This is a genomic window from Streptomyces sp. NPDC002209, assembly GCF_042890265.1.
Classification (GTDB): Bacteria; Actinomycetota; Actinomycetes; order Streptomycetales; family Streptomycetaceae; genus Streptomyces.
This window is the reverse complement of the sequence record NZ_JBIARX010000020.1, coordinates 56888-113717: the sequence shown is the minus strand read 5'-3', so window position 1 is coordinate 113717 and position 56830 is coordinate 56888. Positions and strand designations below refer to the sequence as shown.

Below are 56830 nucleotides of genomic sequence, written 5' to 3'. Positions count from 1 at the left end.
GGGTCCGGAAAGGGCTTCCTCTGGGCCCTCGATGGGACCGTGCCCTCCCCCTGCCCTGTCACCGGCCTGGCTCGGTGGTCCTGGTGGGCTGGGTGCGGATGGGCAGGGGCTGCCGGTCGGGATCTCTGATGGGCCCTCATCGGAACATGAACCCCCTGACCGTTCCTTCGGGGGCTTCCCGGCAGTCTGTTGTCTTTCCGGGGCGGGTCGGTCGGTCAAGGGTGGAGCGCAGCGACATCGCGTAGCGACGCGACCGCAGGGAGCGCCCTTGAGGGACCGGCACGACACGGAAGGACAGTGGACTGGCGGGACGCCCCCGGACACACTCCGACGCCGAGTCGACAGACCCCGCCCCTCCCTGGCCCCCAGACCCACCCTCCCGACCCCGAGTGCACGGACCCCGCCCCCGGCATCCCGCTCGACCCTCCCGACCCCGAGTGCACGAACCCCGCCCCCGGCCCCCCGCTCGCCTCCCGCTCGCCCCTCCCGGCCCCGAGCGCAAAGACCCCGTCCGGCGCCCCCGGCCAACCCCCCAACTAGCCCACCGGATTCTCCCGCACCGCCGCCAGGTCACCGGACGTCTTCGTCGCGATGAACTCCGTGATGCTGTACGTGCAGACGCCGGCCAGCGTGAAGGGGTCCTCCGCGGCGATCCTTTCGATCTCCGCGCGGGAGACCCCCGCCGCCAGGATGATGCCCCCGTCGCGCGGGACCTTGCGGCCCGAGGCGAGGAAGACGCCCGATGCGTAGTAGCCGTCCAGCCAGGCGATGTGCGCGTCCATCTCCTCTTCGACGGCTTCGACGGGCGCGGTGTAGGTGAGCTCCATGACGAACATGATCGTCAGGCTACTCTCGCACCATCATGACGAGCGTAAAGACCCCCGCCGACGAGGCCGAGGCCCGGGCGATACAAGACGAACTCCGCCGACACGTCGTGCTCGACGAGCCCGGCCCGCCGCCCGGGCGGGGGCTCGTCGCGGGCGTGGACGTCGCCTACGACGACGAGCGCGACCTGGTCGCCGCCGCGGCCGTCGTCCTCGACGCCGCCACCCTCGAGGTCGTCGAGGAGGCGACCGCCGTCGGGCACGTCAGCTTCCCGTACGTGCCCGGGCTCCTCGCCTTCCGGGAGCTGCCGACCGTGCTGGCCGCGCTGGACGCGCTGACCGCCGCCCCCGATCTCGTCGTCTGCGACGGCTACGGGCTGGCCCACCCCCGCGGCTTCGGCCTCGCCTGCCACCTCGGGGTGGTCACGGGCCTGCCGAGCATGGGCGTCGCGAAGAACCCGTTCACCTTCACCTACGAGGAGCCCGGCGCCCGGCGCGGCGACGCCGCGCCGCTGCTCGCGGCCGACGGCGCCGTCGTCGGGCGGGCGCTGCGTACGCAGGACGGGATCAAGCCGGTGTACGTCTCCGTCGGCCACCGGGTCTCGCTCGACAACGCCTGCGCCCACGCCCTCGCACTGAGTCCCCGCTTCCGGATCCCCGAGTCCACCCGGCACGCCGACTCCCTCTGCCGACGGGCCCTGCGCGAGGCCTCCTGACCACCGCCCGCTACTGCTGCGCGGCCACCCGGAAGCGGATGCCGGCCTTCTGGAGCCGGTCCAGCAGGGCGTCGCCCATCGCCACCGCCGTGGTGAGCTGGCCGGCCCGCTCCGGCAGGGCGTCGTACGCGAGGCACAGGGCCGACTCCGCCAGCATCTTGGCGGTCTCGCCGTAGCCCGGGTCGCCGCCCGACACCTCGGTGAACACGCGGCGGCCGCCGCCCTCGCCCACGAAGCGGACCGTGAACCAGCTGCGCGCCCGGCGCTCCGCGTCCGGGCCGCGGCCCGGCTCCCAGCGGCTCATCAGCCACCGCCGTGCCGCCGGGAGCTGCGCCAGGGCCGCCGCCGCGCCGATCGCCGCCGTACCGCCCACGGCGACCGGGAGGTGCTTCACCGAGGCGTACTGCCGGTAGCGGAAGTCCGGCCCGTACCGCTCCAGCGCGGCCGCCGAGCGGGTCACGATCCGGGGGTCCAGGGTCGGCAGCGGCAGCGCCCACGCCCCGGTCTCCCGGCTGAACCGCGGGGCTCCCAGGGGTCCGCGTACGCGCCGTTCCAGCAACCGGGGCTCGTGCAGTCGGCGCTCGCGCGCCGCGGCCAGGGTCTGCGGCCCGCGGCCCATGATGGTGAGGGCCGAGGCCAGGGTCCCGCCGGAGAAGACCGCATGGGACCGCATGAACCCGTCCACCCGCAGCGGCACGCCCTGAGGCAGCTGTCCCACCGTGAAGTACGCCCCGAGGTCGGCCGGGATCGAGTCGAAGCCGCAGGCGTGCACCAGCCGCGCGCCGGTCTCCCGGGCCCTGGCGTCGTGCTCGACGTAGGTCCGGTCCACGAACTCCGGCTCGCCGGTGAGGTCCACGTAGTCCGTGCCCGCCGCGGCGCAGGCGGCGACCAGCTCCGCCCCGTACAGGACGTACGGTCCGACGGTCGTGGCCAGGACCCGCGTGGAGGCGGCCAGTTCCCGTACGGCCCGTGCGTCCCCGGAGTCCGCGCGGAGCAGCGGCAGCGACGCGCACCCGGGGTCGAGCGCGGTCAGCCGCTCGCGCAGCCGCTCCAGTTTGCCGAGGTCGCGGCCCGCGAGGGCCCACCGGCAGTCGGCTGGGGCGTGTGCGGCGAGGTACTCGGCGGTCAGGGCCCCGACGAACCCGGTCGCGCCGAAGAGCACCACGTCATAGGCCCGGTCACGATCGCTCTCACGCCCTGCGGCCCCGTCGGTCTGGCGAACCTCTTCGTTCATCACGGCTCCTCCCGGCTGCTGTCGGTGGCTGAGGCTAGCGCGTGGCCACGCTACGACGAACAGCGCCCCGGGGGCGGCCTGGACGGCCGTTCCCGGGGCGCTGTTTCCGGCCTTCGAGCGGCGGGTCAGTTGTCCTGGTACATGCCGAAGACGTCGACGATGAGGTCGATGTTGCCGTCGCTCTGGTTCCAGAAGTCGATGACTCCGGTGCCGCCGGTGCTCGCCTGGACCAGGTTCGGGACCGTCTTGCCGGTCGTCCAGTTCAGGGTGGAGGAGGTGGGCGGCGACGGCGGGCCCGCCGCGTTGTTCTCGTACTCGTCCAGCGTGTTGGGGTCCGGGGAGACGGCGAGGAAGCCGCTGTCCCTGGTGTTGGTCACGGTGGTGTTCAGCACGAAGCCCGTGACGCCGGAACCGGGTGCGCCCAGTCCGGCGTAGACGTAGTCGCGTCCGGCCACGGGGCCGTAGACCTGGTCCGCGGGGTTGCGGGTGTCGATGAACCGCTCCGGCGTGAACGGGAGGTAGGCACCCTTGCTCTGCGGGCTGTAGTAGCCGACGACGTCGACGATGACGTCGGCCGGGTTCCAGCCGCCGTTGCGTACGCTGATCTTGCCGTCGGGGCCCACCGGGACGATCACCGAGTTGGCGATGGTCTGGCCCGTGGTGAAGTTCACGTTGGACGCGGTCGGGGCCTGCTGGCCGCCCGGGTAGACGGTCAGGTGGCCGTCGCTCTTCGGGTTGGTGACCGTCACGTTGAGCGCCACGGCGGTGACCCCGGAGGCCGGGACCTGGCCGAGGCCGGTGATCTGGGTGCTGAAGGAGCCGTAGCCGGCGAGCTGGCCCTTGGCGGTGCCCGCGCCGGTGCGGGTGTCGACGAAGCGCTGCGGCGCCAGCGGGGTGTAGCCACTGGAGGACGTCTGGGTGAAGTAGCCGGTGACGTCGGCGATGAGGTCGACCGACTCCCAGCCGCCGTTGTACAGGTTGACGTAGCCGTTCTCGCCGACCGGCACGATGACCAGGTTCGGGACCGTCTGGCCGGGGACGAAGTTGACGTTCGACGTGGTCGGCTTCTCGTCGCCGTCGGCGAAGGCGGTGACGTGGCCGCCGCTGGTGGTGCCGGTGACGGTGACGTTGAGGACCACTGCGGTCACACCCGCGGGGATGCCGCCGTTGCCGCCGACCTTCAGGTGCGCGGAGGTGTAGGGGGCGACCTTGGCCTTCGCGGCGCCGGTTCCGTTGCGGGTGTCCAGCAGACGGGTCGGGCCGTACGGGGTGTAGTCCGAGCCCGCGGTCGTGACGGCCAGCTCGTTGGTGACGGAGGTGTTGGCGGCCTTGTCCGTCACGGTGACCTTGACGGTGTAGGTGCCGAGCTCCGCGTAGGTGTGCTCCGAGTACACGCTCTCGGTGCCGCCTGCCGAGGCGGTGGTCGTGGCCCCGTCGCCCCAGCTGATGCTGATGTCGAGCGGGGTGGTCGCGCTGGTGACGTCGCTGGTCAGCTCGACCGTGTGCGCGGACAGGGCGCCTGCCGTCAGGCCGACCGCGAGGGTCGGGTTGGCGACGGCGGTCTGCGCCTCTGCGGCAGCGGCGGCCGTCTGCCTGTTCTTGGCGGTCGGTGCGGTCGGTGCGGTCGGTGCGGTCTGCGCGGTCGGCGCGCTGTGCCGGACCGACCGGTCGGCAGGGCTGGTGAACTTGGGTGCGTTCTTCACGCCGGCCTGGGCCAGGTCGGGCGTGGTGACGCCGCGGGCACCGCCGGTGGCCGGGTCGGCCGCGTGGGCCATGCCCGGTATGAGAGAAATGCCGGCCGCGAAGACGGCGGCAGATGCTGCGAGTCGGCGGTAGGACACCGAGCCCCCTATGATCCGTGAGCCCTTGGCCAGGGCTGAAAGCTCGCTCAGATTACATAGCTCATGAGCTTCCGGTTAAGGTCCCCCTCGCTGACTCCGCTCGTCTGCCGGGAGCGCCCCGAAAGCAGCCTGGAAACCACCTTCGGTCTGCTGTGATCAGCGGTTTCATGTTCTCGTATCAGTTATCCGTGCAGGCCCCGAAAAGAGCGAGGGTGGGCTTGATGTCGCCATCGATGCGGTTCCGGTAGTGGATGGCGACGGCGTGAAAGGCCGCGGCGGTCCGGTTGCCCGGACGGTGTCGGGGGTCGGCGCTAGCGTGAGGGGCGACTGTCCGTGCGGGCAGGTGTGACCTGTGCTGAGTGGAGGCGTCCATGAAGGCTGCGGTGCGCAAATGGGAGGCGGTGCGGGAGTTCGCCCGAGGGCTGCCGGAGGCCGTGGAGGAGTTCCCATGGGGTCCGGAGGACTGCGTGGTGAAGGTCAACAAGAAGATCTTCGTCTTCCTGGGCAATGCCGACGGCTCGCAGCCGCCCGGGCTCTCCGTGAAGCTCAAGGACGAGGCGCTGCACGGCCACGCCATGACCGCGCCCGGGGCGGAGCCGACCGGGTACGGGCTGGGGAAGGCCGGCTGGGTCTCCCTGCCGCTGGGGGAGAAGGGGGCGCCGTCCCTCGAGGTGCTGTGCGAATGGGTGGAGGAGAGCTACCGGACGGTCGCCCTCAAACGGCACCTGAAGGAGCTCGACGGGCGAAACGAGTCAACCGGCTAAGCGCTTGCTCTTGTGCTGAGTGGAACACGTTCCTAGCATCGCTGGTGTTACATCAGTTGTGTCACACAGTGGCGGCGGTGGCGGCAGTGGCGCCAGGGATGCTGGGGGCTCGATGGCAGTGACAGGGAACGTGCCCGGCAGCGGCCCGCTCGCGGGCGTGCGCGTCGTCGAACTGGCGGGCATCGGCCCGGGCCCGTTCGCCGCCATGCTCCTCGCCGATCTCGGGGCGGACGTCGTACGGGTGGACCGTCCCGGCGGCGGCGGGCTCGCGGTCGATCCCGCGTACGACATCACCAACCGCGGCAAGCGGTCCGTCCTGGTCGACCTGAAGTCCGCCGACGGCCCCGCCCGCGTGCTGGACCTGGTCGAGCGGGCCGACGTGCTCATCGAGGGCTTCCGCCCCGGGGTCGCCGAGCGGCTCGGCGTCGGCCCGGCCGAGTGCCACGCCCGCAATCCGCGGCTCGTCTACGGCCGGATGACCGGCTGGGGCCAGGACGGCCCGCTCGCGCACACCGCCGGGCACGACATCGCGTACATCGCCGTCACCGGCGCCCTCGGCATGATCGGGAATCCGGGCGAGCCCCCGGCCGTCCCCGCCAACCTCGTCGGGGACTACGCGGGCGGTTCCCTCTACCTGGTCATCGGGGTCCTCGCGGCCCTGCAGCACGCCCGCACCCCGGGCGGCACCGGCCAGGTCGTGGACGCGGCCATCGTCGACGGCACCGCCCACCTCACCGCCATGATCCACGGGATGATGGCGGCCGGCGGCTGGCAGGACCGGCGCGGGGCCAACCTCCTCGACGGCGGCTGTCCCTTCTACGGCACGTACGAGACCTCCGACGGCGGATACATGGCGGTCGGCGCGCTGGAGCAGCAGTTCTACGACACCTTCGTCGAACTGCTCGGCATCGAGGACGGGGCCCCGGCCCGCAAGGACACCGCCCGCTGGGGCGAGCTCCGCGAGACCGTCGCCGCCCGCTTCAAGTCCCGTACGCGCCGGGAATGGACGGCGGTGTTCGAGGGCTCCGACGCCTGCGTGGCGCCCGTACTTTCCCTGCGCGAGGCGCCGCAGCACCCGCACCTCGCCGCCCGCGCCACCTTCACCGACTTCGGCGGGATCACCCAGCCCGCCCCCGCGCCCCGGTTCTCGGCCACGCCGGTCGCGGTGGCCTCGGGCCCGGCGCAGCCGGGGGCCGACACCGAATCCGTGGCCCGCGACTGGGACGTGCCGGGCCTGAGCGCGAAGGGCGAGGGCGCCTGATGGAACTCTCCATGATGCTCGACTACTCCGGGGACCCGCGCCGGGCCGCCGACGAGGCGGCGGCGCTGGAGGCGGCCGGGCTGGACGCCGTATGGGTCGCCGAGGCCTGGGGCTTCGACTCCCCGACGATCATGGGCTATCTGGCCGCCCGCACCGAGCGGATGAAGATCGGCTCGGCCATCCTCAACGTCTACTCCCGCACCCCGGCCCTCGTCGCCCAGACGGCGGCCGGGCTCGACGCCATGTCGGGCGGGCGGGCGCTGCTGGGCCTCGGCGCCTCCGGCCCGCAGGTCGTCGAGGGCTGGCACGGGAAGCCGTACGACAAGCCGCTCGGCCGGACCCGCGAGACCGTCGAGCTGTGCCGGCGGATCTGGCGCCGCGAGACGATCGACCACCACGGCATCACCGACATGCCGCTGCCGCCCGAGAAGGGCGGCCGGCACGGCAAGCCGCTGAAGATCCTCACCCGGCCGGTCCGCGACGCGATCCCCGTGTACATCGCCTCGCTCGGTCCCGCGAACGTACGGATGACCGCCGAGATCGCCGACGGCTGGCTGCCCACCCTGTTCATCCCGGAGAAGGCCCACGCGGTGTGGGGCAGCGCCCTCGCCGAGGGCGCTGCCCTGCGCGCCCCGGAGCTCGGCCCGCTGCAGACCGTGGCGGGCGGGCTGCTCGCGATCGGCGAGGACGCGGCCGCCGTACGGGACCTGGCGCGCCCCCAGATCGCGCTGTACGTCGGCGGGATGGGCGCGGTCGGCAAGAACTTCTACAACGACCTCGCCGTCGCCTACGGCTACGAGGAGGAGGCCCGCACGATCCAGGAGCTCTACCTCTCCGGCCGCAAGCGCGATGCGGCGGCCGCCGTCCCGGACGAGTTCTGCGAGCTCATGACGTTGTGCGGGCCGCAGAGTTACGTACGCGAGCGGGTCGAGGCCTTCCGGGAGGCGGGCGTCACCATGCTCAACGTCACACCCGTCGGGGCCGAGCCGGCCCGGCTGATCGAAACCGTCAAGAGCTGGCTCTAGGGGGCCCCGATGCAACGCCGCATCTTCGACGCCGACCACGAGGCGTTCCGCGAAACGGTCCGCACCTTCCTCGCCAAGGAGGTGCTGCCGCACTACGAGCAGTGGGAGAAGGACGGGATCGTCAGCCGCGAGGCCTGGCGGGCCGCCGGCCGGCAGGGCCTGCTGGGCCTGGCCGTGCCGGAGGAGTACGGGGGCGGCGGGAACACCGACTTCCGCTACGCGGCCGTGATCGCCGAGGAGTTCACCCGGGCCGGGGCGGCCGGGCTCGCGATCGGCCTGCACAACGACATCATCGGCCCGTACCTGACCTCGCTCGCCACCGAGGAGCAGAAGCGGCGCTGGCTGCCCGGCTTCTGCTCCGGCGAGACGATCACGGCGATCGCGATGACCGAGCCGGGCGCGGGCTCCGACCTCCAGGGGATCCGGACCAGCGCCGAGGACCGGGGCGACCACTGGGTGCTCAACGGCTCCAAGACGTTCATCTCCAACGGCATCCTGGCCGACCTGGTGGTCGTGGTCGCCAAGACCACCCCGGAGGGCGGTGCGCACGGCCTGTCGCTGCTGGTGGTCGAGCGCGGCACGGAGGGCTTCGAGCGCGGCCGCAACCTCGACAAGATCGGCCAGAAGGCGCAGGACACCGCCGAGCTGTTCTTCCACGACGTACGCGTCCCCAAGGAGAACCTGCTCGGCGAGCTGAACGGCGCCTTCGTCCACCTGATGACCAACCTCGCGCAGGAGCGGATGGGCATCGCGATGGCCGGCATCGCCGCCGCCGAGCACCTGCTGGAGATCACCACCGCGTACGTGAAGGAGCGCGAGGCCTTCGGGCGGCCGCTCTCCAAGCTCCAGCACATCCGCTTCGAGATAGCGGAGATGGCCACCGAGTGCGCCGTCACCCGCACCTTCCTGGACCGCTGCATCGTCGACCACTCCAACGGCGAGCTGGACCACGTCCACGCCTCGATGGCCAAGTGGTGGGCGACCGAGCTCCAGAAGCGGGTCGCCGACCGGTGCCTGCAACTGCACGGCGGGTACGGCTACATGAGCGAATACCGGGTCGCGCGGGCCTTCACCGACGGCCGCATCCAGACCATCTACGGCGGCACGACCGAGATCATGAAAGAGATCATCGGCCGTTCGCTGCTCGGCTGACCTCCCCCATCGACGACCTCCCCCCGGGAATCCTCCGAAAGGCTTGACCAGTGAGCACCGAAGCTTACGTATACGACGCGATCCGCACGCCGCGCGGCCGCGGCAAGGCCAACGGCGCCCTGCACGGCACCAAGCCGATCGACCTGGTGGTCGGCCTCATCCACGCCCTGCGCGAGCGCAACCCCGGCCTGGACCCGGCCACCATCGACGACATCGTCCTCGGCGTCGTCGGCCCGGTCGGCGACCAGGGCTCCGACATCGCCCGGATCGCGGCCATCGCCGCGGGACTCCCGGACACGGTGGCCGGCGTACAGGAGAACCGCTTCTGTGCCTCCGGCCTGGAGGCCGTCAACATGGCCGCCGCCAAGGTCCGCTCCGGCTGGGAGGACCTGGTCCTGGCCGGCGGCGTGGAGTCCATGTCCCGCGTGCCGATGGCCTCCGACGGCGGAGCATGGTTCAACGACCCGATGACCAACTGGGACACCGGCTTCGTCCCGCAGGGCATCGGCGCCGACCTGATCGCCACCATCGAGGGCTTCTCCCGCCGCGACGTGGACGAGTACGCCGCCCTCTCCCAGGAGCGCGCGGCCACCGCCATCAAGGAGGGCCGCTTCGCGAAGTCGGTCGTCCCGGTCACCGACCGCAACGGCCTGGTCGTCCTGGACCAGGAGGAGTTCGTCCGCCCCGGCACCACGGCCGACACCCTCGCGAAGCTCAAGCCGTCCTTCGCGGACATCGGCGACCTCGGCGGCTTCGACGCCGTCGCCCTGCAGAAGTACCACTGGATCGAGAAGATCGACCACGTCCACCACGCGGGCAACTCCTCCGGCATCGTCGACGGCGCCTCGCTCGTCGCGATCGGCACCCGCGAGGCGGGCGAGCGCAACGGCCTGGCGCCCCGGGCCCGGATCGTCTCGGCGGCCGTCTCCGGCTCCGAGCCCACCATCATGCTCACCGGCCCCGCCCCGGCCACCCGCAAGGCCCTCGCCAAGGCGGGCCTGACCATCGACGACATCGACCTCATTGAGATGAACGAGGCCTTCGCCGGCGTCGTGCTCCGTTTCGTCAAGGACATGGGCGTCTCCCTCGACAAGGTCAACGTCAACGGCGGCGCCATCGCGCTCGGCCACCCGCTCGGCGCCACCGGCGCCATGCTGCTCGGCACCGTCATCGACGAACTGGAGCGCCAGGACAAGCGCTACGGGCTCGTCACCCTCTGCGTCGGCGGCGGCATGGGCGTCGCGACCGTCGTCGAGCGGCTCTGAACAACGTCCTGTAACCCCCAGACCTCCTCTCTGACACGGAAGTAGCGAGAAAATGAGCGAGTCCACCACGATCCGCTGGGAACAGGACGAGACCGGCGTCGTCACCCTGACCCTCGACGACCCGAACCAGTCCGCCAACACGATGAACCAGGCCTTCAAGGACTCCATCGCGGCGATCGCCGACCGCGCCGAGGCCGAGAAGGACTCCATCCGCGGCATCATCTACACCTCCGCCAAGAAGACCTTCTTCGCGGGCGGCGACCTCAAGGACATGATCGGGCTGCGCCCCGAGCACGCGCAGATCGCCTTCGACACCGGCACCGAGATCAAGCGCTCGCTGCGCCGCATCGAGACCCTCGGCAAGCCGGTGGTCGCCGCCATCAACGGCGCGGCCCTCGGCGGCGGTTACGAGATCTGCCTGGCCTCCCACCACCGCGTGGCCCTCGACGCCCCCGGCTCCAAGATCGGCCTGCCCGAGGTCACCCTCGGCCTGCTCCCGGCCGGCGGCGGCGTCACCCGTACCGTGCGCCTGATGGGCATCGCCGACGCGCTGCTCAAGGTCCTGCTCCAGGGCACCCAGTACAACCCGCAGCGCGCCCTGGACAACGGCCTCGTCCACGAACTGGCCGCCACGCCCGAGGAGATGCTGGCCAAGGCCCGCGCCTTCATCGACGCCAACCCCGAGTCCAAGCAGCCGTGGGACGTCCCCGGCTACAAGATCCCCGGCGGTACGCCGTCCAACCCGCGCTTCGCCGCCAACCTCCCGGCGTTCCCCGCGAACCTGAAGAAGCAGCTGAACGGGGCCCCGTACCCGGCGCCGCGCAACATCCTGGCCTGTGCCGTCGAGGGCGCCCAGGTGGACTTCGAGACCGCGCTGACCATCGAGGCCCGCTACTTCACCGAGCTGGTCACCGGACAGACCGCCAAGAACATGATCCAGGCGTTCTTCTTCGACCTCCAGGCCGTCAACGCCGGCCGCAGCCGCCCGCAGGGCGTCGCGCCCCGCAAGGTCACCAAGGTCGCCGTCCTCGGCGCCGGCATGATGGGCGCGGGCATCGCCTACTCCTGCGCCCGCGCGGGCATCGAGGTGGTGCTGAAGGACGTCACCGCCGAGGCCGCCGCGAAGGGCAAGGCGTACTCCGAGAAGCTGCTCGACAAGGCGCTCTCCCGCGGCCGTACGACCGAGGCCCAGCGCGCCGAGCTCCTCGCCCGGATCACCCCGACCGCCGAGGCCGCCGACCTGGCCGGCTGCGACGCCGTCATCGAGGCCGTCTTCGAGGACACCTCCCTCAAGCACAAGGTGTTCCAGGAGATCCAGGACGTCATCGCCCCCGACGCGCTGCTCTGCTCCAACACCTCCACGCTGCCCATCACGGGCCTCGCGGAAGGGGTTTCGCGCCCCGAGGACTTCATCGGACTGCACTTCTTCTCGCCCGTCGACAAGATGCCGCTGGTGGAGATCATCAAGGGCGAGCGCACCGGCGACGAGGCCATCGCCCGCGCCTTCGACCTCGTACGGCAGATCAACAAGACCCCGATCGTGGTCAACGACTCGCGCGGCTTCTTCACCTCGCGCGTCATCGGGCAGTTCATCAACGAGGGCGTGGCGATGGTCGGCGAGGGCGTGGAGCCCGCCTCCGTCGAGCAGGCCGCGGCCCAGGCCGGCTACCCGGCCAAGGTGCTCTCCCTGATGGACGAGCTGACCCTGACCCTGCCCCGCAAGATCCGCAACGAGACCCGCAAGGCCGTCGAGGCCGAGGGCCGCGCCTGGACAGCCCACCCCGCGGACACGGTCATCGACCGCATGGTCGACGAGTTCGGCCGCCCCGGCCGCAGCGGCGGCGCCGGCTTCTACGAGTACGACGAGAGCGGCAAGCGCGCCGGCATCTGGCCGGGCCTGCGCGAGCACTTCGCCAAGCCGGACGCGGACATCCCCTTCGAGGACATGAAGGAGCGGATGCTCTTCTCCGAGGCCCTGGACACCGTCCGCTGCCTCGACGAGGGCGTGCTCACCTCGATCGCCGACGCCAACATCGGCTCCATCATGGGGATCGGCTTCCCGGCCTGGACCGGCGGCGTGATCCAGTACATCAACGGCTACGAGGGCGGCCTGCCGGGCTTCGTCGCCCGCTCCCGCGAGCTGGCCGACCAGTACGGCGAGCGCTTCACCCCGCCGGCCTCCCTGGTGGCCAAGGCCGAGCGCGGCGAGACGTACTCCGACTGAGCCCGCCCCCCGGGCCCGCCCGCGAGCGGGCCCGGGGCGTGTGCTCCGGCTGCCGTCAGGCGGCCGGCGGGGTCCAGTCGGCGGGCAGTCCGGACTGGCGCAGGACCGCGGCCAGGCTGTAGTGGTCCCGGTCGGAGGCGATCCGGCAGTGGTTCGCGTCGAGGTCGAGCACGGTGGTCATCGGCACGGCGAACGGCTCGGGTGCGCCCTTGAGGTGGCCGGAGTAGACGGCCCGGACGGTGATGCGGTCGCCGTCGCGGTGGGCGGCGCGGACGGTGACGTGGACGTGGTCGATGAGGCTGTCGGCGCGGGCCTTCCACCCCGCGATCTGCGTTCGGCCACGGAAGGTGACGGCCACGGCTTCATCGGTGTACGTGCCGTCGGAGGTGAACAGGGCGCCGAGCGCCTGGGGTTCGGTGCCGTTCCAGGCACGGGCCCAGGCGGTGACGATCCCCGGCGTGCGCCGGGCATCGTCCTGCGCGGCGTGGGCGGTGGGGGCGGTGGCGCAGAGGGCCGCGGCGGCGGTCAGTACCGTCATCGTGCCGAGTGCGCGGGACGTCGTGGTCGTACGTGCAGGGTTCATGGCAAACAGACTTGCGTCGGGCGCTGTCCACTTTCCAGGCCCTGCAGGGCCGGTGACCGTCCAACACCGCCCGCTCCTGTCCACCGCTGCGAGGTACGGATCAGTCGCTCCTCCCCGCCTCCGGTTCCGAGACGAACGCCGCCCGTAGTTCTTCCTTCAGCGAGCGCTGGAACGCGGTCACCAGGGCCTGGACCACCATCGGCTGCATGTGCGCCGACAGCGCCTTCATCGACTCCACCCGCTCCGGATCGCTCTCGCCCTGCGTGAACGGCCCCCACACCTCGTCCCGGAACAGCGCCGTCAGCTGGTGTGCCGCCGTCCGCGCGTGCTCCAGCAGCACCTTGCGCGCCGCCAGGATCGTCTCGTGGGCGATCGGCACGTCGAGCAGCGCGACCCCCAGCCGCAGCAGCCCCACGTCCACCCGGAAGCCCTCCGGGGCCGGCGCCACCACGTTCATCGCCGTCAGCCGCCGGATGTCCGTGTCCGTCAGGGTGCGCCCGGCCCGCTTCTCCAGTTCCTCCCGCGAGGACTCCAGCGCCGAGTCCGGGGCCCAGGTGGCCACCAGCGCCCGGTGGATCGCCAGGTCGTGCGGGCTGAGGTCCTCCGGCAGGGCGTCCAGGTAGCGCTCGATCGCCGACAGGGTCATGCCCTGGTGCTGCAACTCCTCGATCAGGGCCAGCCGTGAGAGGTGCTCCGGGCCGTAGTGGCCCACCCGACGGGGGCCGATCACGGGAGGGGGCAAAAGCCCGCGCGTGCTGTAGAACCGTACGGTGCGGACGGTCACACCCGCCCGGGCGGCCAGCTCGTCGACGGTGAGCGTGGGTTCGGGTGCCCGGGTGGTCATGGTCTCCGCCTCGCTCTCTGTTCCGCGCGTGCCCGTTCGTAAGTACAGCTTCAACAGTATTGCTGTCGCACCAACGATGTGAAACGGCCAGGAGCTGCCCATGACCACGAAACTGCGACTGCCCGGACGACCCGAAGAGCTCACCCTCCCCGCGCTGCTGGCGCGCAACGCCGCCGAGTACGGGGACCTCCCCGCCCTCTCGTGGCGCGAGGGCGACGGCTGGACGACCCTCAGCTGGACCGAGGTCCGCCGCAAGGTCGCCGTCCTCGCCTCCGGATACGCCGCCCTCGGCGTCGAACGCGGCGAGCACGTCCTGATCATGATGGGCAACCGCCCCGAGCACTGGCTCAGCGACCTCGCCCTCGTCCACCTCGGCGCCGTCCCCGTCACCGTCTACGGCACCTCCGCGCCCGAGCAGATCGCCCACATCGCCCGCCACAGCCGGGCCCGGGTCGCCCTCCTCGAGGGCGCCCGCGAGCTGGCCCGGTGGGAGCCGCTGCTCGACGACGGGCAGGTGCCCCTGGAACGGCTGGTCGTGGCCGAGGCCGCCGATGCGGGTACGCACCGTACCTACGGCTCCCTGCACGCGAGCGGCGCCCGCACGCACCGCCCCGACGCCTTCGAGAAGGCCTGGCGGGAGACCCGCCCCGAGGACCCGCTGACCGTCGTCTACACCTCCGGCACCACCGGCGACCCCAAGGGCGTCCGGCTGACCCACCGCAACATCATGCTCCAGTCCGTCCGCCTCGACCGGCGCGTGGACCTGCCCGAGCACGCCGAGCACATCTGCTACCTGCCCTTCGCGCACATCGCCGAGCGGATCCTCGGCATATACCTGCCACTGCTGCGGGCGGCCCACGTCCGGCTCGTGGCCGACCCCGCCGCCGTGGCACTGTCCGTCCGCGAGCTGCACCCGGTGCAGTTCTTCGGCGTGCCCCGGGTGTGGGAGAAGCTCGCCGCGTCGGTCCGGGCCGTGCTCGCGCAGCTTCCGGCCGCGCAGCGGGAGGCCATCGAGGCCGCGAACGACCTCGCCCGCGCCCGGGCCGGCCACCGGGAGCGCGGCGAGGAGGTCCCGGCCGCGCTCGAAGCCTCGTACACCCGGGCCAAGGAGCAGGTGCTGGACCCGCTGCTGGGCCTGGCCGGGCTGGACCGGCTCCGGTGGACGGCCAGCGCCACCGCGCCGATGCCGATCGACGTCGTGCGGTTCTGGGCGGGCTGGGGGATCACGATCATGGACGCCTGGGGGCTCACCGAGACCTCGGGCGTGTGCACGGTCAACAGCCCGGACGGGTTCCGGCTGGGCTCGGTGGGGCGGGCGATCGAGGGGCTGGAGCTGCGGCTCGCCGAGGACGGGGAGATCCTCACCCGCGGCGGGACCGTATTCGGCGGCTACCTGCAGCCCGACGGGTCGGTGGAGAGCGCGCACGACGCCGAGGGCTGGTTCCCGACCGGGGACATCGGCCGCCTCGACGAGGACGGGTTCCTCTGGCTGACCGACCGCAAGAAGGAACTCATCATCACCTCGAACGGCAAGAACGTCTCGCCGGCCCTGGTGGAGAACACCGTCAAGGAGCATCCGCTGATCGGCCAGGCCCTGGTGCACGGCGACGGCCGCTCCTACCTCGTCGCCCTGCTGGTGCTGGACGGGGAGCTGGCCCCGGCGTGGGCGGCGGCCCGCGGCATCGAGGCCGGCTCGCTCGCCGGTCTCGCGGCGCACCCGGCCGTCCGGGAGGAGGTCGCCCGCGCGGTCGCGGCGGCCAACGCCCGGCTCAACCGGACCGAGCAGATCAAGCGCTACCGGCTGCTGACGCAGGAGTGGGGCCCGGACACCGGGGAGCTCACCCCGTCGCTGAAGCTGCGCCGCCGGGTGGTCCGGGAGAAGTACGGAGCCCTGATCGACGGGCTGTACGAGGAGCCGTACGAGGAGCCGTACGAGGACGTGCACGAGGGCCCGCCCCGGGCGGTGTAGCCCGGATGGCCCTGTCCGGTGGGCGCGGCGCCGCCCGCCGGACGAGCTGGACGAGGGCCAGGAGTACGAGGAGCGCATCCGCTGGATCGTGCAGCGGCGGCGCGCAGACGAAGGTCTCCGGCGACGACGGGCGGGCCGGCTACTACGTCGAACTCGACCTGCCGGCCGAGGCGGAACGCGTCCACGGCAAGGACTTCGCGGACTTCCCGGAGAAGAACCACGAGCCGGTCGACCCCCCTGTTCCGCGCGCAGCCCGACGGCCGAGCGGCGTGCGGCGGCGGCCCCGCGGGTGCCCGTCGCGCGAAGGCACCCGCGGGAGCGCGCGGACTAGCGGCCGATCAGCGGGTAGTGGTCGGAGAGGTTGGTGTACGTGTACGAGGTGCCCCAGCTGGAGACCGTCCAGGGCGCCGACTGCTCCTTGACCACGTTGTTCTCCCAGCCCGCCGGGCGGGCGTTGCCCTTGCGGTAGAGGACGTAGTCCAGGTCCTCGCGCGGGTCGGTCGGGTAGCGGTAGTTCGCGATGGAGTTCAGCGCGGTGTCGAAGGAGTACGGGTGACCCGTGCGCGAGTCGGAGTTCGCCAGGTCGGCGTTGGCGAGCATCGACGCGAACTCGGGGGAGCGGGAGTCGACGTTCATGTCGCCCGCGACGATGACCTGCTCGTTCGCCGGGATGTTCTTGCCGTCCAGGAAGGCGTCTATCGCTTTGAACTGGCGGGCGCGCATGTCCGCCGCCTCGCCCGCGCCGCAGCCCGGGTCCGTGGACTGCGCGTGGGTGCCGACCACGTGGACCTTGGTGCCGTTCACGTCCAGTACGACGTAGGCGAAGCCCTTGTTGGACCACCAGTCGGCGCCGCAGGCGTCCTTGTAGACGACCTGCTCCTTGCGGATGATCGGCCACTTGCTCAGGACCGTGACGCCGCCGTCCTCGGGGGTGGTGGAGGAGTACGCCCCGCCCGTGGCGTCCCAGCCGCTCTTGCTGCGGCCGACGACCGGGGTCTGGTACGGGTACTGCGCCGAGGCGTTGGACTTCAGGGCGTCCGAGGCGCCGTTGTCGAAGGCCTCCTGGAGCACGACCACGTCGTGGCCCTGGAAGAAGGACGCCTTGGGGATCTCCGAAGCGCGGTGGTCCTGGCCCCAGTTGGGGTAGAGGTTCTTGCTCATCAGGAACACGTTGTACGTCAGGACGCTGAGCCGCGGGGCCGCGGCGCTCTCCGCGGCCGAGGCGGCCGGCGCGCTGGTGGCGGCCAGCGCGCCGGCGGCGATCATCGCAACGGCCGTGGCGGCGGCACGGTTGCGACCGAGCTTGGTGTGCAGCATGAGGTCTCCATCATTCCTGCAGGGGGGAGATCGACTCCGTCATCCAAGCAGCCGCGGTTACCTCTGGGTAACACCCGTGACAAGACTTTCTGTCCGGGAGCGGACGTCTGGCACTCGCATACTGGAACCATGAGAGAAACAGGGCTTCCCGCACCCGGACCGACGGCCGCGAGCCGCCCCGATCCCGAGCCGCCGGCGCCCGGCGGGGTGCTGTGGACCATCTCCGGAGACATCCGGGCCCTGCTGATGCTGCCCGCCGCCTTTACGATGCAGGTCGCCCACCCCGCGATCGGGGCCGGGGTCGACGAGCACTCGGTCTTCCGCACCGACCCCTGGGGGCGCGGCGAGCGCTCGCTGCGCTCCGTCCAGCTGTGGGTGTACGGCGGGGAGGAGGCCGCCGAAGAGGGCCGCCGCGTGCGCCGCCTGCACAAGGAGATCCAGGGCATCGACACCCGGGGCCGGCGCTACCACTCCCTCGACCCCGCCTGCTACTCCTGGGTCCACGCCACCGGTTTCCCGATCTACCTGTACGCCGGGCGCTACCTGCTGCGCCGCTTCACCCCCGCCCAGGAGCGGCAGCTGTACCGGGAGTGGCTCCAGGTGGGCAGGATCCTCGGCGTCCGTGACCGGGACATGCCGCAGAGCATCGAGGAGTACTGGGTCTACTACCGCCGGATGCTGGCCGAGGAGATCGAGCCCACCAAGGTGGCCCGCGAGCTGGTCGCCACGGACGTTCCGCTGCCGAGGCCCGAGGGCGGCTCGCTGCCGGTGCGGCTGCTGCTGCGGCTCGCCTGGCCGGTGCTCCGGGCGGCGTTCCTGCACTTCCGGGCCTTCGTCACCGTCGGCTACATGCCGCCCGACGCCCGCGCCGCCATCGGGCTGGAGTGGAGCGCGGCCCAGGAGCGCAGGCTCCGGCGGTTCAGCACGGCCGTGCGGCTCCTCGTACCGCTGCTCCCGCAGCGGCTGCGGTACCTGCCGATCGCGCGGGCGGCGCGGGAGCGGTGGCGCGCCGGCACCCCCTGAGGGGCGCCAGCGCGCGGGTACGGGTACGAGCGGGAATCAGTGCTCGTGGATCGTGTTCGTCTCGGCGATCTTCTTCCAGGACTTCGGCTCCACGGGCTGTGCGGCGGGCGCCTCGAGCGACCGGGCGCCCGGCGAGGCGGCACCCTTGGCCGCGGCGGCCGGCGGGGCGAACGCCGGCTTGCCCGGGGTGTACAGCCAGGTCTCGAACAGCTGGGCCAGCGGCTTGTTCGACACCTTCTCCGCGTACCGGACGAAGTCCCCGACCTTGGCGTTGCCGTACGCCCGCTCGGTCGGCCAGCCCTTGAGGATCTGGAAGAACTTCTCGTCGCCGATCTCGTTGCGCAGCGCCTGCAGGGCGATCGCGCCGCGGTCGTAGACGGCCCCGTGGAACTGGTTGTCCGGACCCGGGTCGCCCGGCTTGACCTGCCAGAACGGGTCGTCCGCCGCGCGCAGCCCGTACGCCCAGTCGGCGAGCTCCTGCGCGGTGCCCTCGCCCTCCTTCTCCGACCACAGCCACTGGCTGTAGCGGGCGAAGCCCTCGTTGATCCAGATGTCCTTCCAGCCGTCGACGGACACGCTGTCGCCGTACCACTGGTGGGCCAGCTCGTGCACGACCACCGAGACGTTGGCCCCGTTCGAGAACTGCTTCGGGCTGTAGAACGGCCGGGTCTGCGTCTCCAGCGCGAAGCTGGAGGGCACGTTCGGCACGTAGCCGCCCAGGGCGTTGAAGGGGTACGGCCCGAAGACACCCTCCAGCCACTCGGCGACCTCACCGGTCCGCTCCACGCTCGCGCGCGCCGCGCCCGCGTTGTCGCCGAGGTCCTTGCTGTACGCGTTGAGGATGGGCAGCCCGCTCGCCGTCTTGTCGGTGGTGACGTCGAACTTGCCGATGGCGAGGGTGGCGAGGTAGGTGGCCTGCGGCTTGTTCGAGCGCCAGTTGTACCGGGTCCAGCCGAGCCGGGAACTCTGCGACTGGAGCACGCCGTTGCTGATGGCCTGCGTGCCGTCGGGGACGTTGACCGAGATGTCGAAGGTGGCCTTGTCGAGCGGGTGGTCGTTGCTCGGGAACCACCAGACGGCCGAGTCGGGCTCCTGCGCCGCGATGCCGCCGTCCGGGGTGCGCTGCCAGGCCGACCAGCCGTCGATCTTGAACTCCGAGGGCTTTCCTGCGTACTTGACGACGACCGACGCGGGCGTGTCCTTCTTCAGCGGCTGGGCGGGGGTCACCTCCAGCTCGTGGTCCCCGGACGTGGCGAACTTCGCCTTGGCGCCGTTGACCCGGATCTCGCTGACCTTCAGTCCGAAGTCCAGGTTGAAGCGGGAGAGGTCCTGCTTGGCGGTGGTCAGCAGGGTGGCGGTGCCCTCCAGCAGGTCCGTCTTCGGCTGGTACTGCAGGCGCAGGTCGTAGTGGGACACGTCGTATCCGCTGTTGCCGCTGGCCGGGTAGTAGGGATCGCCGATACCCGGGGCCCCTTGGACCGAACTCGCCGCCGACGCCGGGATCACCAGCAGGAGGGAAGCGGCGAGCACGCTCGGGGCGATGACTTTGCGGTGCACGAAGAGCTCCAATGATTGGGGAGTCAGTTCCGATCAAGGCCTTGTCGTTCGACCGTATTCACGCCTGACCCCCCACGTCATGTCCATGGCCCCTGCTGTCACACGATCGCCATTCGGCCGTCACGGGCCGGCGGCTCCACCGGGTCCGGGCTGCGCTGCGGGCGGGTGCTCACCGTCTCCGAAGAGCCGCATCCGGGTGCGCACGGTGCCGGTTCCCGGGGCGGGGAACTGCCGAAGAAAGGCCAGAAAGTGCGTGCGGCGGCGGGGTTGCGCCGGCCGGCCTGCGTCCCTGCCCGGAGCCGGCGACGGCCCGCAGGGCAGCTTCCCTGCGGGCCGCAACGAGCCGTGGCGGGCCGTGGCGGGCCGTCTGTTGCCGTTCGGCTAGTGGCCGTTCGGCGAGATGCCGTGCAGCTTCGACGGCGTCGTCAGGAACTGGCTGCCGATGCCGTTGTCGTTGTTCGCGAACATGCCCGAGGCGCCGCGCAGTGCGGTCTTCTCCGAAGCCAGACGGCCCATCAGGCTCTTCACCTGCTGGTCCCAGGTGTCCGCCACCTTCTTCAGGCCAGCGGCCGTCTCCCAGCCCTCGAAACCCTTCTGGGCGGTGCCGGTGTCCGCGTCCGCATACTCGGTCGCCTTCTTGGTGTCCGGCTCCAGCTCGGTCTCGATCGTGTTCGCCGCGGCCTTCTTCTGGGCCGGCGTCGAAGCGAAGTCCCCGGACCCGCCCGGAACGAAGGGCCCCATCGGCTTGGCCGGTCCGGTCGGCCCCGTCGGCCCGCTCGGGTCGACCGGCACGTGGTTCAGCTGCATGGCCACCTGCAGGTCCGACACCTGACCGCTATCTCCTGACATGTGCACGCCTCCCCGTTGGCATCGGTTCGATCTTATGCGCGGCAACGGCGCACCGGCCAAGCACCCCTTGCCAATCTCACGTTTCCTTCACGGTCCTGTGAGGGGTGCGGACTACCCGGCATACTGAGCGGTCGGTAACCTGGGCGGCATGACGATTCCTGTGCGCGCCGCCCGCAACTGTTGGCATGCAGCGATCAACCCGCTGCACGCGACCATCTACTTCTCGCCCGACCTGGGCAAGGAGTTCGCCGCCCTCGGTGTCACCGAGCGGCCCGCCGTGAACCTCGCCTCGCGCTCCGCCGCCATGGGCGCCGTCGGAGCCGGGACGGTCACCGCCACCTTCTACAACTACCGCCACGACTTCGTCGCCCGGCACCTGCCCGCCGTCTGGGACACGATCACCCCCGGGCAGGCCCTCGACGCCCGGCTGCGCGCCGCCGACAGCACCCTGCGCCGGCTGCTCGGCGACGAGACCGTCGAGTCCCCCGAACTCGCCGAGGCCGCCGACCTCGCCCTGCGCGCCACCGAGGGCTGCAGCCGCCACGCCCGGACCCTCTACGCCGCCCACGCCGACCTCCCCGTGCCCGAGGAGCCGCACCTGCGCCTGTGGCACGCCACCACCCTGCTGCGCGAGCACCGCGGCGACGGCCACCTCGCCGCCCTGCTCCTCGCCGGGCTGGACCCGCTGGAGGCCCTGGTCAGCCACACCGCCACCGGCCGCGGCATGACCCCGAAGTGGATCAAGGCCATCCGCGGCTGGGAGCAGTCCGACCTCGACGCCGCCGCCGGCCGGCTGCGCGAGCGCGGGATCCTCGACGCCGACGGCGAGCTCACCGAGGAGGGCAAGGCCGTGCGCGAGCGCCTCGAGACCGACACCGACCGCCTCGACGCAGCCCCGTACGAGCACCTCGGCGCGGACGGCCTGGCCCGCCTCGCCGAACTCGGCGGCGGATTCGTCATGAAGGCCCTCGCCGCCGGCGCCTTCCCCGCCGACGCCTTCGGCAAGGCCTGAGGAAGCACGCCGCGGGCCCGGGCGCGGGGCTCCCGGACCCTGTCACCGCCACCTGCCACAATTGGCAGCCTTCCAGTGCAAACGAAGGCAGGCGGGACCCGATCGTGACGATGTCCATCGAAGGCAGGATCGCCGAGGAGCTCGGCGTACGGGAACGGCAGGTCAAGGCCGCCGTCGAGCTGCTCGACGGCGGCTCCACCGTGCCGTTCATCGCGCGCTACCGCAAGGAAGCGACCGAGATGCTCGACGACGCCCAGCTGCGCACCCTCGAGGAGCGGCTGCGGTACCTGCGCGAGCTCGAAGACCGCCGCGCGGCGATCCTGGACTCCGTACGGGAGCAGGGCAAGCTCGACGCCGAGCTGGAGGCCCGGATCAACGCGGCCGACACCAAGGCCCGGCTGGAGGACATCTACCTCCCCTTCAAGCCCAAGCGGCGCACCAAGGCGCAGATCGCCCGCGAGGCCGGCTTGGAGCCGCTCGCCGAAGGCCTGCTGGCCGACCCGTCGGTGGATCCGGCCGCCGCCGCGGCCGCGTTCGTCGACGCCGACAAGGGCGTCGCGGACCCGGCCGCGGCCCTGGAGGGCGCCCGCGCCATCCTCACGGAGCGGTTCGCCGAGGACGCCGACCTGATCGGCGAGCTGCGCGAGCGCATGTGGGGCCGCGGCCGGCTCGCCGCGAAGGTCCGCGAGGGCAAGGAGGAGGCGGGCGCCAAGTTCGCCGACTACTTCGAATTCGCCGAGCCCTTCACCGCGCTGCCCTCGCACCGCGTCCTCGCCATGCTGCGCGGCGAGAAGGAGGACGTCCTCGACCTCACCCTGGAGCCGGAGGAGCCGAGCGAGACGCCCGGCCCGTCCACGTACGAGGGCATGGTCGCGCGCCGCTTCGGCGTCGCGGCCCCCAGCGAACACGGCCGCCCCGGCGACAAGTGGCTGGCCGACACCGTCCGCTGGGCCTGGCGTACGAAGATCCAGGTGCACCTCGGCATCGACCTGCGGATGCGGCTGCGCGCCGCCGCCGAGGACGAGGCCGTCCGGGTCTTCGCCGCCAACCTGCGCGATCTGCTGCTCGCGGCCCCCGCCGGCACCCGGGCCACGCTCGGCCTCGACCCGGGCTTCCGCACCGGCGTGAAGGTCGCCGTCGTGGACGCCACCGGCAAGGTCGTGGCCACGGACGTGATCTACCCGCACGTCCCCGCCAACAAGTGGGACGAGTCCCTCGCCAAGCTGGCCCGCCTCGCGAAGGAGCACGCTGTCGAGCTGGTCGCCATCGGCAACGGCACCGCCTCGCGCGAGACGGACAAGCTCGCCGGGGACCTGATCACCCGCCACCCCGAGCTGAAGCTCACCAAGGTGATGGTGTCCGAGGCGGGCGCCTCCGTGTACTCGGCCTCCGCCTTCGCCTCGCAGGAACTCCCGGACATGGACGTGTCGCTGCGCGGCGCGGTCTCCATCGCCCGCCGCCTCCAGGACCCGCTCGCCGAGCTCGTCAAGATCGACCCCAAGTCGATCGGCGTCGGCCAGTACCAGCACGACCTCTCCGAGGTGAAGCTCTCGCGCTCGCTCGACGCGGTGGTCGAGGACTGTGTGAACGGCGTCGGCGTGGACGTCAACACCGCCTCCGCGCCCCTGCTCTCGCGGGTGTCGGGCATCAGCGGCGGACTCGCCGAGAACATCGTGGCCCACCGCGACGCCAACGGCCCTTTCCGCAGCCGCAAGGCGCTCAAGGACGTGGCCCGGCTCGGCCCGAAGGCGTACGAGCAGTGCGCGGGCTTCCTGCGGATCCGCGGCGGGGACGACCCGCTGGACTTCTCCAGCGTGCACCCCGAGGCCTACCCGGTGGTCCGCGGCATGGCCAAGACGGCGGGCAGCGAGGTGGCGGCGCTGATCGGCAACGGCGACGTGCTGCGCTCGCTGCGGCCGGAGCAGTTCGTCACGGAGGCCTTCGGCCTGCCGACCGTCACGGACATCCTGCGCGAGCTGGAGAAGCCGGGGCGCGACCCGCGGCCGGCCTTCAAGACGGCCACCTTCAAGGAGGGCGTCGAGAAGATCGGCGACCTGGCGCCCGGGATGATCCTGGAGGGAGTGGTCACCAATGTGGCCGCGTTCGGCGCGTTCATCGACATCGGCGTCCACCAGGACGGGCTGGCCCACGTCTCGGCGCTGTCGAAGAACTTCGTCAAGGACCCGCGGGACGTGGTCAAGCCGGGCGACATCGTCCGCGTGAAGGTCATGGACGTGGACATCCCGCGCAAGCGGATCTCGCTGACCCTGCGGCTGGAGGACGAGGCCGACCGCTCGGCGGGCGCACCCCGCCAGCGCGAGGACCGCCAGGGGCAGGACCGGCGCGGCGGCGGCCGTCCCCCGCAGCAGCGCGGAGGCGGCCAGGGCGGAGGCGGCCAGCGCCAGGGCGGCGGCCAGCGCCAGGGCGGCGGCCAGGGCGGCCAGCGCCAGGGCGGCCAGGGCGGCAGCGGCTCCCCGGCCCCGGCCAACAGCGCGATGGCGGACGCCCTCCGCCGCGCCGGCCTCACCGGCGCCCCCGAGGACCGCCGCAAGCGCTAGCGCGCGTGGTTCCCCGGCATCCGGCCGGGGGACCCGGGCGGCGGGGGAGCGCCGGGGGTGCGGTTGTGGCCACCGGCGGGCGGTGGGGCGGGTTGCGGGGTGGCCGAATAGGCACCCCACCTGGGCAGCTGCCTTGCGAACTCCCGTACAAGATCTGTAGGCATGGTGGAACGCCCGTTCGCCGACTGGTGAACGGGCTTCCGTTTCTCCCCTCAGGACCCCCACTCCCCGAGGCCGCCTTGAAGGCACAGGACGCCATGCCCACGCCCACGCACGCCTACCGACGCTGCCCGCGAAAGGGTCCGAAGAGGGATCACATGCCCCACTCGCAACCCAGCCTCCGGAAACGGTGCGAGAAGATTCTCGGCCATCTGGATCTGACGCATCCCTTCTCCCTCGAAGGGTTGTGCAACCGGATCGCCGAGCAGCGCGGGCGCCCCATCCGGCTGCACCCGCTCCCCAAGGAAGCGGCGGAATCCGGGGTCTGCGGGCTGTGGGTGGGCACGGCCACCGTCGACTACGTCTTCTACGAGGCCCAGACCACCCCGCTCCACCGCGAGCACATCGTGCTCCACGAGCTCGGGCACATCCTGTTCGGCCACCACTCCCTGGAGGCGCAGGACACCGACGGGCAGGCTCCGGTCGTCCTCGGCCGCACCAACTACACCACCAGCCAGGAGCGGGAGGCGGAGATGCTCGCCAGCATGATCCGCATCCGTACGACGGGCCCCTGCCCGCAGTCCGCCGCCGCACCCCGTGGCACCCTGGCCTGGCTGGAATCCGCCATGGGCTACGGGCGGGGGAACCATGGGCGCCGCTGAGCTCACCGCCGCCGGCGACTGGCTCGCCGTGCCGAGCGTGGTCTGCCTCTGGACCGCGGTCCTGCTGCGTGCCCCGGCCGCCCTGCGCTCCCCGCAGCAGCGCGGCCTGTGGCTCGCCGTCGCCACCGCCGCCGCCGCGATGACCCTGAACCTCCCTGACGTCGTCACGTACGCGATGCGCGACCCGCACTACGCGCACACCGTCGGGCTCGTGCGCAACCTCATCGGCGTGCTCTCCGCGGGCACCGTGCTCTACTTCGTCGCCGCCGCCACCCGCGGCCGGGTCCTCCAACTCGCCGCCTGGACGGGCACGGTGGCCTGGCTGACCGTCCTCGTGGTGCTGGACACCGCCGCTCCCGCGCACGGCACGCACACCATCCCGCCGCAGGGCGATCCGGTGCCCTCCCTGGCGTACTGGCTGTTCCTGATCTCCGCGCACCTCCTCGCCAACACCACCTGTGTCTCCCTCTGCTGGCGCTACAGCCGGCGCAGCGAGAGCAGGGGCCTCGCCGCCGGGCTGCGCCTCTTCGGCCTCGGCACCGCACTCGCCGGCCTGTTCTGGTTCGTGTACCTCCTCAAGGCCCTGTTCGGCAGCACCTGGGCGATGCCCGCCCTGCCGCTGATGATGAACCTGCACGGGCTGCTGCGCGCCGCCGCGATCCTCGTGCCGACGCTGTTCGTGCTGCGCCGCACGAGCGCCGACATCGCCACCGCCTGGCGGCTGTGGCCGCTGTGGCACGACCTGGTCCAGGCCGTCCCGCACGTCGCCCTCACCAAGCCGCGGGCCGGCCGGGTCGTGGAGCTGCTGTGGCCGCCGGTCCCGCGCAACCTGCTGGTGTACCGCAAGGTGATCGAGACCCGCGACGCGATCCTGATCCTCGGCGAGTACGTCGCCCCGGGCGCCTGGGAACTCGCCCGCAGCCATGTCACGGGGCACGGGATCCCCGAGCAGCGGCGCACCGCGGCCGCGCTGGCCTGCGTACTGAAGGAGGCGCGGGAGGCGAAGCTCGCCGGACGGCCCGGACAGCCGGGGGAGGACGCGGCCTGGGAGCTGCCGGCCGCGATGCAGACCTCCGCCGAGGGCGGCGACCTGGACGACGAGGCCCGGTTCCTGGTCGACGTGGCGCAGGCCTACGGCTCCCCGGCGACCACGGACTTCACCCCGGAACGCCCGAACGCAGTGCAGCCCCCGGGGATCTGAGCACCTGAGGGCCTGAACCCTGAACGACCGTAGGAAGTGACGTTCTCTTGACCACCGTTCTGATCACCGGGGCCAGTGCCGGACTCGGCGCCGCCTTCGCCCGCGGCTTCGCGGCCAAGGGCTGCGACCTCGTCCTGGTCGCCCGCGACAAGGACCGCCTCGAGGCCGTGGCCCGCGAGCTCGGCCGGGAGTTCGGCACGGCGAGCGAGGTGCTGCCCGCCGATCTGCTGGACGATGCGGACTGCACGGCCGTCGCCGAGCGCCTCGCCGACCGGGACCGGCCCGTGGACATCCTGGTCAACAACGCCGGCTTCGGGCTCCCCGCGCCGTTCCCGTACAGCCCGGTCGAGGACGAGGAGCGGATGCTCGACCTGCTGGTGAAGGTCCCGCTGCGGCTCACCCACGCCCTGCTGCCCCGGCTGCGCGAACGCCGCCGGGGCGCGGTGGTGAACGTCTCCTCGGTGGCGGGACTGCTGCCGACCGGGACGTACGGGGCCGCCAAGGCCTGGGTCACGGCGTTCAGCGAGTCCCTGCGGGTGGACATGGCGCCGTACGGGGTCCGGGTGCTCGCGGTGGTCCCGGGGTTCACCCGCACCGAGTTCCAGGCGCGGGCCGGGATGGACGTCAGCGCCCTGCGCGAGGCGGTGTGGCTGGAGCCCGAGGCCGTCGTGGCCAAGGCGCTGCGGGACCTGGCCCTGCGCCGGCCGGTGAGCATCACCGGCCGGCGCTACCAGGCGTACGCACTCGCCGCACGGCACCTGCCACGGGGTTTCGTGGCCGAGAGGCTGCCCCGCAAGCGCCGCCCGCCGCAGCAGCAGTAGGCCTGCGGGCACGGCCTACAGCTCGGTGACCTTGCCGTCCGCGACCTCCAGGCGGCGCGTCACGTGCACCGCGTCCAGCATCCGGCGGTCGTGCGTGACCAGCAGCAGGGTGCCCTCGTAGGCCTCCAGGGCCGACTCCAGCTGTTCGATCGCCGGAAGGTCCAGGTGGTTCGTGGGCTCGTCCAGCACCAGCAGGTTCACCCCGCGGCCCTGGAGCAGCGCCAGGGCCGCCCGGGTGCGCTCGCCGGGGGACAGCGTGGCCGCCGGGCGCAGCACGTGCACGGCCTTCAGGCCGAACTTCGCCAGCAGCGTCCGCACTTCGGCCGGCTCGGTGTCCGGGACCGCCGCGCAGAAGGCCTCCAGCAGCGGCTCGTCCCCGAGGAAGAGCCCGCGCGCCTGGTCCACCTCGCCGATCAGCACGCCCGAACCGAGCGTGGCCGCACCGGAGTCGGGTACCAGCCGGCCGAGGAGCACGGCGAGCAGGGTGGACTTGCCCGCGCCGTTGGCGCCGGTGATCGCGACCCGGTCCGCCCAGTCGATCTGCAGGCTGGCCGGGCCGAACGCGAAGTCCCCGCGCCGCACGGCCGCCTCGTTCAGGGTGGCCACGACCGAGCCGGAGCGCGGCGCCGCCGCGATCTCCATGCGCAGCTCCCACTCCTTGCGGGGCTCGTCGACGACCTCGAGCCGCTCGATGGCGCGCTGCGTCTGGCGGGCCTTGGCGGCCTGCTTCTCGCTGGACTCGCCCCGCAGGTTCTTGCCGATCTTGTCGTTGTCGCTCGCCTTGCGGCGGGCGTTGCGGACGCCCTTGTCCATCCAGTTGCGCTGCATCTGGGCGCGGCCCTCCAGGGCCGCCTTCTTGCCCGCGTACTCGTCGAACTCCTCGCGCGCGTGGGTACGGGCCCGCTCGCGCTCCTCCAGATAGGCGTCGTAGCCGCCGCCGTAGAGGTTGATCTGCTGCTGCGCCAGGTCGAGTTCGAGGACCTTGGTGACCGTCCGGGTCAGGAACTCGCGGTCGTGGCTGATCACGACCGTTCCCGCGCGCAGGCCCTTCACGAACCGCTCCAGGCGCTCCAGACCCTCCAGGTCCAGGTCGTTGGTCGGCTCGTCGAGCAGGAAGACGTCGTAGCGGGAGAGCAGCAGTGAGGCGAGGCCCGCGCGGGCCGCCTGGCCGCCGGACAGTGCGGTCATCGGCAGGTCCAGGCTCACGGCCAGCCCGAGCTCGTCGGCGACCTCCTGGGCCCGCTCGTCGAGGTCGGCGCCGCCGAGGTTCAGCCACTGGTCCAGGGTCGTCGCGTACGCGTCGTCCGCGCCCGGGGTCCCGTCGACCAGGCCCTGGGTCGCCGCGTCCAGCGCCGCCTGGGCGGCGGCGACGCCCGTCCGGCGGGCCAGGAAGTCCCGGACGGACTCTTCGGGGCGCCGCTCGGGCTCCTGGGGGAGGTGGCCGACGGCGGCGGTGGGCGGGGAGAGCCGCAGCTCACCGGTCTCGGGCGTGTCCAGGCCGGCGAGCAGGCGCAGCAGGGTGGACTTCCCGGCGCCGTTGACGCCGACGAGGCCGATGACGTCACCGGGGGCGACGACGAGGTCGAGATCGGCGAAGAGCGTGCGCTCACCGTGCGCGGCGGTGAGGTTCTTGGCGACGAGGGTTGCAGTCATGGTCCGTCGATCCTATCCGCGCCGCGGGGCATGGCCGTAAAGGTGGGATGAGCGTCATTGCGGCCATGGGCACGGCGTCACACCATGGGTTCATGTCGTTGCGAAACGTGCTCGTCGTCCTCTACGACGGCGTGCAGAGCCTGGACGTGACCGGGCCCGTGGAGGTGTTCGCCGCGGTCGGCCGCTTCCCGGGCCGGGCGGCGGGCGGGTACGCGATCCGTACGGTCTCCCCGGGCGGGGCGCCCGTACGGACGAGCAGCGGGCTCGCGCTGGTGCCGGACGGGGACCTGGAGGGCGAACGGCCGGGGGCGGGCACCACCCTGCTGGTGCCGGGCGGGCAGTACCGGGGGGACTTCGAGCCCCGGCTCACCGAGTGGCTCCGCGCGTACGGGGAAGGCGCGCAGCGGCTGGTCTCCGTGTGCACGGGCGGGCTGCTGCTGGCCGAGGCCGGGCTGCTGGACGGGCGGCGGGCCACGACGCACTGGTACGCCTGCGAGCAGATGGCCCGGGACTACCCGAAGGTCACGGTCGAACCGGACCCGATCTACGTACGGGACGGCCGGGTGGCCACCTCGGCCGGGGTCACGGCGGGGATCGACCTCGCGCTGGCGCTGGTGGAGGAGGACCACGGCCGGGAGCTCGCGCTGGACATCGCGCGGCACCTGGTGGTGTTCCTGCGCAGGCCCGGGAACCAGGCGCAGTTCAGCGCGCAGCTGGCGGCGCAGACCGCGCAGCGGGACCCGCTGCGGGAGGTGCAGCAGTGGATCACGGAGCACCCGGGGGCGGACCTGAGCGTGGAGTCCCTGGCGGCGCGGGCGAGGCTCTCGCCCCGGCACTTCGCGCGTGCCTTCCAGGCGGAGACCGGGCTGACGCCGGGGCGCTACGTGGAGCGGGTGCGGGTGGAGCACGCGCGGCGCCTCCTGGAGGACACGGGGGACGGGGTCGCCCAGATCTCCCGGGCCTGCGGGTACGGCACGCCGGAGGCCCTCCGGCGGGCCTTCGTGAAGACCCTGGGCCAGCCCCCGGCCGAATACCGCCGCCGCTTCGGTCCCGACCGCACATGAGCGACGACCCACCCGCCGCGAACGCCGGCGGGGCCGCAACGTTCACCACTCTGGAGGAAACATGCAGATCGCAGTCCTGCTCTACGACCGGTTCACCGCGCTCGACGCCATCGGTCCCTTCGACACCCTCGGGCGGCTCCCCGACGCCGAGGTCGTGTTCGTCTCGGAGCGGCCCGGGCCGGTGCGGACCGACAACGGGGCGCTCGCGCTCGTCGCCGACAAGGGGCTCGACGAGGTGACCCGGCCCGACATCGTCATCGTGCCGGGCGGCCCCCACCCCGAGCTGGAGATGGAGAACCCGGCCGTCGTCGACTGGCTGCGCGCCGTCGACGCCACCACCACCTGGACCACCTCCGTCTGCACCGGCTCGCTCCTCCTGGCCGCCGCCGGGCTGCTCAAGGGGCGGCGGGCCGCGAGCCACTGGCTCTACCTGGACCGGCTGCCCGCCTTCGGCGCCGAACCCACCGCAGAGCGCGTCGTGTACGACGGGAAGTACGTCACCGCCGCCGGGGTGTCCTCCGGCATCGACATGGGCCTCGGCCTCCTCGGCCTCATCGCCGGCGACGAGTACGCCCAGACCGTCCAGCTGATGACCGAGTACGACCCCCAGCCGCCCTACGACTCCGGCTCGCCGGACAAGGCCCCGGCCGGGATCGTGGCGCGGCTGCGCGCGGTCAACCCGCTCGGCCCCCGGTAGTCCAGCCGAACGACGGGGCACGGCGTTCCAGGAACGCGGCGACGCCCTCCGCGGTGTCGCCGCTGCCGGCCGCCTGCTGCGCCCAGTACCCGTCCCGGTCCGTGCGCCCGTCCGCGAACTCCTTGGCCGAGGCCTGCGTCAGCTGCGAGCGGGTGGTCAGGATGCGGGCGAAGTCCGCGATGCGCTTGTCCAGTTGCCCGGCCGGCAGCAGCTCGTTCAGGAAGCCCGCGCGCAACGCGTGCTCCGCGTCGATCAACTCCGCGGAGAACAGCAGGTACTTGGCCACCGCGGGGCCGACCAGCGCGGCCAGCCGGCGGGTCGAGGACGCGGCGTAGACGATGCCCAGCCTCGCCGGGGTCACCCCGAAGGACGCCCCCTCCTCCGCGAAGCGCAGATCGCAGGCCGCGGCCAGCTGGCTGCCGCCGCCCACGCAGAACCCGCGGATCGCGGCGAGCGTCGGCTTGGGGAAGGCGGCCAGGGCCTCTTCCGCCGCCACGGCCAGCGCCTGCGGGTCCTCGTCCCCGGTCAGGGAGGAGATGTCGGCCCCGGCGCAGAAGGTCGGCCCGGCCCCGGTCAGGACGAGCACCCGTACGGCCGGGTCGGCCGCGAGCCCGTCCAGTACCTCCGGCAGGGCCCGCCACATCGCCGCGGTCATGGCGTTGCGCTTGGCGGGATGCGAGATGACGACCGTGGCGACCCCGTCGGCGACCGTGTGCAAGAGCGCTGCGTCCATGCGCCGGATGCTATCCCGGTCGCCCGAACCTATGATCAAGGGGAGTCCGTCCGGGGGGTGCTGAAAGGTGGCACGACCATGGGCGCAGACCGTTCCGGGGCCGGGGCCGGGGCTGGTGCCGGGGACAGGAAGCGGCTCAAGCGGAGTTTCGGGCTGCTGGCCGTGCTCGGGCTGCTCCTGGTGGTGGCCGGACTGGTGGGTCTGTTCTACGCCGCCTTCGCCACGTTGACCACGATGTTCCTGTTCGGCTGGCTGCTGCTGGCCGGCGGACTGGTGGGCCTGGTCCAGGCGTTCCAGTCCCGCAGGAGCAACCACTTCTGGCTCGCCGTCGTCGTCGCCGCGATCAACATCGCCGCCGGTTTCGTGATCCTGCGCCGGCCCGAGGCGAGCGCCGAGGCGCTGACGATGTTCGCCGCGCTGTTCTTCCTCATCGGCGGGCTGTTCCGGCTGGTCGGGGGCCTGGTCGTGCGTGGGTCGCACCTGTGGCTGAACCTGGTCCAGGGAGCCTTCGGCATCCTGCTTGGCTTCCTGATCCTCTCCAACTGGCCGGGCAACAGTCTCTACGTGATCGGAACCTTCTTCTCCCTCGCCCTCTTGTTCGACGGACTGAGCCTGCTGGTGCTGGGCATGAGCGCCCGGCGCATTCTGGGCTTGGTCAGGGAAGACGAGGTTCCGGCGGCCGCGGGCGGGGCGGGTGCCGCGGCCGAGAAGGGTCCCGCAGAAGATCAGGAACAGTCGCACAACTGACGCTGTCATACGCCAACGGTCAGAAAGCGTCCGATTGACGCTGACTTCTGGTCAGGGGTCCGGTCCGGACCAGCCCGTTCCCCACTCTGGACGCGTGGAGACGATCGAGCGTGAAGACGGGGGCCGGAAGATGGATGTCAGCGGGAGCGTCCCGCCAGCCAAGGAGGGTGAGCCGGAGGCGCCGGCCGACCCCCTCGCGTACGAAGGCGTGTGGCGGTTCACCGTGCCCGCTGTAGAAGAATCCGTTCCGCAGGCCCGCCGCGCCGTCCGCGACCTGCTCGGCCGCCAGGGCGTCCCGGCCCACCGGGACCTGGTGTACTCCCTGCTGCTGATCGTCTCCGAACTGGTGACGAACTCGGTCCGGCACGCGGCCCTGCTCTCGCCGCAGGTCGCGGTCGAGGTCGCCATCGGCCGGGAGTGGGTACGGGTGGCCGTCGAGGACAACCACCCGTACCGCCCCAAGGCGCTGGAGGCGGATTTCGGGCAGACCGGCGGCCGGGGCCTGCTCCTGGTGCGCGAGATCACCCTCGAGTCCGGCGGGGTCTGCGACGTCGAGCACACCTCGACGGGCGGCAAGGTCATCTGGGCGGCCCTGCCGCTCGCCGCACCCGCGGTCTGAGAGGGCGTACGGGCTACCAGCCCGCGGCATCACCGGTCAGTTCCCGGATCGCGGGCCGGGCCGCGTCCAGCACGGTCATGAACCAGGCGGAGAACGGCGCCTCGGCGTGCCGCTCGGCCAGTTCCCCGGCGGTGACGAACGCGGTGTCGCCGACCTCCTCCGGATCCGGTCGCAGCTGCGCCTGGGCCAGTCCCACGAACAGGTGGTTGTACTCCTGCTCCACCAGACCCGACGCGGGGTCCGGGTGGTTGTAGCGGACGGTCCCCGCCTCCGCGAGCAGCGAGGGCGACAGGCCCAGCTCCTCGTAGGTCCGCCGGGCCGCCGCCGCGAACGGGGACTCCCCGGGGTAGGGGTGGCCGCAGCAGGTGTTCGACCAGACGCCGGGGGAGTGGTACTTCCCGAGGGCGCGCTGCTGGAGCAGCAGGCGGCCCTGCTCGTCGAAGAGGAACACGGAGAAGGCCCGGTGCAGCAGACCGGGCGCCTGATGGGCGGAGAGCTTCTCCGCCGTGCCGATGGTGTTGCCGGACTCATCGACCAGTTCGAGCATGATCGGTTCCTGAGTGCCGGTGCCGGGGGACGCGGTGTTCGCGGCGGTGGCTGGTGTGGTCGGCATACCCATCCTTCGCTTCGGACTTCGACCTTCAGTCTGCCGTACAAAAGAGGCTTGTCCCCACTTCGGTGATCCGCGCATGTCCGCCCCCGCCGCGTGGTAAGCGGCGAGGGGCAGATCACACGAGCGGTCAGATCCCGAAGGGCGCCGGGTAGGCGATGGTGCCCTGCGCGACGGGCACGGAGGCGTCCAGCACCAGCGCCATCATCGCCTCGTCGGGCACCTCGAACGGCGCCCGGATCCCGAACCGCGAAGCCGGTACGAAGCCGAAGCGCGGATAGTAAGACGGATGCCCGAGGACCAGGACGAGAGCCTCTCCCTGCTCCTCGGCCGCCGCGAGCAGTGCCCGTACGACCGAGCTGCCGGCGCCCGAGCGCTGGTGCGCGGGGTGGGCCGCGACCGGAGCGAGGGCAAGGGCCGGGGCCCCGCCGACCTCGCAGCGGGTCAGCAGGGCGTGCGCCGCCACCGACCCGTCCGGGGCCTCGGCCACGTACGACAGCCCCGGCAGCCAGGAGGCGTCCGCGCGCAGCGCGTCCACGAGGTCTGCCTCCAGCGGGGTCTCGAACGCCGCGAGGTTGACGGCCCGCACGGCGGCCGCGTCGGCCGGGGTCTCGGGCCGGGTGCGCCAGGCGATGCGGGTGTGGTCGGTGTTGTTCTTGTCACCAGTGATGTCGGTCAACGTGAACCCTTGGAGAGAGGGGCTCCGGCCGACGCGGCGGATCGGTGTGATCAGGCCTGGCCGGACGCCCGGAAGGAAGAGGGGATGAACCGGAGTTCGCCGCGCTCGGCAGCGACCACTGCGACGGTCATCGACCCACCTCCTCCCGCTCGGCTGTTCCGAGGGTTCCACAAGACGTTTCACCCTAACATCCAGGCGGTTTGTGGTACCTGGGCGTGATCGTCAATGATGATCGCGCCAGGGCCCGAGGCCCCGGAATATTCGGCTTATCGGGGAGTAAACGGGTGGTGAACCCCGGCTTCCTTTCATCCGATAGCCTCTGCCGACGTGCCGCCGCCCCCACCAGGCGGCCGTCCAGTGTTCGCTGCAAGGAGTGAGTTCGTCTGTCGACCGTCATCCTCACCGGCCTGCCGGTCCCCGGATCACCGCTCACCGACGAGCTGCGTTCCCTCGGCTTCGACGTCCGCCCGGCCGCCTTGCCCGAAGACACCGCCGCGGTGCTGGCCGGCGTACCCGCCGACCGGCGTGTCGCCGTCGTCGACAGCGCCTTCGTCGGGCACGTCCACGCCCTGCGGCTCGCGCTGACCGACCCGCGCTTCGACGCCTGCGCCGTGACCGGCGCGTTCGCCGTCCAGCCGGGCGCCCGCGCGGCCCTGGACAAGGCCGCGGCCCTCCCGGCGCAGGGCGACGGCCCGTACGCGGACCGGCTCGCCCGCGCCGTCGAGGCCGCCGGGACCCCCGTCCAGCGCCCCGAGCTCGGCACCCTGGTCGCCGCCGTCCCCGCCACCGATGCGGAGCGCGCCGCGGCGGACGCCGCCGTCGCCGCCGTCGACGACGAGGCCGTGCGCCTGCGTACGGCCGTCAAGTCCCGCGACGGCTTCTTCACCACCTTCTTCATCAGCCCGTACTCGCGCTACATCGCCCGCTGGTGCGCGCGCCGCGGCCTGACCCCGAACCAGGTCACCACCGCCTCGCTGATCACCGCACTGATCGCGGCCGGCTGCGCCGCCACCGGCGAGCGCGGCGGCTACATCGCGGCCGGCGTGCTGCTCCTCGTCTCCTTCGTCCTGGACTGCACGGACGGGCAGCTCGCCCGCTACTCGCTGCAGTACTCGACGATGGGCGCCTGGCTCGACGCCACCTTCGACCGCGCGAAGGAGTACTCCTTCTACGCGGGCCTCGCGCTCGGCGCCGCCAGGAACGGCGACGACGTGTGGGCCCTCGCGCTCGGCGCGATGATCCTCATGACCTGCCGCCACGTCGTGGACTTCTCGTTCAACGAGGCCAACCACGACGCCACGGCCAATACGAGCCCCACCGCGGCCCTGTCCGACAAGCTCGACAGCGTCGGCTGGACGGTCTGGATCCGGCGGATGATCATCCTGCCGATCGGCGAGCGCTGGGCCATGATCGCGGTGCTCACCGCGGCCACCAGCCCCCGGATCGTCTTCTACGCCCTGCTGATCGGCTGCGCCTTCGGTGCGCTCTACACCACCGCCGGCCGGGTGCTGCGCTCGCTGACCCGCAAGGCCGTCCGTACCGACCGCGCCGCGCAGGCGCTGGCCGACCTCGCCGACTCCGGCCCGCTGGCCTCGATCGGCATCGCGCTGGCCAAGGGACGCCCCGTCGCCCCGCTGCTGATGACCCTCGCCGGCAGCGTGCTGGTCATCGGAGACGCTCTGCGCAGCGGGTACGGCTCGCCCTGGCTCGCCGGGGCCGCGGTGTTCTACGTCATAGCCACCGGCGCGGCCGTCTCCCGCCCCCTCAAGGGGGCACTGGACTGGCTCGTCCCGCCGCTGCTGCGCTGCGCCGAGTACGTGACCGTGCTGGTGCTCGCCGTCAAGGCGGACGTACCCGGAGCCCTTCCGGCCGCATTCGGACTGGTCGCGGCGGTCGCCTACCATCACTACGACACGGTCTACCGCATCCGCGGCGGCTCCGGCGCACCGCCGAGGTGGCTGGTGTGGACGATCGGCGGACATGAGGGCCGGGTCCTGCTGACCGTGGTCCTGGCCGCCGTCCTGCCCCGTGACGCGTTCCCCGTCGCGCTCACGGCCCTGGCCGTGTTCGTGGCACTCGTGGTGCTCGTGGAGAGCATCCGCTTCTGGGTCTCCTCCGGGGCACCCGCCGTACATGACGAAGGAGAACCAGCATGATCGGCCTTGTACTCGCTGCCGGTGCCGGACGCCGCCTGCGTCCCTACACCGACACCCTGCCCAAGGCCCTCGTGCCCGTCGGCCCCGAAGGCGACGAGGAAAGCCTGACCGTGCTGGACCTCACCCTCGGCAACTTCGCCGAGGTCGGCCTCACCGAGGTCGCGATCGTCGTCGGCTACCGCAAGGAAGCCGTCTACGCGCGCCGGGAGGCCCTGGAGGCCAAGTACGGCGTCAAGATCACGCTGATCGACAACGACAAGGCCGAGGAGTGGAACAACGCCTACTCCCTGTGGTGCGCGCGTGACGTCCTGAAGCAGGGTGTGATCCTCGCCAACGGAGACACCGTCCACCCGGTCTCGGTCGAGCGGACCCTGCTCGACGCCCGCGGCAACGGCCAGAAGATCATCCTCGCCCTCGACACGGTCAAGAGCCTGGCCGACGAGGAGATGAAGGTCGTCGTCGACGGCGCCGAGGGCGTTCAGAAGATCACCAAGCTGATGGAGCCCTCCGACGCGACCGGCGAGTACATCGGCGTCACGCTCATCGAGCCGGAGGCCGCCGAGGCCCTCGCCGAGGCGCTGAAGACCACCTTCGAGCGCGACCCCGACCTGTACTACGAGGACGGCTACCAGCAGCTCGTCAACGACGGCTTCGTGATCGACGTGGCCCCCATCGGCGACGTCAAGTGGGTCGAGATCGACAACCACGACGACCTCGCCAAGGGCCGGACGATCGCATGCCAGTACTGACGAGGCTCATCCCCTCCCCGGTCGTCGTCGACATCACCCGCGGCGCCATGGACGACCTGGCCGGCCTCCTGGCCGACCAGCGGATCTCGGCGTCCGGGAAGCTGGCGATCGCGATCAGCGGCGGCTCCGGCCAGGTGCTGCGCGCCAAGCTGGAGCCCGTGCTGCCGCACGCCGACTGGTACCCGGTCGTCGACGGGACCATCGACTCCGCCGTCAAGCTCGCCGACGACATAAAGGGCCGTCGCTACGACGCCGTCGTCGGCCTGGGCGGCGGGAAGATCATCGACGTGGCCAAGTACGCCGCGGCGCGCGTCGGCCTGCCCATGGTGGCCGTCGCCACCAACCTGGCCCACGACGGCATCTGCTCGCCGGTGGCCACGCTCGACAACGACAACGGCCGCGGCTCCTACGGCGTGCCCACGCCGATCGCCATGGTCATCGACCTCGACGTGATCCGCGACGCCCCCGTGCGGTTCGTCCGCTCCGGCATCGGCGACGCGCTCTCCAACATCTCGGCCATCGCCGACTGGGAGCTCTCGCACAAGATCACCGGGGAGCCCGTGGACGGCCTGGCCGCCGCCATGGCCCGTACGGCCGGCGAAGCCGTCCTGCGCCACCCCGGCGGCTGCGGCGACGACGACTTCCTGACGGTCCTCGCCGAGTCCCTGGTCCTCACCGGCATCGCCATGTCGATCAGCGGGGACACCCGGCCGGCGTCCGGCGCCTGCCACGAGATCAGTCACGCCTTCGACCTGCTCTACCCGGGGCGCTCCGCGCTCCACGGCGAGCAGGTGGGCATCGGCGCGGCCTTCGCGATGTACCTGCGCGGCGCCAAGGAACAGTCCGGGCTCTTCGTCGAGTCGATGCGCGGCCACGGGCTGCCCGTGCTGCCCGCCGAGATCGGGTTCAGCGTGGACGAGTTCGTCGCGGCCGTCGAGTACGCCCCCCAGACCCGCCCGGGACGCTTCACGATCCTGGAGCACCTCAATCTGTCCGCAGCCGAGATCAGGGACGCTTACGCCGACTATGCCAAGACCATCCGTAGCTGAACTCCGGCCCGTCGTTCACCCGCCGGGCGTCAAGGACCGGCGCAGTGGCGAGCACTGGGGCGGTCGCCTGTACATGCGCGAGATCTCCCTGCGCATCACCCGCGTCCTGGTGAGCACCAGGGTCACGCCCAACCAGCTGACCTACCTGATGACCCTCGCCGGTGTCCTGGCCTGCCCGGCACTGCTCGTACCGGGCATCTGGGGCGCCGTCCTCGGCGTGGTGGCGGTCCAGATGTACCTGCTGCTCGACTGCGTCGACGGCGAGGTCGCCCGCTGGAAGAAGCAGTACTCGCTGTCCGGGGTGTACCTGGACCGCGTCGGCGCCTACCTGTGCGACGCCGCCGTCCTCGTCGGCTTCGGCCTGCGCGCCAGCGACCTGTGGGGCACCGGCCGCATCGACTGGCTGTGGGCCTTCCTGGGCACCCTCGCGGCCCTCGGCGCCATCCTGATCAAGGCCGAGACCGACCTGGTCGGCGTCGCCCGCCACCAGACCGGCAAGGAGCCCGTCGCCGAGGCCGCCGCGGAGCCGCGCTCCTCCGGCATGGCGCTCGCCCGCCGGGCCGCGTCCGCGCTGAAGTTCCACCGGCTCGTCCTCGGCATCGAGGCCTCGCTGCTCATCCTGCTGCTGGCCGTCCTGGACCAGATGCGGGGCGACCTGTTCTTCTCCCGGCTCGGTGTCGCCGTACTGGCCGGCATCGCCATGCTCCAGACGGTGCTGCACCTGGTGTCGATCCTGGCCTCGAGCAGGCTCAAGTGACGACGGCGATGCGGCTGGGCGCCGTGATCATCACCATGGGCAACCGGCCCGACGAGCTGAAGGCGCTCCTGGACTCGGTGGCCCGCCAGGACGGCGACCCCATCGAGGTCGTCGTCGTGGGCCAGGGCGTCCAGGTCACCGGACTCCCCGCGGGAGTGCGCACCGTCGACCTGCCCGAGAACCTGGGCATCCCCGGCGGCCGCAACGTCGGCATCGAGGCCTTCGGCCCCGGCGGCAGCGAGGTCGACGCCCTGCTCTTCCTCGACGACGACGGACTGCTGGAGCGCACGGACACCGCCGAGCTGTGCCGGCAGGCCTTCGCCGAGGACCCGAAGCTCGGGATCGTCAGCTTCCGGATCGCCGATCCGGAATCCGGCGAGACCCAGCGCCGGCACGTGCCCCGGCTGCGCGCCTCGGACCCGATGCGCTCCTCCCGTGTGACCACCTTCCTGGGCGGCGCCAACGCCGTCCGTACGCAGGTGTTCGAGCAGGTCGGAGCGTTGCCGGGCGAGTTCTTCTACGCGCACGAGGAGACCGATCTGGCCTGGCGGGCCCTCGACGCAGGGTGGCTGATCGACTACCGGGCGGACATGGTGCTCCTGCATCCGAAAACCGCCCCCTCCCGGCACGCGGTCTACCACCGTATGGTGGCTCGTAACCGGGTGTGGCTCGCCCGCCGAAACCTGCCTGCTCCGCTGGTCCCGGTCTACCTGGGCGTCTGGCTCCTGCTGACGCTGCTGCGCAAGCCCTCGGTGCCGGCGCTCAAGGCCTGGTTCGGTGGGTTCAAGGAGGGGTGGACCACCCCCTGCGGTCCCCGGCGCCCCATGAAGTGGCGTACGGTCTGGCGGCTGACCCGGCTGGGCCGACCGCCTGTCATCTGACACGCTCGCGTCTGAGAACATGACGCGGTCACGGAACACACGTGATCACGGAACCTGCATGATCACGGGCCGAGCGCCCCAGGCCCGATGCCACCTTCTGCCGCATCTTGAAGACGGAAAGTTTCAACTTGTGAGTGACACAACCCAGGATGGCGCCCTCGCCACGAGCAAGCCGCCGTCCGAAGACGCAGGGCTGACCCCGGCGGAGCTCGCCAGGAAGTACGGCCTGTCCGTCAGCGGTGCCCGGCCGACCCTGGCCGAGTACGTGCGGCAGCTCTGGGACCGGCGCCACTTCATCATGGCGTTCTCCCGGGCCAAGCTCATGGCCCAGTACAGCGAGGCGAAGCTCGGCCAGATCTGGCAGGTGGCGACCCCCCTGCTCAACGCGCTGGTGTACTACCTGATCTTCGGCCTGATCATGAACGCCGGCCGGGGCATGGAGAAGGGGGTCTACATCCCCTTCCTGGTGACGGGCATCTTCGTCTTCACCTTCACCCAGAGTTCGCTGATGGCGGGAGTCCGGGCCATCCCCGGCAACCTCGGCCTGGTCCGGGCCCTGCACTTCCCGCGCGCCTCCCTGCCGATCTCCTTCTCGATGCAGCAGCTCCAGCAGCTGCTCTACTCGATGATCGTCGTGCTGATCGTCACGGTCTCGTTCGGCAACTACCCGAGGCTGGCCTGGCTGCTGGTCATTCCGACCCTGGCACTCCAGTTCCTCTTCAACACCGGCCTCGCGCTGGTCTTCGGGCGGATGGGTTCCAAGACCCCCGACCTCGCGCAGCTGATGCCGTTCATCACGCGCACGTGGATGTACGCCTCGGGCGTCATGTTCTCCATCAGCGGAGCGCTCGAGGACCGGCACGTGCCCGCGTGGGTCACCGACGTGCTCCAGTGGAACCCGGCCGCGATCTACATGGACCTGGTCCGGTTCGCGCTGATCGACGACTACGGCCGGGAAAACCTGCCGCCGCACGTCTGGGCCTTCGCCGTCGGCTGGGCCGTCGTGATCGGCCTCGGCGGTTTCGTGTACTTCTGGAAGGCTGAGGAGCGTTACGGCCGTGGCTGAGAACAATCGGGGCAACGTCCCCACCGTCATCGCCGACGACGTGCACATCGTCTACCGCGTCAACGCCGGCAGGTCCGGCAAGGGCAGCGCCACCGCTGCGCTGAGCAAGATAATGCGCCGGGGTAAGGGCGATGCCCCGGGCGTCCGCCGGGTCCATGCCGTGCGCGGCGTGTCCTTCACGGCGTACCGCGGCGAGGCCATCGGCGTCATCGGCTCCAACGGCTCCGGCAAGTCCACCCTGCTGCGGGCCATCGCCGGCCTGCTGCCCTGCGAGTCCGGCAAGGTCTACACCGACGGCCAGCCCTCGTTGCTGGGTGTCAACGCCGCACTGATGAACGACCTCACCGGTGAGCGCAACGTGGTCCTCGGCGGTCTCGCGATGGGAATGAGCCGCGAGCAGATCCGGGAGCGATACGACGACATCGTCGACTTCTCGGGCATCAACGACAAGGGCGATTTCATCTCCCTTCCGATGCGCACGTACTCCTCCGGTATGGCCGCGCGCCTGCGCTTTTCCATTGCGGCGGCGAAGGACCACGACGTTCTGATGATCGACGAGGCCCTGGCGACCGGTGACCGCAAGTTCCAGGTGCGTTCCGAGGACCGCATCCGCGAACTGCGCAAGCATGCCGGAACCGTTTTCCTGGTGAGCCACAACAACAAGTCCATCCGCGACACCTGCAGCCGCGTGCTGTGGCTGGAGAAGGGTGAACTGCTGATGGACGGGCCCACCGAGGAAGTCGTCTCGGCCTACGAGAAGGCCACCAGCGCCTGACGCGGCGAGTGTCGGCCCCCGTCGCCTCGAGCGGCGGGGGCTTCGGCATGCCCGGGACGCCCGGCGCCGACATTCGGTAGCGGAGTGAATACCCGAGAGGCTGCCGCGGCGTTGTACAGCGTAAGCTGGAGCAGGCCTCAATCGCGGTCAGAGGGGACGATTCCCCGCAGGTGAACGGCCTGGGGTACCCCGGGGAAAGTCCGGCGGCGTGTCCGAAATAGGATGTATTGGGTCGGCAGTGTAGAACGGGAGATGTGACGGCAATGGCTACGGGAATTCTCCGGCCCCCAGGCATTACGGCCGTCCCCCGCGCGGGCGGCGGGCGGTGACCCCCGGGCACGGTATCCGGCCACGGCGGGACGCGGCCCCCACAGCCCCAGACGCCCACGCGCGCGCCACCCTCGGCAAGGCGCGGACGGAGAACTTCCCCGTCGCCCCGTCCTTCCTCCCGCGCGCCTGGCGCGACGGCCTCATCGCGGTGTACGGGTACGCCCGCCTCGTGGACGACATCGGCGACGGCGACCTCGCCCCCGGCGGCCACGACGCCGTACTCCTCGGCCTCGACCCGGCCGCCGCGGACGAACCGCTCGCCATGCTCGACGCCCTCGAGGCGGACCTGCGTCGCGTCTTCGGCGGCTCCGACGGCCCGCCGCGCCACCCCCTGCTGCAGGCCCTGCGGCCCGTGGTCCGCGCCCACGGCCTGACCCCCGAGCCCTTCCTCGGGCTGATCGAGGCCAACCGCCAGGACCAGCACGTCACGCGCTACGAGACGTACGGCGACCTGCTCGCGTACTGCGAGCTGTCGGCGAACCCGGTCGGCCGCCTCGTGCTGTCCCTCACCGGCACCAGCACCGCCGAGCGCATCCGCCGCTCCGACGCCGTCTGCACGGCCCTGCAGATCGTCGAACACCTACAGGACGTCGCGGAGGACCTCGGCCGGGGCCGCATCTACCTCCCGGCCGAGGACATGCGCCGCTTCCACGTGGCCGAGGCCGACCTCAAGGCCCGCCATGCCGGAGCGTCCGTACGCTCCCTGGTCGCGTTCGAAGCCGAACGCGCCCGCGACCTCCTGAATGAAGGCACCCCGCTCGTGGGTAGCGTGCACGGCAGGCTCCGGCTGTTGCTCGCGGGATTCGTGGGAGGAGGGCGTGCCGCCCTGCGAGCCGTCACCGCCGCCGGCTTCGACGTGCTCCCCGGCCCGCCCAAGCCCACCAGGAGCGGCCTGCTCCGCGAGGTGGCCACCGTCCTGCGCACAGCGCCGAGAAAGGGGTGAGCCCGACCGTGGAGGGTTCCGCACACACGTCCGCACCGTCCGCACCGGTCCTGGCGGCCTACAGCTACTGCGAGGCCGTCACCGGTTCGCAGGCGCGCAACTTCGCGTACGGCATCCGGCTGCTGCCCTCCGACAAGCGGCAGGCGATGTCCGCGCTGTACGCGTTCTCCCGGCGCGTCGACGACATCGGCGACGGCACACTGGCCCCCGGGGCCAAGCTCGCCCGGCTCGAGGAGACCCGCGCCGTCCTCGGCCGGATCCGGGCCGGGGAGATCGACGAGGACGACACCGACCCGGTCGCCGTCGCCCTCGCCCACGCGGCCCGCCGCTTCCCGATCCCGCTCGGCGGCCTCGACGAGCTCATCGACGGCGTCCTGATGGACGTCCGCGGCGAGACCTACGAGACCTGGGACGACCTCAAGGCCTACTGCCGCTGCGTGGCCGGAGCCATCGGACGGCTCTCCCTCGGCGTGTTCGGCACCGTGAACACCGGAGGCCTCGACGCGTCCGACGCGGCCCGCGCCGACGAGTACGCCGACACCCTCGGCCTCGCCCTCCAGCTCACCAACATCCTGCGCGACGTCCGCGAGGACGCCGGCAACGGGCGCACCTACCTGCCCGCCGAGGACCTCGCCAAGTTCGGCTGCTCGGACGGGTTCGGGAGCGACCGGATGCCCGCCGGGGCCGATTTCGCCGGGCTGGTCCACCACGAAGTCCGGCGCGCCCGCGCCCTGTTCGTCGAGGGCTACCGGCTGCTGCCCATGCTCGACCGGCGCAGCGGCGCCTGCGTCGCCGCCATGGCCGGCATCTACCGGCGCCTGCTCGACCGGATCGAGCGGGAGCCCGAGGCCGTGCTCCGCGGCCGCGTCTCGCTGCCCCCGCACGAAAAGGCGTACGTCGCCGTCCGCGGCCTGTCCGGCCTCGACGCCCGGACCATCTCCCGCCAGAGCACGCGGAGGCGGAGCTGATGAGCCCGACGCAGACGCCGCACACCCCGGCGGCGCACCGCACCGGGCCGGCGGCCCCCGCGCAGGCGCACGGCCGGCAGGCAACCCCGGCGCGGGCCGCCGCGTCTCACCGTGCGGGCTCCGCCCGGACGGCCGCCCCGGCGGGCAGTCGGCGTACGACGGGGGAGGCCGCATGAGCGCGACCGAACAGCGTGCCGTCGTCATCGGCGGCGGGCTCGCCGGCGTGACGGCAGCGCTCGAACTCGCCGACGCGGGGCTTGAGGTCACCCTCCTCGAAGGCCGCCCGCGGCTCGGCGGGCTCGCCTTCTCCTTCAAGCGCGGCGACCTCACCGTCGACAACGGCCAGCACGTCTACCTGCGCTGCTGCACCGCCTACCGGTGGTTCCTCGACCGCGTCGAGGGCGCCGACCTCGCACCGATCCAGGACCGGCTCGACGTCCCCGTGCTCGACGTCGCCCACCCCGGCGGACCGCGCCTGGGCCGGCTGCGCCGCACCGCCCTGCCCGTACCCCTGCACCTGGCGGGCTCCCTCGCCCGCTACCCGCACCTCTCGCTCGCCGAGCGCGTGAGCGTCGGCCGCGCAGCCGTCGCGCTGCGCCGGCTCGACCCCGCCGACCCGGCGCTGGACGGCCTGGACTTCGCGACCTGGCTCGGGCGCTACGGCCAGAGCCCGCGCACCATCGAGGCCCTGTGGGACCTCGTCGGCATCGCCACGCTCAACGCCACCGCCGACCAGTCCTCGCTGGGCCTGGCCGCCATGGTCTTCAAGACCGGCCTGCTCTCCGAGAACGGCGCCGCCGACATCGGCTGGGCCTCGGTCCCGCTCGGCGACCTGCACGACACCCTCGCCCGCAAGCAGCTCGACGCCGCCGGCGTACGCACCGGACTGCGCACCCGCGTCACCTCCATCTCCCGTACGCAGGACGGGAACTGGCGGGTCGACACCGAGGGCGGGACCCTCGACGCGGGCACCGTCGTCCTCGCCGTCCCGCAGCGCGAGGCCCACGGACTGCTGCCGCCCGGCGCGCTCGCCGACCCGGACAAGCTCCTCGACATCGGCACCGCGCCCATCCTCAACGTCCACGTGGTCTACGACCGCAAGGTGCTCAAGCAGCCCTTCTTCGCCGCGCTAGGCTCCCCGGTCCAGTGGGTCTTCGACCGCACCGACGCCTCCGGGCTGCCCGACGGCGGCCAGTACCTGGCCCTGTCCCAGTCGGCCGCCCAGGACGACATCGACGAGCCCGTCTCGGTGCTGCGCACGAAGTACCTGCCCGAGCTGGAACGGCTGCTGCCGGCCGCGCGGGGCGCCAAGGTACGGGACTTCTTCGTGACCCGGGAGCGGACGGCCACGTTCGCCCCCACCCCCGGCGTCGGCCGGCTGCGCCCCGGGGCGCGGACCGACACGCCGGGCCTCTACCTCGCCGGTGCGTGGACCGCCACCGGTTGGCCCGCGACCATGGAGGGCGCTGTCCGCAGCGGACTGAGCGCGGCGCACGCCGCACTCGCCGCACTCGGCCGCCACCGGGAGCACCCCCTGCAGGAGGCGGCATGACGATCACCAGCACGACCGCAGCAGCACGTACAGGAAACAGAGGAGAGCCAGTGAACCCGGGGAATCCGGCCGTCGAGAACACGGATGCCGGCAACGGCGCAGCCGGCGAGGGCGTGGAGAAGGCGGACACGATCGCCCTCCTGGAGCGCGGCCGCACGCTGTCGACCCCCGTGCTCCGCGCCGCAGTCGACCGGCTCGCGGCGCCCATGGACACCGTCGCCGCGTACCACTTCGGCTGGATCGACGCCGAGGGCAACGCGGCCGACGGCGACGGCGGCAAGGCCGTGCGCCCCGCCCTCGCGCTGCTCTCCGCCGAGGCCGCGGGAGCCGCGGCCGAGGTCGGCATCCCCGGCGCCGTCGCCGTCGAGCTCGTGCACAACTTCTCGCTGCTGCACGACGACCTGATGGACGGTGACGAGCAGCGCCGCCACCGCGACACGGTGTGGAAGGTGCACGGCCCGGCCCTCGCGATCCTGGTCGGCGACGCGCTCTTCGCCCTCGCCAACGAGGTCCTGCTGGAACTCGGCACCGTCGAGGCCGGCCGCGCCGCGCGCCGGCTGACCACCGCCAGCCGCAAGCTCATCGACGGTCAGGCCCAGGACATCTCCTACGAGCACCGCGAGCGCGTCAGCGTCGAGGAGTGCCTCGAGATGGAGGGCAACAAGACCGGCGCCCTGCTCGCCTGCGCGGTCTCCATCGGCGCCGTCCTCGGCGGCGCGGACGACCGTACGGCCGACAAGCTGGAGGAGTACGGCTACCACCTCGGCCTCGCCTTCCAGGCCGTCGACGACCTCCTCGGCATCTGGGGCGACCCGGAGGCCACCGGCAAGCAGACCTGGAGCGACCTGCGCCAGCGCAAGAAGTCCCTGCCGGTCGTCGCCGCCCTCGCGGCGGGCGGACCCGCCTGCGAGGAGCTCGCGAAGCTGCTCGCCGCCGACGCCAAGAGCAATGACTTCGAGAACTTCTCGGAGGAGGAGTTCGCGGCCCGCGCCGCGCTCATCGAGGCCGCGGGCGGGCGCGAGTGGACCGCCGAGGAGGCGCGCCGCCAGCACGCGATCGCCATCCGCGCGCTGGACGACGTGGACATGCCCCAGCAGGTGCGCGAACAGCTCGTCGCCCTCGCCGACTTCGTCGTCGTGCGCAAGAGGTGATCGCCACCCGAGCAGGGATATGACGCGCGAGTCGCCGGCCGGCGCCACCTGACAGGAGCGCCCGGCCGACGGCATACCCCAGCACAGCAGAGGACCACTGCCACGTAAGGGGAAGCCATGACAGCGACGACCGACGGCGCCGGTACCCCCGGCGCCGCCCCGGATTCCACCGCACCGGACACGGTGCAGGGTGCGCAGGAGGCCGCCGCGCGGGCCACCCGGTACCTGCTGGCGCGCCAGGACGCGGCCGGGTGGTGGAAGGGCGACCTGGAGACCAACGTCACCATGGACGCCGAGGACCTGTTGCTGCGGCAGTTCCTCGGGATCCGGGACGAGGCCACCACGCAGGCCGCCGCCCTCTTCATCCGGGGCGAGCAGCGCGAGGATGGCACCTGGGCCACCTTCCACGGCGGTCCGCCCGAACTCTCCGCCACCATCGAGGCGTACGTCGCCCTGCGGCTCGCCGGCGACGCGCCCGACGCCCCGCACATGGCCCGCGCCTCGGCCTGGGTTCGGGCCCACGGCGGGATCGCAGCCGCCCGCGTCTTCACCCGGATCTGGCTGGCCCTGTTCGGCTGGTGGAGCTGGGACCACCTGCCCGAACTCCCGCCCGAGCTGGTCTTCCTGCCGCCGTGGGTACCGCTGAACATCTACGACTTCGGCTGCTGGGCCCGCCAGACCATCGTGCCGCTGACCGTGGTCTCCGCCAAACGCCCGGTCCGTCCGGCCCCGTTCGCCCTCGACGAGCTGCACACCGACGCACGGCGTCCGTACACGGCCAGGCGCCCGGCCCCGCTGGCCAGTTGGGAGGGCGCCTTCCAGCGGATGGACAAGGTCCTGCACGTCTACCGCCGGTTCGCCCCGCGCCGGCTGCGCAAGGCCGCGATGGACACCGCCGCCCGCTGGATCATCGAGCGCCAGGAGAACGACGGCTGCTGGGGCGGGATCCAGCCGCCCGCCGTGTACTCCGTCATCGCCCTGCACCTGCTCGGGTACGACCTCGCCCACCCGGTGATGCGGGCCGGGCTGGAGTCCCTCGACCGGTTCGCGGTGTGGCGCGAGGACGGCGCCCGGATGGTCGAGGCCTGCCAGTCCCCGGTCTGGGACACCTGCCTCGCCGCCATCGCCCTGGCCGACGCGGGCCTGGCGCCCGACCACCCGGCGCTGGTGAAGGCGGCCGACTGGATGCTCGGCGAGGAGATCGTCCGCACCGGCGACTGGGCGGTCCGCAGGCCCGGACTCGCCCCCGGCGGCTGGGCGTTCGAGTTCCACAACGACACCTACCCCGACATCGACGACACCGCCGAGGTGGTCCTCGCCCTGCGCCGGATCCGGCACCCGGAGCCGGCCAGGGTGGAGGCGGCCATCGCCCGCGGGGTCTCCTGGAACCTCGGCATGCAGTCCGGGAACGGCGCCTGGGGCGCCTTCGACGCCGACAACACCAGCCCCTTCCCGAACCGGCTGCCGTTCTGCGACTTCGGCGAGGTCATCGACCCGCCGTCGGCCGACGTCACCGCCCACGTGGTGGAGATGCTCGCCGTCGAGGGCAAGGCCGCCGACCCGCGGACCCGGCGCGGCACCGCCTGGCTGCTCGCCGAACAGGAGCCCACCGGAGCCTGGTTCGGCCGCTGGGGCACCAACTACGTGTACGGGACCGGTTCGGTGGTCCCGGCCCTGACCGCCGCCGGCATCGCCCCGGCGCATCCCGCGATCCGGCGGGCCGTGCGCTGGCTGGAATCCGTACAGAACGAGGACGGCGGGTGGGGCGAGGACCAGCGCTCCTACAAGGACCCGGAGTGGGCCGGGAAGGGGGCCTCGACCGCCTCGCAGACCGCCTGGGCGCTCATGGCACTGCTCGCGGCGGGGGAGCGGGACGGCAAGGCCGTGGAGCGGGGCATCGGGTACCTGGTGCAGACCCAGCGGGAGGACGGCTCCTGGGACGAGCCGTACTTCACCGGCACCGGCTTCCCCTGGGACTTCTCCATCAACTACCACCTGTACCGGCAGGTGTTCCCGCTCACCGCGCTCGGCCGCTACCTGTACGGGGAACCCTTCGCGCCCGGGGAGGCGCGATGAGCGCCGCCCGGGCCGGCGGTCCCGAGCCGCACGGGCCGCCGCCGACCCCGCCGCCGACCCCGCCGCCGACCCCGCCGCCGGCCCCGCTGCTGGTCGCCTGCGCCCTGCGCATCGAGCAGGCGGCCCTGCGCAGCGGCGGCGGCCGCGGCGCCGCCCGCACCGCACCCGGGTACTGCCTCCTGCGCACCGGGATGGGTCCGCGCGCCGCCGAGCGGGCCGTCGGCCGGGCGCTCGCCGAGCCGGGGATGGGCCGGGCCCCCGTCCTCGCCACCGGGTTCTGCGCCGGGCTGGTCCCCGGCATGAACCCCGGCGACCTCGTCGTCGCCGAGGAGATCCGCGATCCCCGGGGCACCGTCGCGTGCGACGGCACCGCGCTGCTCGCCGAGGCACTGGCCCGGGCCGCCCCGGGCCGGACCGTGCACACCGGCGCACTGACCGGATCCGACCACGTCGTCCGCGGGCAGGAACGTGCCCAGCTGCGCGCCACCGGCGCCATCGCGGTCGACATGGAGTCCGCGGCCACCCTGTGGACGGCCACCCGGGCCGCCGCAGATGGCTGGAACCGTCCGGTTGCGGCCGTCCGGGTGATCGTGGACGCTCCGGAGCATGAGCTCGTCCGCATCGGCACGGTCCGCGGTGGAATATCGGCCTTCCGCGTACTGCGTGCCGTACTGCCCGCGTTTCATGACTGGCACCGTTCTTTGCTGCTCCCCAGGAGGTGAGCCAGATGGCCATGCCACTGCGACAGTCCATCAGGGTCGGGACGTATCTTCTCGAACAGAAGCTCCGCAAGCGTGAGAAGTTCCCGCTGATCGTCGAGCTGGAACCGCTCTACGCCTGCAACCTGGCCTGCGAGGGGTGCGGGAAGATCCAGCACCCGGCCGGCGTGCTCAAGCAGCGCATGCCGGTCGCCCAGGCCGTCGGCGCCGTCCTGGAGTCCGGCGCGCCCATGGTGTCCATCGCGGGCGGCGAGCCCCTGATGCACCCGCAGATCGACGAGATCGTGCGGCAGTTGGTGGCCAAGCGGAAGTACGTTTTCCTCTGCACCAACGCGATGCTGCTGCGCAAGAAGATCGAGAAGTTCACCCCGTCCCCGTACTTCGCCTTCGCCGTGCACATCGACGGCCTGCGCGAACGGCACGACGAGTCGGTCGCCAAGGAAGGCGTCTTCGACGAGGCGGTCGCCGCCATCAGGGAGGCGAAGCGGCGCGGGTTCCGGGTCACCACCAACTCCACCTTCTTCAACACCGACACCCCGCAGACGATCATCGAGGTGCTCAACTACCTCAACGACGACCTCAAGGTCGACGAAATGATGATCTCGCCCGCCTACGCCTACGAAAAGGCCCCTGACCAGGAGCACTTCCTGGGCGTCGAACAGACCAGGGAACTCTTCAAGAAGGCCTTCGCGGGCGGAAACCGCAGGCGCTGGCGGCTCAACCACTCCCCGCTCTTCCTCGACTTCCTGGAAGGCAAGGTGGATTTCCCCTGCACCGCCTGGGCCATTCCCAATTACTCCCTCTTCGGCTGGCAGCGCCCCTGCTATCTGATGAGCGACGGGTACGTGCCGACGTACCGGGAACTGATCGAGGAGACCGACTGGAGCAAGTACGGCCGCGGAAAGGACCCGCGCTGCGCGAATTGCATGGCGCACTGCGGCTACGAGCCCACCGCCGTCCTCGCCACCATGGGCTCCCTCAAGGAGTCCCTGCGCGCGGCCCGGGAGACGGTCTCGGGGAACCGGGAGAAGCCGTGACCGGCTTCGACCTCCGCGCCCTGCTGGACGAGCGGGGCGGGGAACGGTACGAGCTGCACTCCAGGCACCTCAACCACCAGCTGCCCCGGATGCTGCACACGATCGGCTTCGACAAGGTCTACGTGCGGGCCGAAGGCGCACACTTCTGGGACGCCGACGGCAACGACTACCTGGACATGCTGGCCGGGTTCGGCGTGATGGGCCTGGGCCGCCACCACCCGGTGGTCCGCCGGGCACTGCACGACGTCCTGGACGCACAGCTCGCCGATCTGACCCGGTTCGACTGCCAGCCGCTGCCCGGGCTGCTGGCGGAGAAGCTGCTCTCGCACAGCCCGCACCTGGACCGGGTCTTCTTCGGCAACAGCGGCACCGAGGCCGTGGAGACCGCCCTGAAGTTCGCCCGGTGCGCCACCGGGCGGACGCGGGTCCTCTACTGCGACCACGCCTTCCACGGGCTGACCACGGGTTCGCTCTCGGTCAACGGGGAGGCCGGGTTCCGCGACGGCTTCGCACCGCTGCTGCCCGATACGAAGATCGCCCTCGGGGACCTGGCCGCCCTGGAGCGGGAGCTGAAGCGGGGCGACGTCGCCGCCTTCGTCGTCGAGCCGGTCCAGGGCAAGGGCGTACTCGCGGCCCCGCCCGGGTTCCTGCTCGCGGCGCAGGAGCTGCTGCACCGGCACAAGGCGCTGCTGATCGCGGACGAGGTGCAGACGGGGCTCGGCCGGACCGGCGATTTCTATGCGTACCAGCACGAGCCGGGCGTGGAGCCGGACCTGGTGTGCGTGGCGAAGGCCCTTTCGGGTGGCTATGTGCCGGTCGGCGCGACCCTGGGCAAGGACTGGATCTTCAAGAAGGTCTACTCGTCCATGGACCGGGTGCTGGTGCACTCCGCCAGCTTCGGGTCCAACGCGCAGGCGATGGCGGCCGGGCTGGCGGTGCTCTCCGTCATGGAGGACGAGTCGGTGGTCGCGAACGCCCGCGCGACGGGCGACCTGCTGCGCGGCCGGCTCGCGGCGCTCGTGGACGAGTACGAGCTGCTCCACGAGGTACGGGGGCGCGGCCTGATGATCGGCATCGAGTTCGGGCGGCCGTCCTCGCTCGGGCTGCGCAGCCGGTGGACCATGCTCCAGGCGGCCCGCAAGGGGCTCTTCGCCCAGATGGTCGTGGTGCCGCTGCTGCAGAAGCACCGGATCCTGACGCAGGTCTCCGGGGACCATCTGGAGGTCATCAAGCTCATCCCGCCGCTGATCGTGGACGAGCGGGACGTCGACAGGTTCGTCGGCGCCTTCCGCGCGGTCATGGACGAGGCGCACGGCGGCGGAGCTCTGATGTGGGACTTCGGCAGGACGCTGGTGAAGCAGGCCGTCGCCGGAGGCTGACGGCCCGCTCCGATCGTTCGCTTCCCGGCCGGGCCGCTCCCGGCCGGGCTGCCGGCCGGGTTACCGGTCGAGCAGCTGCTCCCGCAGCCGGTCGAGGTTCTCGGGCGTGAGTCCGAGGCCCTCGGCGAGGTACCGGTCGACCCCGCCCCAGTGCTGGTCGATGGTGTCGAACGCCGCCGTCAGGTACTCGGCGCGGGCGTCGAAGAGCGGGGCGAGCAGCTCCATCACCTCGGGGGAGCGGGCCTCGGGGGCCTCGCTGGTACGGCGGACCCGGTAGCGGCGGTGCGGGGCGTTGGACTCCAGGTAGTCCGCCACGATCGCCTCGCGCTCGACGCCCAGCGCGAGCAGGGTGACGGCGATCGACAGGCCGGCCCGGTCCTTGCCGGCCGCGCAGTGCATGAGCGCCGGAATGCTGTCCTCGGCGAGGGCCCGCACGACCCGGCCGTGCTCGGCGGTGCGGTGTTCGACCATCGAGCGGTACGAGTTGGTCATCCGGGCGGCGGCCTTCCCCTCGCCCAGGATTCCGCGGAGCTGCTCGAGATCGCCGCCGCGGACCATCGTCCAGAATTCCTTGCCGTCGGCCGGATCCGACAGCGGGATGTTCACGTTCCGCACGCCGGGAAGCTCGACGTCGAGTCCTTCCAGGGCGTGGTCGGCGCCGTTGCGGAAGTCGAAAATCGTGTGGAGTCCGAGCGATGCGAGGAATTCTGCATCGGTTTCGGTGGCATGTGCCAGATGTCCGCTACGGAATAGTTTTCCTGGCTTGACCCTCCGCCCGTCGGTGGTCGGCAGGCCGCCCACGTCACGGAAGTTGCGCACTCCGGCCAGCTCCGGCTCCGGTACGGGCTCGGTCCGCGGGGGCTGGGGTATCTGCTGGGTCACGGGAACTCCTCCGCGTCGTCGTGAGATGTCCGAATTACGCTACTTGGGACCAACTTGCCATCACCGGAGGCGAGATCGGGCGCAGCCCCGTGAGCCAGATCATACGGTGACCGTGAGTGCCTGATCGTCGAAGTCGAAAGGCCCGGCCGGGGCGGTCGTTGGCGGCGGGGAATGGACGGAGGGTGACCGGAATTCCTTCGAACTCCGGGGCCTGTTAATCCGTCAGGAAATTCGTGGCTTGTTCGGTGCGGCGGAACTCGATTACCTTCGCGATCGATCCGGATGGACCGCCGAATCCTGCCGCCGTCCGGAAACCGCACCCGACTATTCACGCGCGCGGCAGGAGCGGGGGAACCAGGTAAGCCGCTGTTCCCGATCTTTGTATCGGCGCAGCTCGGGGTGAAGCCGTACATGTTCCGTTCATGTGCGGCCGGACATCTCCAGTCCGAACCCGACAGCTCACCTCGCAGGCGACGGAGAGGAATTCGCCATGCCTGCAAAGGGTAAGCACCGCCGTCCCAAGTCCCGTTCCGTGGCGCGCGGCTTCGCCGTCGCAGGCACCGGCGGTGCGGCCCTCGCGCTGCCGCTGCTGGGTGCCGCCGGCGCCCACGCGGCCGGCGTCCCGGCCACCGCGCCCGCCGCGAATCCCGTGCAGGCCCCGCAGGTTCCGGCGGCGCTGCAGGCCGCGCCCGCCGCTGCAGTGCAGTCCGCGCCGGCCGTCTACACGGTCGTGCCGGGCGACTACCTCTCCAAGATCGCCCAGGACCGCCACCTCTCGGGCGGCTGGCAGCAGCTGTACGCCGACAACCGCGAGGCCGTCGGCACCGACCCGTCGCTGATCCACCCCGGGCTGAAGCTGACCCTCGGTGCGCCGGGCGAGGCGGCTGCGGCCGCGCAGGCTCCGGCCCCGGCGGAGAAGTCCGCGGCCTCGGGTGCGGCCGCGTCCTCCGACGGCAAGGGCTCCGCGGCCGCCGCTCCGGCCGCCGCCCCCGCCCCCGCCCCCGCCCCCGCCGCCGCGGCCGCCGCCGCGCCCGCGAAGAAGAGCACCGCCGCCAAGCCCGCGGCCGGTACGGTCGGCGCCGCCGGCTTCGTCGCCCCCGTCAGCGGCGGGATCTCGACCCAGTACAAGACCCCCGGCGCCATGTGGTCCAGCGGCTACCACACCGGTGTCGACTTCATCGCGAGCTCCGGCACCACCGTCCGGGCCGTGGGCGCGGGCACCGTGGTCTCCGCCGGCTGGGCCGGCGCGTACGGCAACGAGGTCGTCATCCGGCACGCGGACGGCAAGTACTCCCAGTACGGCCACCTGTCCCAGCTCTCCGTCTCGGCCGGCCAGAGCGTCACCGGCGGCCAGACCATCGGCCTCTCCGGCTCCACCGGCAACTCGACCGGCCCGCACCTGCACTTCGAGATCCGCACCGGGCCGTCCTACGGCTCGGACATCGACCCGCTGGCCTACCTCCGCACCAAGGGCGTGAGCATCTGACGGCTCCCGCCGCCGGAAAGAGGCAACCGGACTCGTGAGGCCGGGACCCGAGGGGGGTCCCGGCCTCACGCCCTGTTATTCCGCACCGAACAGGTGGTATAGATCACGGTCCGTCAACCCCTTCCTACGGTGGCGTAGGTCACGTGCCGGGGTGAAGGATGTGTTCTCGTGGCAGCGACGAAGACGACACTCAAGACCATCGGCTCGTACGCGGCGATCGGGGACAGCTTCACCGAGGGTGTGGGGGACCCGGGGCCCGGGGAGACCTTTCTCGGCTGGGCGGACCGGCTGGCCGTACTCCTGGCCGATCAGCGCGAGGAACACGAGTTCCGGTACGCGAACCTGGCCGTGCGGGGGCGCCTGCTCGACCAGATCGTGGCCGAGCAGGTCCCCCGGGCCAAGGAGCTCGCACCGGACCTGGTGAGCTTCTGCGCGGGCGGCAACGACATCATCCGGCCCGGCAGCGACCCGGACGACGTGGCGGAGCGGTTCGAGGCGGCCGTCGCCGACCTCACCGGAGCCGTCGGCCACGTCATGATCACCACTGGCTTCGACACCCGCGGCGTGCCCGTCCTCAAGCACCTGCGGGGCAAGGTGGCCACGTACAGCGCCCACGTCCGTGCCATCGCCGACCGCTACGACTGCCCGGTGCTCGACCTCTGGTCGCTGAAGTCCGTGCAGGACCGGCGTGCTTGGGACGACGACCGGCTGCACCTCTCGCCCGAGGGGCACACCCGGGTCGCGCTGCGCGCCGCCCAGGTGCTGGGGCTCGAGGTGCCCGCCGACCCCGACCAGCCGTGGCCGCCGCAACAGCCGCGCGGCTCGGTGGACGTGACCCGGGACAACATCCAGTGGGCGCGGGAGCACCTGGTGCCGTGGATCGGGCGGCGGCTGCGCGGGGAGTCCTCCGGGGACCACGTGGAGGCGAAGCGTCCGGACCTGCTGCCGTTGTAGCCGGGAGCGGGAGGAGCGCAGCAGGCGTGCCGGGCAGGGGAACGGGACGGGGCAGCAGGACGGGGACGCGCGGCGGAATCCTTCGGGGCCGGTGCGCGTTGGCATGGTGATAGACCGGAAACGAGTACGGCCTTTCACGCCCATCCGTCCTACCCTCCCAGGAGGCGCTTTGACCGGCTCCCGTCCCCTGCGTCCACGGCTGCGCGCCCTGCGGCCCGAAGCCTTCGGCGCGGATCCGTCCGGCGCACGTCTGGAGCGGATCCACCGCTCGCCGAACTTCGCCGACGGCGTCTTCCAGAACCCGGTCGGGGCGCGGACCAGGCCTTCCGGTTCCATGATGGAGTTCGCCAAGATCTACTTCCACAAGGAGCAGCGGATCCGGCGGAACCCCGGAGCTCCCATCCCGGTCTACCCGACGACCCTCGCCGAGCTGGCGAAGCCGCCGGCCAGCGGGCTGCGCCTGACCTGGATGGGGCACTCGGGCGTGCTCGCGGAGATCGACGGGCGGCGGGTGCTGTTCGACCCGGTGTGGGGTGAGCGCTGCTCTCCCTTCCCGTTCGCCGGGCCCAAGCGGCTGCATCCCGTACCCGTACCGCTGGCCTCGCTGGGCCCGGTCGACGTCGTGGTGATCTCGCACGACCACTACGACCACCTCGACCTGCCGACGATCAAGGAGCTGGCCGGTACGGACACGGTGTTCGCCGTTCCGCTCGGCGTCGGCGCCCACCTGGAGCGCTGGGGGGTGTCTGCGGACCGGCTGCGGGAGCTCGACTGGAACGAGGGCACCAAGGTCGCGGGACTGTCGCTGACGGCCACGCCGGCCCGGCACTTCTGCGGGCGCGGCCTGCGCAACCAGCAGAACACCCTGTGGGCCTCCTGGGTCGTCGCGGGCGACGAACACCGGATCTTCCACAGCGGCGACACCGGTTACTTCCCCGGGTTCGGGGAGATCGGCGCCGAGCACGGCCCCTTCGACGCCACGATGATCCAGATCGGGGCCTACTCGGAGTACTGGCCCGACATCCACATGACCCCCGAGGAGGGCATGCGCGCCCACCTCGACCTCCAGGGCGGGATCCCGCACGGCACGATGCTGCCGATCCACTGGGGCACCTTCAACCTGGCCCCGCACCCGTGGGACGAGCCCGGCGAGGGCACCGTCACCGCGGCGGAGGCCACCGGGGCGGCCATCGCGCTGCCGATCCCGGGTCAGCCGTTCGAGCCGGGCGACGCCGATGCCCCGAGCGAGCCGTGGTGGCGCCCGTTCGTGGCGTCGGCCCCGCCCGTGCCCGCCGCACCCTCCCGCCCGGCCGCGACCGCGCGGCCGCCGGCCGTGGCGCACGAGGAACCGGAGGCCGTCGGCTCGTAGGCACCCTCCGGAGCGGTCTTCGGCCCGGGGGTGGTGCGTCGCGCACGGCGGCTGCGAACGTGCGCCCCCGGCGGATTCGGGCTGCCGTACGAGCGCTCCATCGGGAGCGGGAAGCAGCCCGGTCAAGTTCCCCAACTGGCTGTCAGGGGCGGGATCGTGCGGTCTAGCGTGGGTATCCGGTGATCAACACCGGGCCCCGGAACCGCTGGGGGCCCGGGCCCCACGTAGAGGACGCCGATGTCCGGACTCCGCGCCGCCCGCCACGCCCCGTCGAGACACGCCGTCACCGGTCCCGGCCGGCAGATACGCCCCCAGCTGGTCCGCGCCGCCCTGCTGCCGACGCTCGCCGCGGCGCTCAGCGGAGCCGCCGCGGTGATCTTCACGCTGCAGCTCGGCGGGGGCGCGGGGGAGCGGGACGCCCGGCTGTGGCCGGTCCTGGCCGGCTGCGCCCTGCTCGTCGTCGGAGCGCTGGCCGCCGCCCTGCTCGGGGCCCAGCGCTCCGCCAAGGCCGTACGGGACCGCTGTGAGGCACTGCGCCGCTCCAGCGTGCGCGGCCGCCAGGAGCTGCGGACCGCCGCCGAGCGGCTGGAGCGGGGCGAGCCGCCGGTCCGCCCGGTCCGCGGCGGTCCGACGAGCCCGCCGCCCGGCAGCGACCCGGCCCGGGTGGACGAGTTCTGGCTGCTCTCCCAGGAGCTGCGCGGAGCCCGTGAACAGGCGCACACCACCCTCGTACGGCTGGCCGGCCCGGCCGCGCCGTCCGACAGCGACCGCAAGGTCGAGGTCTTCGTCAACCTCGCCCGCCGGCTCCAGTCCCTCGTGCACCGGGAGATCTCGCTGCTCGACGAGCTCGAGGACACGGTCGAGGACCCCGACCTCCTCAGGGAACTC

General features: G+C 72.0%; 51 protein-coding genes and 1 riboswitch (1 of these 52 only partly in view). Of the genes, 38 read left to right on the top strand and 13 right to left on the bottom strand.

What is annotated here, in order from left to right; translation table 11 throughout:
* Positions 1-536 precede the first annotated feature (536 nt).
* Complete coding sequence (locus tag ACFYXK_RS29055) at positions 537-836, bottom strand: YciI family protein (RefSeq protein WP_389413795.1); 300 nt, start codon at positions 834-836, stop codon at positions 537-539.
* Between the two features lie 26 nt (positions 837-862).
* Between ACFYXK_RS29055 and ACFYXK_RS29050 the strand changes: the two genes are divergently transcribed.
* The gene (locus tag ACFYXK_RS29050) at positions 863-1540 is read left to right on the top strand and encodes an endonuclease V (RefSeq protein ID WP_383510443.1); all 678 of its coding nucleotides are present in this window, start codon (positions 863-865) and stop codon (positions 1538-1540) included.
* A gap of 10 nt (positions 1541-1550) precedes the next feature.
* On the opposite strand, the gene ACFYXK_RS29045 is transcribed toward ACFYXK_RS29050, so the two are convergent.
* Both ACFYXK_RS29045 and ACFYXK_RS29040 read right to left on the bottom strand, forming a co-directional pair.
* Positions 1551-2774 carry a saccharopine dehydrogenase family protein gene (locus tag ACFYXK_RS29045; RefSeq protein WP_389413794.1) on the bottom strand — a complete coding sequence of 408 codons (1224 nt, stop codon included), beginning with the start codon at positions 2772-2774 and terminating at the stop codon, positions 1551-1553.
* A gap of 125 nt (positions 2775-2899) precedes the next feature.
* Positions 2900-4549: a PKD domain-containing protein gene (locus ACFYXK_RS29040; protein ID WP_389413793.1), complete on the bottom strand. Its 1650-nt coding sequence runs from the start codon at positions 4547-4549 to the stop codon at positions 2900-2902.
* 437 nt (positions 4550-4986) lie between these two features.
* Here ACFYXK_RS29040 and ACFYXK_RS29035 point away from each other — a divergent pair, with 437 nt between their 5' ends.
* From ACFYXK_RS29035 to ACFYXK_RS29010, 6 genes are all read left to right on the top strand, one after another.
* Positions 4987-5379 carry an MmcQ/YjbR family DNA-binding protein gene (locus tag ACFYXK_RS29035; RefSeq protein ID WP_389413792.1) on the top strand — a complete coding sequence of 131 codons (393 nt, stop codon included), beginning with the start codon at positions 4987-4989 and terminating at the stop codon, positions 5377-5379.
* Between the two features lie 112 nt (positions 5380-5491).
* Entirely contained in the window at positions 5492-6640 is a 1149-nt protein-coding gene (locus ACFYXK_RS29030; protein WP_389413791.1) for a CaiB/BaiF CoA transferase family protein, read from the top strand.
* Complete coding sequence (locus ACFYXK_RS29025; protein WP_389413790.1) at positions 6640-7665, top strand: LLM class F420-dependent oxidoreductase; 1026 nt, start codon at positions 6640-6642, stop codon at positions 7663-7665. The genes ACFYXK_RS29030 and ACFYXK_RS29025 overlap by 1 nt, the downstream gene beginning before the upstream one ends.
* A 9-nt stretch (positions 7666-7674) precedes the next feature.
* Positions 7675-8817, top strand: a complete 1143-nt coding sequence (locus ACFYXK_RS29020; protein WP_389413789.1) for an acyl-CoA dehydrogenase family protein — start codon at positions 7675-7677, stop codon at positions 8815-8817.
* Positions 8818-8867: 50 nt separating this feature from the next.
* The gene (locus ACFYXK_RS29015) at positions 8868-10082 is read left to right on the top strand and encodes an acetyl-CoA C-acetyltransferase (protein ID WP_389413788.1); all 1215 of its coding nucleotides are present in this window, start codon (positions 8868-8870) and stop codon (positions 10080-10082) included.
* Positions 10083-10134: 52 nt separating this feature from the next.
* The gene (locus tag ACFYXK_RS29010) at positions 10135-12306 is read left to right on the top strand and encodes a 3-hydroxyacyl-CoA dehydrogenase NAD-binding domain-containing protein (protein ID WP_389413787.1); all 2172 of its coding nucleotides are present in this window, start codon (positions 10135-10137) and stop codon (positions 12304-12306) included.
* A 55-nt stretch (positions 12307-12361) separates the two neighbouring features.
* On the opposite strand, the gene ACFYXK_RS29005 is transcribed toward ACFYXK_RS29010, so the two are convergent.
* Both ACFYXK_RS29005 and ACFYXK_RS29000 read right to left on the bottom strand, forming a co-directional pair.
* Complete coding sequence (locus tag ACFYXK_RS29005) at positions 12362-12889, bottom strand: nuclear transport factor 2 family protein (RefSeq protein ID WP_389413786.1); 528 nt, start codon at positions 12887-12889, stop codon at positions 12362-12364.
* Between the two features lie 100 nt (positions 12890-12989).
* A complete protein-coding gene (locus tag ACFYXK_RS29000; protein ID WP_389413785.1) occupies positions 12990-13733 on the bottom strand; it encodes a MerR family transcriptional regulator in 744 nt (247 codons plus the stop codon).
* Between the two features lie 100 nt (positions 13734-13833).
* On the opposite strand from ACFYXK_RS29000, the gene ACFYXK_RS28995 reads away from it, so the two are divergent.
* Positions 13834-15702 (top strand): AMP-dependent synthetase/ligase, encoded by a 1869-nt coding sequence (locus ACFYXK_RS28995; RefSeq protein WP_389413784.1) that lies wholly within the window; start codon positions 13834-13836, stop codon positions 15700-15702.
* 327 nt (positions 15703-16029) lie between these two features.
* Here ACFYXK_RS28995 and sph read toward each other — a convergent pair whose 3' ends face one another.
* The gene (gene sph, locus ACFYXK_RS28990) at positions 16030-17019 is read right to left on the bottom strand and encodes a sphingomyelin phosphodiesterase (RefSeq protein WP_389413783.1); all 990 of its coding nucleotides are present in this window, start codon (positions 17017-17019) and stop codon (positions 16030-16032) included.
* A gap of 129 nt (positions 17020-17148) precedes the next feature.
* Here sph and ACFYXK_RS28985 point away from each other — a divergent pair, with 129 nt between their 5' ends.
* Positions 17149-18042 carry an oxygenase MpaB family protein gene (locus tag ACFYXK_RS28985; protein WP_389413782.1) on the top strand — a complete coding sequence of 298 codons (894 nt, stop codon included), beginning with the start codon at positions 17149-17151 and terminating at the stop codon, positions 18040-18042.
* 36 nt (positions 18043-18078) lie between these two features.
* On the opposite strand, the gene ACFYXK_RS28980 is transcribed toward ACFYXK_RS28985, so the two are convergent.
* Complete coding sequence (locus tag ACFYXK_RS28980) at positions 18079-19599, bottom strand: M1 family metallopeptidase (protein ID WP_389413781.1); 1521 nt, start codon at positions 19597-19599, stop codon at positions 18079-18081.
* Between the two features lie 381 nt (positions 19600-19980).
* Positions 19981-20448 (bottom strand): hypothetical protein, encoded by a 468-nt coding sequence (locus tag ACFYXK_RS28975; RefSeq protein ID WP_389413780.1) that lies wholly within the window; start codon positions 20446-20448, stop codon positions 19981-19983.
* A 148-nt stretch (positions 20449-20596) separates the two neighbouring features.
* Here ACFYXK_RS28975 and ACFYXK_RS28970 point away from each other — a divergent pair, with 148 nt between their 5' ends.
* The 5 genes from ACFYXK_RS28970 to ACFYXK_RS28950 all read left to right on the top strand — a co-directional run bounded on the left by ACFYXK_RS28970 (position 20597) and on the right by ACFYXK_RS28950 (position 26861).
* Entirely contained in the window at positions 20597-21460 is an 864-nt protein-coding gene (locus ACFYXK_RS28970; protein ID WP_383510476.1) for a hypothetical protein, read from the top strand.
* Between the two features lie 104 nt (positions 21461-21564).
* Positions 21565-24018 (top strand): Tex family protein, encoded by a 2454-nt coding sequence (locus tag ACFYXK_RS28965; RefSeq protein ID WP_389413779.1) that lies wholly within the window; start codon positions 21565-21567, stop codon positions 24016-24018.
* Positions 24019-24335: 317 nt separating this feature from the next.
* Complete coding sequence (locus ACFYXK_RS28960; RefSeq protein ID WP_389413778.1) at positions 24336-24839, top strand: hypothetical protein; 504 nt, start codon at positions 24336-24338, stop codon at positions 24837-24839.
* Positions 24826-26040 (top strand): MAB_1171c family putative transporter, encoded by a 1215-nt coding sequence (locus ACFYXK_RS28955; protein ID WP_389413777.1) that lies wholly within the window; start codon positions 24826-24828, stop codon positions 26038-26040. The genes ACFYXK_RS28960 and ACFYXK_RS28955 overlap by 14 nt, the downstream gene beginning before the upstream one ends.
* A 47-nt stretch (positions 26041-26087) precedes the next feature.
* Positions 26088-26861: an SDR family NAD(P)-dependent oxidoreductase gene (locus ACFYXK_RS28950; protein WP_383510483.1), complete on the top strand. Its 774-nt coding sequence runs from the start codon at positions 26088-26090 to the stop codon at positions 26859-26861.
* A gap of 15 nt (positions 26862-26876) precedes the next feature.
* Here ACFYXK_RS28950 and ACFYXK_RS28945 read toward each other — a convergent pair whose 3' ends face one another.
* The gene (locus tag ACFYXK_RS28945; protein ID WP_389413776.1) at positions 26877-28514 is read right to left on the bottom strand and encodes an ABC-F family ATP-binding cassette domain-containing protein; all 1638 of its coding nucleotides are present in this window, start codon (positions 28512-28514) and stop codon (positions 26877-26879) included.
* 92 nt (positions 28515-28606) lie between these two features.
* Here ACFYXK_RS28945 and ACFYXK_RS28940 point away from each other — a divergent pair, with 92 nt between their 5' ends.
* On the top strand, positions 28607-29578 hold the full coding sequence (locus ACFYXK_RS28940; protein WP_389413775.1) for a GlxA family transcriptional regulator: 972 nt from the start codon (positions 28607-28609) through the stop codon (positions 29576-29578).
* Positions 29579-29639: 61 nt separating this feature from the next.
* On the top strand, positions 29640-30275 hold the full coding sequence (locus tag ACFYXK_RS28935; protein ID WP_389413774.1) for a DJ-1/PfpI family protein: 636 nt from the start codon (positions 29640-29642) through the stop codon (positions 30273-30275).
* Here the strand turns inward: ACFYXK_RS28935 and ACFYXK_RS28930 are convergent.
* Positions 30253-31008: an enoyl-CoA hydratase/isomerase family protein gene (locus ACFYXK_RS28930; RefSeq protein ID WP_389413773.1), complete on the bottom strand. Its 756-nt coding sequence runs from the start codon at positions 31006-31008 to the stop codon at positions 30253-30255. The two genes, ACFYXK_RS28935 and ACFYXK_RS28930, sit on opposite strands and share 23 nt — an antisense overlap.
* A 78-nt stretch (positions 31009-31086) precedes the next feature.
* On the opposite strand from ACFYXK_RS28930, the gene ACFYXK_RS28925 reads away from it, so the two are divergent.
* Both ACFYXK_RS28925 and ACFYXK_RS28920 read left to right on the top strand, forming a co-directional pair.
* The gene (locus ACFYXK_RS28925) at positions 31087-31755 is read left to right on the top strand and encodes an HdeD family acid-resistance protein (RefSeq protein ID WP_389413772.1); all 669 of its coding nucleotides are present in this window, start codon (positions 31087-31089) and stop codon (positions 31753-31755) included.
* Between the two features lie 130 nt (positions 31756-31885).
* The gene (locus ACFYXK_RS28920) at positions 31886-32374 is read left to right on the top strand and encodes an ATP-binding protein (protein WP_389413800.1); all 489 of its coding nucleotides are present in this window, start codon (positions 31886-31888) and stop codon (positions 32372-32374) included.
* A gap of 13 nt (positions 32375-32387) precedes the next feature.
* Here ACFYXK_RS28920 and idi read toward each other — a convergent pair whose 3' ends face one another.
* Entirely contained in the window at positions 32388-32987 is a 600-nt protein-coding gene (gene idi / locus ACFYXK_RS28915) for an isopentenyl-diphosphate Delta-isomerase (RefSeq protein WP_389413771.1), read from the bottom strand.
* A gap of 127 nt (positions 32988-33114) precedes the next feature.
* The gene (locus ACFYXK_RS28910; protein ID WP_389413770.1) at positions 33115-33663 is read right to left on the bottom strand and encodes a GNAT family N-acetyltransferase; all 549 of its coding nucleotides are present in this window, start codon (positions 33661-33663) and stop codon (positions 33115-33117) included.
* Between the two features lie 383 nt (positions 33664-34046).
* Here ACFYXK_RS28910 and ACFYXK_RS28905 point away from each other — a divergent pair, with 383 nt between their 5' ends.
* The 16 genes from ACFYXK_RS28905 (at position 34047) to ACFYXK_RS28830 (ending at position 51251) form a co-directional block, all read left to right on the top strand.
* Positions 34047-35819 carry a DUF5941 domain-containing protein gene (locus ACFYXK_RS28905; protein WP_389413799.1) on the top strand — a complete coding sequence of 591 codons (1773 nt, stop codon included), beginning with the start codon at positions 34047-34049 and terminating at the stop codon, positions 35817-35819.
* Positions 35816-36568, top strand: a complete 753-nt coding sequence (locus ACFYXK_RS28900; protein ID WP_389413769.1) for a sugar phosphate nucleotidyltransferase — start codon at positions 35816-35818, stop codon at positions 36566-36568. The genes ACFYXK_RS28905 and ACFYXK_RS28900 overlap by 4 nt, the downstream gene beginning before the upstream one ends.
* The gene (locus ACFYXK_RS28895) at positions 36556-37617 is read left to right on the top strand and encodes an iron-containing alcohol dehydrogenase family protein (protein WP_389413768.1); all 1062 of its coding nucleotides are present in this window, start codon (positions 36556-36558) and stop codon (positions 37615-37617) included. The genes ACFYXK_RS28900 and ACFYXK_RS28895 overlap by 13 nt, the downstream gene beginning before the upstream one ends.
* Positions 37595-38374 carry a CDP-alcohol phosphatidyltransferase family protein gene (locus ACFYXK_RS28890; RefSeq protein ID WP_389413767.1) on the top strand — a complete coding sequence of 260 codons (780 nt, stop codon included), beginning with the start codon at positions 37595-37597 and terminating at the stop codon, positions 38372-38374. The genes ACFYXK_RS28895 and ACFYXK_RS28890 overlap by 23 nt, the downstream gene beginning before the upstream one ends.
* 8 nt (positions 38375-38382) lie before the next feature.
* Positions 38383-39255, top strand: coding sequence for a glycosyltransferase family 2 protein (locus ACFYXK_RS28885; RefSeq protein WP_389413798.1), 873 nt, complete (start codon positions 38383-38385; stop codon positions 39253-39255).
* Positions 39256-39385: 130 nt separating this feature from the next.
* Positions 39386-40321: an ABC transporter permease gene (locus tag ACFYXK_RS28880; RefSeq protein ID WP_389413766.1), complete on the top strand. Its 936-nt coding sequence runs from the start codon at positions 39386-39388 to the stop codon at positions 40319-40321.
* Positions 40314-41096: an ABC transporter ATP-binding protein gene (locus tag ACFYXK_RS28875; RefSeq protein ID WP_383510504.1), complete on the top strand. Its 783-nt coding sequence runs from the start codon at positions 40314-40316 to the stop codon at positions 41094-41096. The genes ACFYXK_RS28880 and ACFYXK_RS28875 overlap by 8 nt, the downstream gene beginning before the upstream one ends.
* Positions 41097-41421: 325 nt before the next feature.
* The gene (gene hpnC, locus ACFYXK_RS28870) at positions 41422-42369 is read left to right on the top strand and encodes a squalene synthase HpnC (RefSeq protein ID WP_389413765.1); all 948 of its coding nucleotides are present in this window, start codon (positions 41422-41424) and stop codon (positions 42367-42369) included.
* A complete protein-coding gene (gene hpnD / locus ACFYXK_RS28865; protein ID WP_389413764.1) occupies positions 42366-43337 on the top strand; it encodes a presqualene diphosphate synthase HpnD in 972 nt (323 codons plus the stop codon). The genes hpnC and hpnD overlap by 4 nt, the downstream gene beginning before the upstream one ends.
* Positions 43337-43513 (top strand): hypothetical protein, encoded by a 177-nt coding sequence (locus ACFYXK_RS28860; protein WP_389413763.1) that lies wholly within the window; start codon positions 43337-43339, stop codon positions 43511-43513. The genes hpnD and ACFYXK_RS28860 overlap by 1 nt, the downstream gene beginning before the upstream one ends.
* Positions 43510-44889, top strand: coding sequence for a hydroxysqualene dehydroxylase HpnE (gene hpnE, locus ACFYXK_RS28855; RefSeq protein WP_389413762.1), 1380 nt, complete (start codon positions 43510-43512; stop codon positions 44887-44889). The genes ACFYXK_RS28860 and hpnE overlap by 4 nt, the downstream gene beginning before the upstream one ends.
* Before the next feature lie 50 nt (positions 44890-44939).
* The gene (locus ACFYXK_RS28850) at positions 44940-46040 is read left to right on the top strand and encodes a polyprenyl synthetase family protein (RefSeq protein WP_389413761.1); all 1101 of its coding nucleotides are present in this window, start codon (positions 44940-44942) and stop codon (positions 46038-46040) included.
* Between the two features lie 117 nt (positions 46041-46157).
* Positions 46158-48116 carry a squalene--hopene cyclase gene (gene shc, locus ACFYXK_RS28845; RefSeq protein ID WP_389413760.1) on the top strand — a complete coding sequence of 653 codons (1959 nt, stop codon included), beginning with the start codon at positions 46158-46160 and terminating at the stop codon, positions 48114-48116.
* Positions 48113-48838: a 1-hydroxy-2-methyl-2-butenyl 4-diphosphate reductase gene (locus ACFYXK_RS28840; protein WP_389413759.1), complete on the top strand. Its 726-nt coding sequence runs from the start codon at positions 48113-48115 to the stop codon at positions 48836-48838. Before shc ends, ACFYXK_RS28840 begins: the two co-directional genes overlap by 4 nt.
* A gap of 5 nt (positions 48839-48843) precedes the next feature.
* Positions 48844-49872: an adenosyl-hopene transferase HpnH gene (gene hpnH, locus ACFYXK_RS28835; protein ID WP_389413758.1), complete on the top strand. Its 1029-nt coding sequence runs from the start codon at positions 48844-48846 to the stop codon at positions 49870-49872.
* Entirely contained in the window at positions 49869-51251 is a 1383-nt protein-coding gene (locus tag ACFYXK_RS28830; protein ID WP_389413757.1) for an aspartate aminotransferase family protein, read from the top strand. Before hpnH ends, ACFYXK_RS28830 begins: the two co-directional genes overlap by 4 nt.
* Positions 51252-51311: 60 nt before the next feature.
* Here the strand turns inward: ACFYXK_RS28830 and ACFYXK_RS28825 are convergent, their stop codons facing one another.
* A complete protein-coding gene (locus ACFYXK_RS28825) occupies positions 51312-52133 on the bottom strand; it encodes a tyrosine-protein phosphatase (protein ID WP_389413756.1) in 822 nt (273 codons plus the stop codon).
* 278 nt (positions 52134-52411) lie between these two features.
* A riboswitch (cyclic di-AMP (ydaO/yuaA leader) is annotated at positions 52412-52619 on the top strand.
* 4 nt (positions 52620-52623) lie between these two features.
* Between ACFYXK_RS28825 and ACFYXK_RS28820 the strand changes: the two genes are divergently transcribed.
* The 4 genes from ACFYXK_RS28820 to ACFYXK_RS28805 form a co-directional block, all read left to right on the top strand.
* Positions 52624-53619 carry a LysM peptidoglycan-binding domain-containing M23 family metallopeptidase gene (locus tag ACFYXK_RS28820; RefSeq protein ID WP_389413755.1) on the top strand — a complete coding sequence of 332 codons (996 nt, stop codon included), beginning with the start codon at positions 52624-52626 and terminating at the stop codon, positions 53617-53619.
* A gap of 168 nt (positions 53620-53787) precedes the next feature.
* Positions 53788-54573, top strand: coding sequence for an SGNH/GDSL hydrolase family protein (locus ACFYXK_RS28815; RefSeq protein WP_030297484.1), 786 nt, complete (start codon positions 53788-53790; stop codon positions 54571-54573).
* 169 nt (positions 54574-54742) lie between these two features.
* The gene (locus ACFYXK_RS28810) at positions 54743-55942 is read left to right on the top strand and encodes an MBL fold metallo-hydrolase (protein WP_389413754.1); all 1200 of its coding nucleotides are present in this window, start codon (positions 54743-54745) and stop codon (positions 55940-55942) included.
* Between the two features lie 237 nt (positions 55943-56179).
* Positions 56180-56830 carry the 5' end (the start) of a sensor histidine kinase gene (locus tag ACFYXK_RS28805; RefSeq protein WP_389413753.1) on the top strand. 1320 nt of this gene lie beyond the right edge of the window, so only the first 651 of its 1971 coding nucleotides appear in the window; its start codon is at positions 56180-56182; its stop codon lies beyond the right edge, outside the window.

Excerpts from the sequence above, each read along its gene's own strand:
- ACFYXK_RS29055 (WP_389413795.1), bottom strand. The coding sequence starts at position 836 with ATGTTCGTCATGGAGCTCACCTACACCGCGCCCGTCGAAGCCGTCGAA.
- ACFYXK_RS29050 (WP_383510443.1), top strand. The coding sequence starts at position 863 with ATGACGAGCGTAAAGACCCCCGCCGACGAGGCCGAGGCCCGGGCGATA.
- ACFYXK_RS29045 (WP_389413794.1), bottom strand. The coding sequence starts at position 2,774 with ATGAACGAAGAGGTTCGCCAGACCGACGGGGCCGCAGGGCGTGAGAGC.
- ACFYXK_RS29040 (WP_389413793.1), bottom strand. The coding sequence starts at position 4,549 with ATGGCCCACGCGGCCGACCCGGCCACCGGCGGTGCCCGCGGCGTCACC.
- ACFYXK_RS29035 (WP_389413792.1), top strand. The coding sequence starts at position 4,987 with ATGAAGGCTGCGGTGCGCAAATGGGAGGCGGTGCGGGAGTTCGCCCGA.
- ACFYXK_RS29030 (WP_389413791.1), top strand. The coding sequence starts at position 5,492 with ATGGCAGTGACAGGGAACGTGCCCGGCAGCGGCCCGCTCGCGGGCGTG.
- ACFYXK_RS29025 (WP_389413790.1), top strand. The coding sequence starts at position 6,640 with ATGGAACTCTCCATGATGCTCGACTACTCCGGGGACCCGCGCCGGGCC.
- ACFYXK_RS29020 (WP_389413789.1), top strand. The coding sequence starts at position 7,675 with ATGCAACGCCGCATCTTCGACGCCGACCACGAGGCGTTCCGCGAAACG.
- ACFYXK_RS29010 (WP_389413787.1), top strand. The coding sequence starts at position 10,135 with ATGAGCGAGTCCACCACGATCCGCTGGGAACAGGACGAGACCGGCGTC.
- ACFYXK_RS29005 (WP_389413786.1), bottom strand. The coding sequence starts at position 12,889 with ATGAACCCTGCACGTACGACCACGACGTCCCGCGCACTCGGCACGATG.
- ACFYXK_RS29000 (WP_389413785.1), bottom strand. The coding sequence starts at position 13,733 with ATGACCACCCGGGCACCCGAACCCACGCTCACCGTCGACGAGCTGGCC.
- ACFYXK_RS28995 (WP_389413784.1), top strand. The coding sequence starts at position 13,834 with ATGACCACGAAACTGCGACTGCCCGGACGACCCGAAGAGCTCACCCTC.
- sph (WP_389413783.1), bottom strand. The coding sequence starts at position 17,019 with ATGCTGCACACCAAGCTCGGTCGCAACCGTGCCGCCGCCACGGCCGTT.
- ACFYXK_RS28985 (WP_389413782.1), top strand. The coding sequence starts at position 17,149 with ATGAGAGAAACAGGGCTTCCCGCACCCGGACCGACGGCCGCGAGCCGC.
- ACFYXK_RS28975 (WP_389413780.1), bottom strand. The coding sequence starts at position 20,448 with ATGTCAGGAGATAGCGGTCAGGTGTCGGACCTGCAGGTGGCCATGCAG.
- ACFYXK_RS28970 (WP_383510476.1), top strand. The coding sequence starts at position 20,597 with ATGACGATTCCTGTGCGCGCCGCCCGCAACTGTTGGCATGCAGCGATC.
- ACFYXK_RS28960 (WP_389413778.1), top strand. The coding sequence starts at position 24,336 with ATGCCCCACTCGCAACCCAGCCTCCGGAAACGGTGCGAGAAGATTCTC.
- ACFYXK_RS28955 (WP_389413777.1), top strand. The coding sequence starts at position 24,826 with ATGGGCGCCGCTGAGCTCACCGCCGCCGGCGACTGGCTCGCCGTGCCG.
- ACFYXK_RS28945 (WP_389413776.1), bottom strand. The coding sequence starts at position 28,514 with ATGACTGCAACCCTCGTCGCCAAGAACCTCACCGCCGCGCACGGTGAG.
- ACFYXK_RS28940 (WP_389413775.1), top strand. The coding sequence starts at position 28,607 with ATGTCGTTGCGAAACGTGCTCGTCGTCCTCTACGACGGCGTGCAGAGC.
- ACFYXK_RS28935 (WP_389413774.1), top strand. The coding sequence starts at position 29,640 with ATGCAGATCGCAGTCCTGCTCTACGACCGGTTCACCGCGCTCGACGCC.
- ACFYXK_RS28930 (WP_389413773.1), bottom strand. The coding sequence starts at position 31,008 with ATGGACGCAGCGCTCTTGCACACGGTCGCCGACGGGGTCGCCACGGTC.
- ACFYXK_RS28925 (WP_389413772.1), top strand. The coding sequence starts at position 31,087 with ATGGGCGCAGACCGTTCCGGGGCCGGGGCCGGGGCTGGTGCCGGGGAC.
- ACFYXK_RS28920 (WP_389413800.1), top strand. The coding sequence starts at position 31,886 with ATGGATGTCAGCGGGAGCGTCCCGCCAGCCAAGGAGGGTGAGCCGGAG.
- idi (WP_389413771.1), bottom strand. The coding sequence starts at position 32,987 with ATGCCGACCACACCAGCCACCGCCGCGAACACCGCGTCCCCCGGCACC.
- ACFYXK_RS28900 (WP_389413769.1), top strand. The coding sequence starts at position 35,816 with ATGATCGGCCTTGTACTCGCTGCCGGTGCCGGACGCCGCCTGCGTCCC.
- ACFYXK_RS28895 (WP_389413768.1), top strand. The coding sequence starts at position 36,556 with ATGCCAGTACTGACGAGGCTCATCCCCTCCCCGGTCGTCGTCGACATC.
- ACFYXK_RS28890 (WP_389413767.1), top strand. The coding sequence starts at position 37,595 with ATGCCAAGACCATCCGTAGCTGAACTCCGGCCCGTCGTTCACCCGCCG.
- ACFYXK_RS28885 (WP_389413798.1), top strand. The coding sequence starts at position 38,383 with ATGCGGCTGGGCGCCGTGATCATCACCATGGGCAACCGGCCCGACGAG.
- ACFYXK_RS28860 (WP_389413763.1), top strand. The coding sequence starts at position 43,337 with ATGAGCCCGACGCAGACGCCGCACACCCCGGCGGCGCACCGCACCGGG.
- hpnE (WP_389413762.1), top strand. The coding sequence starts at position 43,510 with ATGAGCGCGACCGAACAGCGTGCCGTCGTCATCGGCGGCGGGCTCGCC.
- shc (WP_389413760.1), top strand. The coding sequence starts at position 46,158 with ATGACAGCGACGACCGACGGCGCCGGTACCCCCGGCGCCGCCCCGGAT.
- ACFYXK_RS28840 (WP_389413759.1), top strand. The coding sequence starts at position 48,113 with ATGAGCGCCGCCCGGGCCGGCGGTCCCGAGCCGCACGGGCCGCCGCCG.
- hpnH (WP_389413758.1), top strand. The coding sequence starts at position 48,844 with ATGGCCATGCCACTGCGACAGTCCATCAGGGTCGGGACGTATCTTCTC.
- ACFYXK_RS28820 (WP_389413755.1), top strand. The coding sequence starts at position 52,624 with ATGCCTGCAAAGGGTAAGCACCGCCGTCCCAAGTCCCGTTCCGTGGCG.